A 56,488-nucleotide genomic window follows, 5' to 3' on the forward strand; every position below is an offset into this window, starting at 1 on the left:
AGCAAACGTCGCGAGTGGGTTCCACAGGTTCCACACTGAGCACATGAAGGAGTTCTGGCTTGTGCTGCTCGGTGCTGCCGTTTCGCTTGGCGCTAGCTATCTGGCGCACCTCTTGGAAGCGAAGCAGGCCAAGGGCGAGCGCTTGGAAGCAAGGCAAGATGCGGCCGTTGCAACGCTCGCTGAAGCGTTTGTGCAGATCGAAAGGCACCTGCGCACCATGCCTTGGGAACCAGACCCGGCGCCAGAAGAGGGGCCGGATCCGATCAGTGAAGATACGCGAGACGCCTACTACAGGAGCGCGCGTGAGTGGGGGCCCGTCCTAGACGACTCCTTGGGGCCAGCGAAGATCGCGGCTCATGCCATCCGAGATGCCGCTTTGCGCGAGCGCCTGATCTTCACCCTGGAGCTTTTGGAGGACTGGCAGGAACTTGCCAAGGAGACGCCGATTCGTCGTCAGTGGACTGTGAACCGCTCCGGGAACGGTGGAGGCTCTATGCGTTGACTCCAGCCGCCGGTTGGGGCTGGTGTTGAGCGTAGTGGTTGGTCTCGTACTCGTGGGGCGGGATGTCGCCGGTCGCGCTGTGGAGCCGTTGGTTGTTGAACCAGTCGACCCATTCCGCAGTGGCGAGTTCGACGTCGGCGAGGCCGTGCCAGGGCCGGCGGGGCTTGATCAGCTCCGTTTTGTAGAGGCCGATCTGGGATTCCATGAGCGCGTTGTCCAGGGCGTCACCGACGGTGCCGACCGACGCGTCGATGCCGGCCTCGAGGAGGTGCGCGGTGAACGCGAAAGACGTGTATTGACTGCCCGCATCCGAATGGTGAACTAGCCCCGGTCCGGCGGGAGTTCCAGCGCGGCCACGGCGCCACAGGGCCATGTCGAGGGCGTCGAGGACGAGCTTGGCCCGCTTGCTCGTGGCCGCGGACCAGCCGACGATCGCCCGGGAGAAGACATCCACGACGAACGCGACGTAGACGATCCCCGACCAGGTGGCCACATAGGTGAAGTCTGCAACCCACCTCTCGTTCGGCCGGGACGCGGTGAAGTCGCGTTGCAGCAGGTCAGCTGCCCTCTCATGCCCATCGCCGTGCACGGTGGTGCGGATCTTCCTGCCGCGACGGGCGCCTTCCAGACCGAGCTCGCTCATCAGCCGGGCGACCGTGCAGCGGGCCACCGGTATGCCCTCACGGTGCAGCTGCCGCCAGACTTTGCGGACTCCGTAAACGCCGAAGTTGTCGGCGTGGACCCGGCTGATGTGCGCTTTCAGTTCCGCGTCCCGCATCGCTCGGGCGCTGGGGGCGCGGTTCTTGGCGGCGTAGTAGGTGCTCGTTGCGATCTTCAGTCCATGGTCGGACAGCACACGGCAGATCGGCTCGACCCCGAACACCTTCTTGAACTCGTCGATGAACGCTACGAGCGCTTTGACGGCCGGTCGAGCTCGGCCGCGAAGAAAGCCGACGCCGCCTTCAAGATTTCGTTCGCCCGCCGCAGTTCGGCGTTCTCGGCCCGCAGCCGTTTGATCTCCGCGGCCTCCTCGGACGTGGTGCCGGGCCGCTGACCGGCGTCCACCTCGGCCTTGCGGACCCAGGTCCGCACCGTCTCCGCAGCCCCGATGCCCAACTTCGCGGCGACCGCCTTCATCGCGGCCCACTCGGTCGGGTAGTTCGGACGGACCTCCGCGACCATGCGCACCGCACGCTCACGAAGCTCAGCAGGGTAGGGGGATGGACGTGCCATGACTCGATCCTCTCAGGGAATCGAGCCTCCATCAGACCCGGAGCGGTTCACTGCGCAGGCGCTGGCTACGCATGCGATTGAGTGTCTCGGCGCGTGGCAGCGTGAGGAAACCATTCCGGCCGTGCCTGAGGACTTCGTTCGAGCTTTGAGTAACCGGCAGGGTAGCCAAACGGAGCTGACTCGCATGCTGAGGGCGAGGCTTAGGAACCCTGACGGCTTGTCCCCCGGTGGAGCGAACACCGACGGCGGGTGACCGCGGCGAGGCACTTCCATCGCGGTGCAGGAGCGGTCGCGGTGCTCTCCCCAGGGGCCAACAACGGCTCCCAGACGGCCGCGGCGCAAGTTTCAGGGCAGACGCTCTTCCTGCGCCTTGAAGCGATCTTGGTCGTTCTCGGAGACGCGGCGAGCTCACCTGGGCTGACTACTTCTGAACGTGCGTGGACGTGCGCCACAGTCGCGGTCGTTGTCACCGCACTTAAGACCCGCAGCGCAGTTGCACGCGGATGACCTCTGTCGGTGTGACATCGGTGCCCCCTCGCGGCGGGGGACCGTGCGAGCCGTGGCGAAAAGCGGTACCGAAATTGGCACAACTTCGACAACAAAAGCATCGTTGAGCAGTCTGCCGCTGAGCTTGGCCTAGGGTGGCCGTGCCAACGACCTGCCTCACGCGCTCTACCGCGGTATGCGATGGGCTGGTTCACTAGGGAGATGGCCGTGAAGCCAGTACCGATTACAGGCTCCGTCCTAGCCTGGACGCGGGCTGAGGCAGGCATGTCTCCTGCCGCGCTTGCTGAAGCGGTGGGTGCCAGCACTCAGGAAGTCGTAGCCTGGGAGTCGGACAGGCTGAAGCCGACCACTGGCCAGTTCAAGGCTCTAGTTCGGAAGCTAGGGCGCCCTGAGAGCTTCTTCTTCCTTGCCCGGCCGCCTCAGACGAGTGGCCTGACTGTCGCTTTTAGGACCACTGCGGAGAAATTGGGGTCGCCGTCCTCTGCAATAGAGGTGGGGAAAGAACTTCGACTGGCTCAGCGAACTCAGAGAGTGGCAGCCTGGTTACAGGAGCAGCTTGGCATCAGCGGGCCACATATCCCGAGTGGTGACCTAGAAATTTCGGCTGCGCACTTAGCAGGCGAGCTGCGATCTTGGCTGCAATGGACGCTTGATATCCAATTGCAGAAAACGGAAGCCCAAGTAACCAGGGCGCTCCGTTATCACCTGGAAGAGCATGGCATCATCGTGATGCATGTTCCGATTGATACCGATACGGGAGTTCGCGGATTTTCCCTGCCGCATGACGATGCCCCGTTGATGGTAATAAACACAAAGGAACGTTACAGGGCGCGTACTTTCTCCTATATTCATGAACTTGCTCACCTCGCATTGCATGACGGATCCCTATGTCTAGTCAAGAATGACGAGGGGGTAGAGCGCTGGTGCAATGAAGTGGCGGCCTGCTTTTTGATGCCTGAGAGGGATGTTAGAGAGTTTGTGCGCTTCAAATTTGGCACAATGAAAATTTCGAACTTGGAGCAGGTGTACCCCTTAAGGTCTCGGTATCGCGTGAGTACGCAAGCGGCAGCTCTGCGACTTCATAAGCTCGGCCTTTCCGAACCTGGGTTCTACCCGTCTGTCCATTGGGCACTGGATAAGAGGAAGGCCGGGGGGTCTAGTGTCGAAAGCTCGCAGACAAGAGATGTCGTACGTCTGCAAACCTATGGTAGGGGTTACGTCAACCTCCTCATTGAAGCGAAGGCGGCTCGCAAGATTCCGGAATCTCAGGTCTTGGAGTTCCTGAAGATGTCACGCAGTGAACTTTCACGGCTAGAATTCCTTGCGCGGTCGAGCGTCGAGGGCTGAGGGTGGACGAGCGTTGCATCGCCGACGCGACGGCGCTAGTCGCTGCCAGGGACTGCGTTAGGCCATCCATGATGGCTGACCTCTTTGAGGAGCTGACCCCGAGGGTGGCGGCGGAGGAGCTAGTCATACCGAGATCTGTCATCGAAGACGTTGAGGTGATGGCGCGAAATGAATCAATTCATCATTGGATTCAGGGACTTAGTCTCAATTTGAATGAAGCTCCTTATATGGAGGAGAGGGTTTGGCTCAGTCGTACCTTGCAGTTGAAGTTTGGGTACGAAGAGGGTGTATCCGATATGGAGGGGAAGGATCCCAGTATGCTCGAAGTGATTGCGTTAGGGAGGAGGTGTGAGATGGAGGGGCAGAGCTTCTACATCATCAGCAATGATGTAGTGCAATCGCCACTTCGCCCAAGTGCGGCCCACCTCTGTGCGGAGTTTGGTTGGGAGCGCCTAAATATGCATACCTATGTCGAGGAACTCCTCAACCGGCCGGACCTACTAAGATAGTTCGAAGAGATCTAAGGTGGCCTGTGACAGATAGTGGGTGATAGCTGGGGACTCGTGGCCATCATGAGTGGCCAACGAGTTGACTAGAGCAGCGCAAAAGATGAGAAGTGACCTTGATGGCTCAATAACCCTCCACTTCCCAGCTACCCTAATGATGGGATAGCTGCTTCCATCTATCAGAAGCTTCGGCTCAGTGGAGTCCGGAGGTGGCTCCTTGTACTGCCCCTTCACTCGCTGTCCACTCGTGCGAGAGTGTAGGTAGGTGACACCTACGATGTAGTCAGGGGAATTATCTAAAGCATCGCCGAAGATGGGCGATAGTAGTTTTTTTCGTCCACCTATCATCCCGGCATCGATTATGCAGAAGAGGTCTGGCTTGTCGTCATCGCTCAGGCCTTTGATGTGCTTAGCAATCGTCTCAAGTTCCTGAGTGGGCTTGTATCCCACCAGGTGGAACAAGGGCAGAGGCCTATTTATTGAAGTGAGTCGTTGTAGGCTTACTCGCTTTTTGCCTGATTCCTGAATCTCGTCCCTATTTACGCTGGTCTTTACTTCGATGCAAGCCCGTACATTCTCTACAGGGAATAGGACTTGCGTGCTCTGTGCGAGAATCCCAGGTTCGTTGGCCTGGTCGTACACGATGATGTCTGTTTGTTGTGAATATCGGTCTAGATGGTCGATTACCATCCCCGAACCTACTCCGTACCGTTTAGGGATAAGATTTTCTAGCAATCGAGCCAAAGATAGTTCGTTCTCTCTTCCTCGCTCGCCCCAGTGCTTAATTAGTCGATTGAAAACGTCGACCTCTGCTTGCAGGCGCCTTAGAACTCCAGACCAATACTCCTCCACTACGGACATGTCTCCCCCTCTGTGGCTGGACGTCGGTCGGAACGACCAAGCGTCTTGTGGCAGCTGCTGAGCCTTGCTGCAAGCTGGGCGTACGACGCGGTCGTACGCCGATAATCTGCCCTGTCGGTACGCTCGCGATGCCTCAAGTGCAAGGGAGGCTCCGTGCTGTGTCTTGGCCGTGGGACCCTTGGCATTGACCGATGGAGTGATGCGAAGGGAGCCGAGGTGCCGGAGGCCAGTCCGCGCGGAACCTACTTGGTCATTGCGGAAGCGCTTCGAAGCGAGATCGAAGCGGAGGATGGCGTACACACCCTGCCGTCAGAGGCTGATCTGATGCGCTCGCATGGAGTCGCCCGGAATACGATCCGCCGTGCCCTCAAGGTTCTCGAAGCTGACGGTGTCGTTGAGTCCGCTCCCGGGATTGGGTGGCGGGTTGCTCGGGGCGGCGATCGTCGCTCTCTTGCAGAACGGATGACCGACGTGATCACGGAGGATGCCCTCTCAGTGGGCGCCACGTACCCCTCTGAGGCACGCCTCTGTGAGCGGTTCGGTGTTTCGCGTACCGCCGTACGCCGTGTCCTTGCCCAGATGGAGGGCAACGGCCTGCTCGCCACCGTGCACGGCAAGGGGCGAACCGTACGCGCTCTCCCGACACCCACCGTCCGCCCGTAGTCTTGGCCGCCATGGGACTGACTGAGTGGGCGTACTCGCTCTCCGAATCGCTGCTGTCCGATCCGCTCCCGCGCCGGTGGGCGCACTCGCTGGGGGTCGCCAAGCGCGCTCGCTCCTTGGGCCCGATCATGGGCGACGATGCCGAGTTGCTGGAAGCCGCCGCGGTGCTGCATGACATCGGGTATTCGCCGGCCATCGCCACGACCGGTTTTCATCCCCTGGACGGTGCGCGGTTCCTCCGCGACCAGGAGAAGGCAGACGAGCGGGTCGTTCGTCTCGTGGCCCACCACTCCTGCGCCCTGCTGGAAGCCGAGGAACGAGGGCTGAGGCAGGAGCTTGAAGGGGAGTTCGAGCTAGAGCGTCCGGACCTGGTCGACGCCCTGCTCTTCTGCGACATGACGACGACGCCCGACGGAACGCAGACCACCTCGACCGAGCGGTTGGATGAGATCGTGCAGCGGTACGGCCCGGACACGATCGTCGGGCGGTTCATTCAGCGCGCGGCCCCCGAGATTCACGCAGCGGCGAAGCGTGTTGAGAGCCGGTTGGCGCAGGTCTCCGCCGACAGTCAGCCGATGTAGGGCTCTCGCCGCGAGTCGTCGAGACCGTGGCGGATGCGCAGCATCATCGACGGGTGAATGTCCAGCCCGTCAAGGTCCGTTGGGTCAACCCAGCGGACCTCTTTTGACTCGCTGCTCGTACGCAGCGAACCCCCGACAGGGTGGGCTCGGAAGCAGATGGAGAACTGTTGCCGGACCTCTCCGTCGTCGTACGCCAGCACGTGTTCAGGGTCGGTGTAGAGGCCGACGATGTTGTCTACCTCGACGTCAATGCCGGTCTCTTCCGCGACCTCACGTACAGCGGTATCGGCGATGCGTTCGCCGATGTCGTGGCCGCCACCGGGCAGTGCCCACAGGTCGTTGTCGGTCTTGTGGATGAGCAGCAACCGTCCCGTGTCGTCTCGGACGATCGCGGTGACCGAGGGCACCACCGAGTTGGCCTCAGGGGCGTTCGGATCGCGGAAGTAGTCGATGCGGCTCATCAGGCAGTGCCTTCCCAATCGGCAGGTGAAGAGATCGGGCGGGCCGATTGCCAGACCTTCTCAACGCTCTCAGCGTAGGCGTCGAAGAGTTCACCGCCGGGCACGCGTTGCAGGTGCAGCACGGGGGCCATATAGGCGCCGACGCCGTAGAGGTGCCCGTTGGCCAGCATCTCGTCATCGGCCCGGTAGATGGAGTTGTAGAGGGTCGTACTGTGCAACCGGAACTCCACCCCGGGGAGACCGAAGAGTGGGCCATAGTTGATTAGGGCGTTCCGGATCTTGCCTGCCATCGCCCCGCCGATACCTTCGTCCTCGCCGCGCATCGCCACGGCCGGCGACGTGGGCTCTCCCAGGATGAAGCGGATGGGCACTCCGTCGGCTGACTTCTCCTTCACGATCCGGTGGAACGACGCGTCTTCGGTGAGCCAGAAGCCGGAGTACACCAACAGGTCAAACTGACGGGTCGCCTTGGAGTAGAGGTTCGTCCAGAGGTTTTGCATCACGACGGATCGGTGTGGATAGAGCCTGACCAACTCGGCGTTGCCAGCGGCCGCGACCTCAGCTGACGTGCGCTCGTCCGGCCACAGGTACGACACCTCGCACCTCAACAGCGATGCTGTTGCGAACTGGAAGCGGCGGTATGGCTTGCGCTCAGGTTCGTTGATCCATCGCTCGACCGTCTTGGCCGCGACCCCGAGTCGTTCGGCGACCTCATCGAGCGTCAGGCCCAAGTCCACTATCGCGCCGCGCAGTCGCTCGTTCGCCATGCCAACCTCCGACTTCCTGGGACGACTTGGTTCGACTTCACGGTAGCTAAGAACGACCTGAGCCGCGCAACCGCGAGGTCGAACGTCGTCGCTGCCGACGCCAGTCTGTAGGTACATCGAGCGCGAGGGTCTCGCAGACCTCCATCAGCCGAAGGGCTTGACGGTGCGAACCTCCCTCTGCAAGATGAGGAACACGTACTACATGTTCCTCTCGTTCGGATCGCGTCAGCGACCCGAACGGGCGCACGACCAGGAGCCCCGCATCGGACGGGGGGAGGCGACCCGGCGCCTTGGCATTCACCGGAGGGCTTGAGACCGAGAGGTCTCATCTCCATACGCCTGAAACGGGAGCTCGTGTTCCCGAAGGAGACAACGCACCACCCACCTCACCGCCGTACCTCGTACGGCGGTTCACCTGCCTTCCCGGGGCGGTCGCCTCTCGCCAAAGACCGTGACCGCCCCGGCACTTCACATCACACGTCCCCTCGACTTCCTGGAGTTCGCCATGACCGAACGCACGATCCCCGTGGACGCCTTCGGCCCGATCGCCCTGGACCTGACCATGAACGCGGGCACTATCCGCGTCGTCGTTGACCCCGCGCTGAAGCAGGCGCACGTGGTGCTGAAGACCGAGGCCACCTCGGGCCCGTCAGCCGACGTGATCCGCGACACCGCGGTCAGTCTCCGGGGGCAGAACCTCAAGGTCCGCGTCCCGGACGTGGCCGGTGGCATGGGCGGTAGCACCACGATCAGCGTGGGCGGCAACACCATGACGTTCTCTGGCGGCAGCGGCGTGCAGATCGTCAACGGCAACGTGCACGTCACCGGCCACGGTGGCGGCAAGGTCTTCATCAACGGCCGCGAGGTCACCGCCACCGGCCCGGCCGGCGACGCGGTCACGCCGATCACCGCCGTCGTCCACCTGCCCGCCCGGTCCGAGACGCTGATCAGCACGCACACCGCCGACACCGTCATCAAGGGCGAGTTGGCGCGACTGGAGTACGACGGCACCTCTGGCAGCCTGACCGCTGAACGCGTCGGCGACCTGGACGCAACAGTCACCAGCGGAAGCGTCATCGTCGGCGACGTGACCGGCTTGCTGGACGTGAACCTCACTTCCGGCAATCTCGGCATCAGCGCCTACAGCGGCAGGGGCGCCCGGCTGAACCTCACCTCCGGAAACGTACGGATTGCCGCGACCCCGCAGGCCACCGGCCGCCTCGCGGTGAGCGCCACCTCGGGGTGCGCCCGCATCACGGGTGCCTCGCACCTGAACATCCGCCGCCGGGTGACCAGCGGCTACGTGCAGATCAGCTAACCCCCGTCTTGCCGCCAGCACTATCTCGGCCGCGTCTGCGGTGCGGGCCTTGCCTTTCCGGGGTGGTCGCCTCTCGCCAAAGACCGCGACCGCCCCGGCATCCCTTCGATGCCTGGAGAACTTCCATGCGTACGTACATCGGCCACCAACAGGCCATCTCTGCTGCCGACTTCGCGGAACTCGCGCTCGGTACCCCGGTTGAGCTGTGGCTCGGGGTCGAGGGAGAGACGGACGAAGAGCGCGCCGCCCGCGAGGACGCGGCGCGCGACATCCTCGCCGACAACCCGCACTTTCCCGACGACCTGGTCCGCATCGCCGCGCAGGTCATCGAGGAGAACCCGGACCTGTTCGATGTCGTCCCTCTGGTCCGCCCCGCCCGTCGGCGCACGGCACGCAAGGGGGCTGCGGCATGAGTGAGCTGCTGTTTGCCGCTGCGGCGGAACTGCCGATGGCGGCCGGATGGTCGCTGCACGCGCTGCGCCTGCGCCGTCGTATCGAGACCGCCCGTCGTGACCCGCTCACCGGTCTGTTCACCCGCGACGCGTTCGCGGAGCGCGCCATGAGGGTGTTGGCGGGCGGTCCCAGCGCGGTCTACGTCGTTGACCTCGACAGGTTCAAGGAGATCAACGACACCTACGGGCACGCTGCCGGAGACGCGGTTATCGCGGCCACCGGCCGGCGGCTCGCGGAATGGGCCGACATCAACGCGGGCACCGTGGTGCGCCTGGGAGGTGACGAGTTCGCCGCGGTCGCTCGCGTCTTCAGTCACGCTGATCTGTCTTGGACGTTGGGCGAGTTGACCCGCGCCATCGAGCAGCCGGTCACGGTCGACGGCCGCCCGCTCACGGTGGGCGCCTCCGTTGGCGCGGTCGCCTACGACCCCCGCACCGACGACGTGGACCTGTCCACGCTGCTGCGCCTGGCCGATGAGCAGATGTACGCGGCCAAGCGCTCCGGTGCCGACTGGCTGACCGTCCTGGACCTCACCCCGCAGGCAGGGACGGTCAACAACCGCCGCCTTGGTCGCCCCGGCACGGCCGGCGGAACGGAGGCAGCGGCATGACCACCGCCCTCGAGACACCCGCGTCCGGAGTTCCGCCACTGACCCGCCCGGAACTGGGACTCGCCGGAATCGGCGCGCTCGCCGCCGCCGCGGTCGGCGCGCTGGGACTGATCTCCTCCTTCGACGCGGTCTCCGCTGCCGCGGCGAGTTGGGGCTTTGCCTCGCCGTGGATGCTGCCGGTCGGCATCGACGTGGCCATCCCGGTGTTCACCGTCGCCAACCTGCTGCTGATCCGCATGGATATGGCGCTCGCGTGGGTGCGGTTCGTGCCCTGGGCGCTCACACTGATCACGTGCGGTTTGAACATCGCGGCCGGACACTCCCTGTCGGCCAAGGTCGCGCACGGCACCATGCCGCTGCTGTGGGTGGTCTTTTCAGAGATCGGCGCGCACATCTACGCCGTGCGGATCGGCGCGGCCACCGGCCGCCGCATGGAGAAGATCCGGTTATCCCGCTGGCTGCTCGCCTTCCCCTCCACCTTCGCGCTCTGGCGCCGGATGACGCTGTGGGAGGTCACCTCCTACAGCGAGGCACTGGCGAGGGAGAAGGAGCGGCAGTTGGCTCGCGCGGATCTGCGTGAGCAGTACGGCCGCAAGTGGCGGTCCAAGACTCCGCGCCGCGAACGCGTGATGCTGCGCATGGGCGACCTCGTCCCCGCTATCGAAGAGACCACCCCCGCGCCGCCACCGGTGGCCATGCCGGCGCCCCCTGCCGATGCCAAGCCGCGTCCGCGCCGCCGGACTCCCGCCAAGGGAAAGACCAAGGCGCAGCGCACCTTCGAGGAGCTGCTGACCGAGGCACGCATGGCCACCGCACAGTGGCTGGACGCGGAGTTGACCGCGGAACGCATCCGCACCGAAGTGCACTGTTCGGCAACCAACGCCCGCACGCTGCGCGACGCGTTGAAGTCCGAGCGTGCTGAGGGCCGCCCGCTGCACTCCGTCGACGACGCGGAGGGCGAGGAGTCCGAGGCTGAGGCCGCCTGATGCCCGCGGCATTTGGCAAGTGCTACGACCCCTCCGGAAGCCAGTACGGCATCCCCACCTACCCATGGCGCTATGCCCCCGACGGGCTCGCCACACGGCGTCAGCTGCGCGCCCGCGGCTTACGCCCGGGCGGTCAGCCGATCGCGGCTCAGGTGCTGCGCCCGCGCTACCGGCGTGGCGCGCTGGTCGCCTACCTGTACCGCGTCGACCGCGCCAAGCCGGTACGGCCGATGACGCCGGGCAAGCGGGCGGCGCTCGCCAAGGCGATGCGCGCCCGCCGTACCTGCCCGCAGTGCAGCACGGATGCGGGATACGTCATCCCGACCTCGCTCGGCATGTGCGTGCCCTGCACCTACCCCGAGGAACAGCGCGCTGCGTGACCTACCAGATGTCCAGGAACTCCCAGACAGCGTCGGCGATTCGGTTCCTGCGGCGGTGTGCCTTGCTGCAAAAACGCCGCCTTCGCCAGCGGCTTTCTGGCTGCTGCACCGGCTTGCCGCACCAATTGCACGGCCGCGTCCTGAACTCAGATTCCCCCATGCCACCCCCGTAGCACCGCCGTGCGGGGTCCGTCCGCCCACCTCCTACAGCGACGGCCGGACCCCGCCTCTTTCCCTTGGAAGGGACATTCAGTGAAGCACCCCGACGACGAGAACGAACTCTTCCACCGACTCGAAGCTGACATGGCCGCCGACTCCGGGGGCGAGGTGGTCGACCTCGACAAGGCACGGTCGGCCCGTACGGAGTCGGTCGACTCGACCATTCGACCCGACTCCGACCCGTCGGCCGACCCCGCGCCGGACCGGTCGGGTGCCGAGTCGGGCGACCCGACCGCCCGCCGGTTGGTCGACCTTCCGACCGCGAAGGCGACCGGTCCGGGCTACCTCGGTCGACTGCTCGCCGCGCAGCGCCGTCCGGTCGTTCCGCTGTGGCTGAAGTCCATGGCGGAACTGAAGACCGCAACCGGATGGGTGGCCCGCCACTACGCCCACTCGGTCGGCTATCACGCGCTTCGCTCCCCGGTCTACGCCGCACGGCTCACGCTTCAGGCGCCGTCCGGTGCCGCGAAGTTCGTGGGCGCCACCATGCGGTGGGTGGCCGACCGCGAGGGCGAGCCGGTCCGACTCGCAGCGGTCCGGCGCGAGGACGCTGCCGAGTACCTGAAGCTGTCGCGACAGCGTGACGGACGGGTCCGACTCCGGACGCTGGTAGCCGTGCTCGCGATGTTCTTCGGGCTCGGCTCCGCGCTCGCCATTTACGTCCTGGCACCCGACTGGCTTCAGGCGCTGTCGGTCGGTGCGGTTGTCATGGCGCTCGGGGCTGCCGGCCGCAAAGCGGACGACCCGGTCATCCACCGCGCGGTGGAGCTCCCCAAGGCCGTCAAGCTCACCAGTGACATCGTGCTGCGCGCGCTCGGCTCGCTCGGCATCCCCGCCATCAACCAGGCACAGGGCAAGGGCCGCGACGGCTTCGAATTCACCGCCCCCATCACCCGCGACGGTCCCGGATGGCGTGCGGAGGGCAACCTCCCCTACGGCGTTACGGTCACGGATGTCATCGAGCGTCGCGACCGGCTCGCCTCCGGTCTGCGTCGGCCGCTCGGCTGCGTATGGCCCGAGGCCGTACCGAGCGAGCACACCGGGCACCTTGTGCTGTGGGTCGGCGACCAGGACATGTCGACCTCCCGCAAGCCCAAGTGGCCGCTGTTGACCAATGGTTCGGTCAACCTCTTCAAGCCCGTCGCCTACGGCACCGACCAGCGCGGACGCTGGGTCGAAGTCACCCTGATGTACATCGCGGGCATCATCGGCGCTATCCCGCGCATGGGCAAAACCTTCCTGCTCCGCCTGCTCCTGCTCATCGCCGCGCTGGACCCACGGGCGGAACTGCACACCTACGACATGAAGGGCACCGGCGACCTGGACCCCGTCGGCAACGCCGTCTCGCACCGGCACGCCGCGGGCGACGATGACGACGCCATCGAGTACGCGCTCAACGACTTCCGGGCGCTGCGCGAGGAACTGCGCCGGCGTACCAAGGTGATCCGCTCGCTTCCGCGGGACATCTGCCCCGAGTCGAAGGTGACCAGCGAACTCGCCGACAAGCGCTCCCTTGGCCTGCACCCCATCGTGATCGGGGTGGACGAGTGCCAGGTGCTCTTCGAACACCCCAAGCACAAGGACGAGTTCGAGGAGATCGCAACCGACCTGGTCAAGCGCGGTCCAGCCACCGGCATCGTGCTGCTGCTCGCCACCCAGCGCCCCGACGCGAAGGCGCTTCCCACCGGGATCAGCGCGAACGCGTCGGCCCGCTGGTGCCTGAAGGTCATGGGCCAGCTGGAGAACGACATGGTCCTCGGCACGTCCGCCTACAAGCGCGGCGTGCGCGCGACCATGTTCAGCTGGGGTGACAAGGGCATCCACTACTTCATCGGTGAAGGCTCCGATGCCCGCATCGTGGGCTCGGTCTACGTGGACGGCCCCGGCGCCGACAGCATCGCCGCCCGCGCCCGCACGGCGCGCGAGAAGGCCGGACTGCTCTCCGGGCACGCGCTCGGGGAAGAGCCGGAAGCCGTGGCGAGCGCGTACGACCTGCTCGCCGACATCCTCGCCGTGATCCCCGTCAAGGAGACCAAGGTGTGGTCGGAAACCGTCGTCGCGCGGCTCGCCGAACTGCGCCCTGAGGTCTACGACGGATGGGAGCCCGAGACCCTCGCCTCAGCGCTGAAGCCGCGGGGTCTGTCCACGATCCAGGTGGGCCGCCGGGTGGACGGCAAGGTCGTCAACCGGCGCGGTGTCGACCGCTCCCACATCACCGCAGCGATTGCGGAGCGTGACGGAAAGCGGGACGCGGGCTGACCGCTGCGGGCCGCTAGCGCTAGCGGCACCCCCCGCTAGCGTTAGCGGCTCGCTTAGCGCCCCAAAGCAGCCTGATCAGGTCGCTAGCGCATAGCGGCCCACCTGCGGAAACCCTGAAAGCCGCCCCGGAGGGCCCGTCATGACCCCTGCCCTGCTCGCTATCACACTCCTGCTCGGTGTAACGCTGTGTTACGTCGCGGTGTGTGCTGCCTCGCCGTTCGGCAACTGCCGCAAGTGCAACGGCTGGGGCTTCCAGATGAAGACCGACCGCAAAGGCCGCCAGAAGCGCGGCAAGGACTGCCGCCGCTGCAAGGCCACCGGCAAGCGCATACGCGTCGGCCGCTGGCTCTACAACCGCTGGGCCCGCATCTACCGCTCCGGCACCGGCTGAGGAGAAGACAGACGACCGCCCGCCATGAGACGGACCCCGCTCCGAGCAGGAGCTAGGTGGGCGCGGTCGCCGGTCAATGCCCCGAACTTGCCAGCACCCGGGGCCTGCGGAGCGTATCCACCCATCCACCTCGCCCGAAAGCGAGTTTCCCCGTGATCCTCAGCATCTCCGCCGTCCTGCTGTTCGGTGCCGCGTCCGCCCTCGCCGTCAAGACCAAGTCCGCCGGGGGCGGTTCAGCCATCGTGCTCTTCCTCTTCGGGTTCTTCGCCGCCGGGACCGGCGCGTACGAGCCCATCCACAACCTCGTGCAGGCGTCCGCCGACGCCCTGTCCGCCCTCGGGAACTAGGGAGACAGCCCGTGAACGAACCCACCACCCACGTCCGCAACAGGCACTCGCCCGCGGCCGTGGAAGTCCACGTCCCCACCCCCATCACCCCCGCCGCCCGCACGGCGCCGCTCGCGGTCGTGCGGGCCGGCAGCATCGCGGCCGTGGCGAGCGTCGTCCTGCCGGACGGCCGCGTCGTCACCGGCTACGCCATCGAGCCCGCCAAGCCCGAACCGGTCGCCACCAAGCCGGCCGTCTCGCGTACGGCGGTGAACATCGCCCTCGGAGGCGTCGGGTTCGGCGCGGTGTGCGGCGGGCTGTTCCTTCTGACCACGTTCATCGCCGCGCTCGCCGCGTTGATTCACCAGCTCATCATTCTCGCCGCCGTCATCTTCGGCGGCTGGATCGCCATGCAGGTCTTCAACGCGAGCGGCCACCGCGGTGGCAACACCTTCCACATCCGCAAGGCCGTCTTCAAGCGCAACCACTTCAACGGCTGAACACCCCGATGGGAGATCCGTGTTCGAGATCCGTGTCATCTGCGACCCCGCCGAAACCGAACCGATCGTCGCCGCGCTGGACCGCACCTTCACGGTCGGCACCGTGAGCGTCTACCCCACCCGCGACCGCAAGCGGAACCGCCTCTACGCCCGCGCCGAGTCCAAGCCCACCGTCGCCGAGCCAGCCAAGTCCTCGCTCACCGCCGAGCAGGCGTACGCCAACGCCCCCAGCATCAACAGCGAGATCGGCTGGGCGGCACGCACCCTCGCCGCCACCGAGTGCTTCACCGAGCTGGGGCGTGACTTCTACCTGCGCAAGGCAGCCCTGCTGGACCGCATCGCGCTCCTGGACGAGCCCGATATCCCATACGGCGACGCCACCGCGGCCGCCGACGCGGCGGCCGTGTTCCTACTGGACATGGACCAGCCGGGCCCGTTCTACGAACCGCGCACCTACGTCCGCCAGCAGTACGCGCACTCGCTCACCGCCGAGCAGTAGCTGTGGCTGGGGCGGTCGCCTCTCGCCAAAGACCGCGACCGCCCCGGTTCTCCGTCCCTTCGACCGAACAGGAGTGCTGACAGCTGTGACGTCACGCAGCAAGAAGAAGCGTCAGCCGGTGGACATGTTCCCGGGCATGGCCGACCGCATCGATGGCACGCCGCCGAAAGCCGAAGCCGAGCCGGAAGCCCTGACGTTGGACGAGGCGATCGCGAAGACTCACGCCATCGTGGACAAGGTCCTTGCCGCCCATCCGGTGGTCGCCACCATCGGGCTGTTCTCCGGCGGCAATGACTCCGTGGTCGTCAATCACCTCTTCCGCGACCGAGTCAACGCAGTCGCGCACGTCAACACCGGAACCGGCATCCCGGAGACGACTCACCACGTACGGGATGTGGTCGCCGCTTGGGGGTTGCCGCTGCATGAGCTGCACCCGAAGAACAGCTACGCCGATCTCGTCATGGGGCGGGTCTTATCGACCCGGGGTAAGAACATCGGTCGCCAGGTCTGGAAGGGGTTCCCTGGCCCGGCCGGGCACAGTGTGATGTACCGGCGGTTGAAGGATGAGCCGTTGCAGCGGCTGCGTGCGCAGATCGTCGGTACCCAGTGGCGTACCCGCAACGTCGTCTATCTCGGGGGTATGCGGTGGGCGGAGACTGATCGGCGGTTTCGCAACGCTGAAGAGGTCGATCGGGAAGGCTCGCTGATCTGGGTTTCACCCATCGTGCATTGGACCGATGCCCACATGCGCGAGTACCGGGCCCGACACCGCTGCGACCTCCCCCACGAACACGCCCCGCACCGCCTGTGCAGCCCCGGCGCGCTGCCGCTGAACGAAGTGACCGTTCACCTGCACATGTCCGGGGAGTGCCTGTGCGGGGCGTTCGCCAAGCCCGGAGAGCTGGACGAGATCGAGTTCTTCTACCCCCACGCGGCCAAGCCGCTGCGGGAGCTGGAGAACGAAGCCGAAGCCGCAGGCTTCCCCGCCTGTAAATGGGGCCAGCGTCCACCCGGCGAGCGCACCCGCAAGGCGGCCGGACGGCTGTGCTCCAAGTGCGTCGACCCCGGTGGACAGACCGACTTGCTCGCTGAATGGCGCGAGAGCGGACTCATCACCGGCGATCAGTACGACACCTTCACCCGCCACGACGCCGCCTAGCTACGGCTGGGGCGGTCGCCTCTCGCCAAAGACCGCGACCGCCCCGGTTCTCCGTCCCTTCGACAGAACAGGAGACCTCCAGCATGACACCTGACCGCAAGACCCCGCGCCCCCACGGCGCGGACCGCCAAGACCGTAGTCATCTGTGCAACGCGCTGTACCTCGCGGCGGCCGGTGTGCCGGTGCTGCCGCTGCGGGACGGCAAGGTCCCGTTCGGCAATTGCCGTGCGTGCGCCAAGAACGCGTGCGGCGGGCGGCCGAACATGAAGCGCGCGGGTACCTGCCGCTGCCCCGCCCCCTGCCACGCCTGGGCCGCTGCCACCACCGACCGGAACGTCGTCGTCTCCCCGCTGTGGGTGGCGGCATGGGAGCGGGCCGTGTGCGTCGGCTACCACCCCGGAGGAGCGAGGCTGACCGTGGTCGACCTCGACAACGCAGCGGCCGTCGCCTGGGCCCGCGAGACCCTGCCCGCCACCCGAACCGTGGCGACGACGCGCGGTGAGCACTGGATCTACCGGGGCGTTATGGGGTCGCACAACGCGGTTCGGGCGGGCGTCGACATCAAGTCCATGATGTCCTATGCCCGTTGGCTCGGTCCGGGCGCTGGCCGCATGGCCGAGTTGCCGTCGGCCGTCCGCGCCCTCGTGGTGAAGGAAGAGACCACCCCCGCCCGCGGGGAGGTGGTCTCTTCCCTCCCAGAGCGCGCCACCTGGGACCGGACGGTGGCCACCGGATGCCGCCACACCGACGGCTACGTCCGCACCGGCCTGGAACGGGGCCTCACCCTCGTGCGCTCCCGCGTCGAATCCGGAGCCGGATCACAGGCGTTCGGCGTGGCTCGGTTCCTCGCCGCACAGCACTCCGCGTGCCCCGGGCCGTGCGGACTGGACGTGGTCGGGGCAGAGATCGTGGCCGCGGCCGTCTCGGTCGGTGTCCCCGAGCCCTATGCCCGCCGCGCGGTCGCCAACGGCCTCTGCGCGGCCAAGAGGGGCGCCGCATGACCTATAAGCCCTTCAATCCCCTGAAACAGCCTCAGAACGCCACACAGGCCGCACTGCGGTCCACCGTAGGCGGCCGAAGGAACGTCGCCGAAGGCGTCCGCACTGCACTTGGACCTGACCCGCACTCCGGCGACCCCACCGAAGGGAGGGCAGCCTCATGACCACACAGCCTGTGGACAGTACCGACCTGTGGGCCGGACTGCCCACCCTCGACGAGCCGCCCGCACCCGTGTGGGAGGACCCCGTTCCCCTCGCCGGACGCCGCAAGCTCGCCCCCTTCCCCACCGCCTCCCTTCCTGGGTGGCTGCGGGAGTTCGTGGCCGCGGTCGCCGAGGAGACACAGACCCCCGTCGACCTCGCCGGATGCATCGCCCTGTCCGTGCTCGCCACCGCGGCGGGCGGCAGGGCAGTGGTGCAGGTGCGCGGACATTGGCGCGAGCCCACCAACCTCTACGTCGTTGTCTCGCTGCCGCCCGCCAACCGGAAGTCCGCCGTGTTCGGCCTGCTCACCGACCCGCTGTACGAGGCAGAGCAGCAGCTCCGGACACTGACCCAACCGGCCATCGTGGAAGCCGAAATGACCGCACGCCTCGCCAAGGAAGCGGCCGACAAAGCCACCGCCAAAGCGGCATCCGCGAGCGCGGACGAACAGGATCAGCTGGTCGCCACAGCGATCGCGCTGGCGCAGACCGCGGACAGCGTCACCGTGCCGGCCAAACCCCAGTTGCTCGCCGACGACACCACCGCCGAGACCGTCACCTCCCGCATGGCCGAGCAGGGCGGCCGGATCTCCGTCATGTCCGCTGAGGGCGACATCTTCGACATCATCGCCGGACGCTACTCCGGCAAGCCCAACATGGGCGTCTTCCTCAAAGGCCACGCCGGCGACCGCCTCAAGGTCGACCGACAGACCCGAGAGGAATACATAGAACACCCCGCCCTCACCATGGGCTTGTGCGTCCAACCGCAGGTCTTGGACGACATCGGACGCCAGGACGGGTTCAAGGGCCGAGGCCTGCTCGGCAGGTTCCTCTACTCGGTTCCCGAATCGCTGGTCGGCCGCCGCAAGATCGAGCCGGACCCCATCCCCGAGCAGGTGATGGAGACCTACCGGCGCCACGTCCTCGACCTGACGCTGTTCCTCGCCGAGTGGACCGATCCGGCCCTCATCCAGCTCACCCCCGAGGCCGTCGCCGCCCTCAAAGCCTTTCAGGCACGGGTGGAACCGATGCTGGAAGCTCGCGGCGGCATCATGGGCCAGATCGGCGACTGGGGCGGCAAGCTGGTCGGCGCCACCGCCCGCATGGCCGCCCTGCTCCACCTCGCTGAACACCTCACCAAGGGGCACACGGTGCCCGTGGCGGAAGCGACCATGCGCGACGCGATCGCGCTGGCGGAGTACTTCATCAGCCACAGCCTCGCCGCGTTCGACTCGATGGGCGCTGACCGCATCGTCGAGCGCGCCCGCACCGTGCTGGAAGTGCTCCATGCCCACGGGTGGCGTGAGGTCAGCAAGCGGGACCTGATGGTCAAGCTCTCCCGCTCCGAGTTCCGCACCGCCAACGATCTCGATCCGGTGCTGGCCCTGCTGGAAGACCACGGCTACGTGCGCGCCCAAGCTGCCCAGCGCAGCGGAGGACGCGGCCGGCCACCCTCCCCCCGCTACCTCATCCACCCCCGCCTGACCGACTCGACCGCCTGACCCCCGCCACAGAAACCACAGAATCACAGAAATACCCCGGCAAGCGCCTGACCAGCACGGACACCCCTGTCGGGGGCTCGCGGGGTTCTGTCACAGAAACCAACCGAGATGCCACAGAAATAGTCCGCCACCGGCCGCGCCGGTCCGGCCACCTATTTCTGTGGAGCTTCCCGAGATTTCTGTGGTAGACCCCACGACGCAGCATCGTCGCAGGTCAGCCCGCCAATCCAGGGTTTCTGTGGTTTTCGTGGTTTCTGTGGCGGCTCTCGGCTGGTCCCACCCCCTTCCCTTGCTCTCTCGCCCAAGGAGGAGTCGTGGCCAAGCCCCGCGACGAGATGCTCACCATCCCCGAAGTGATCGAAGAGATAGGTGTACCGCGAGCGACCTTCTACCGCTGGCGGCAGTACAAGAAGGGCCCGAAGTCCATCAAGCTCCCGAATGGCGCGGTGCGAATCCGCCGGTCCGAACTGAGTCGGTGGCTCCAGACGCTGGAGGAGAGCGCGTGACAAAGGGCAGTGACAGTGGGGCCGAGCGGGACAACCGCTCGGCCCCGGACGGGTTTTCACTCGATGTCCGCCTGTGGAAAGTGTCCAAGGCGCAGAGCAGGACACGGCCCTACCAACTCCGTTGGAAAGTGGGAGGAAAGGTCAGTAGTGCCACCTTCGCCACGGTGGCACTCGCAGAGAGTCGCAGATCTGAACTGTGGCAGGCAATGCGCCGTGGCGAGGCGTTCCGTATCACGGACGGTCTGCCCGAGTCCGAGGTACGGGCCGAGGTCAGTGCGGAGCAAGCCCGTGAGGAACTGCCCTGGTTCGCGTTCTGTCGCGAGTACATGGCGATGCGTTGGTCGACGGCCGCGGCCAAGACCCGTGAGGGAATCGCCGACGGGCTCGCCGCGGTGACGCTGGCGTTGGTGGAGCAGGAACAGAAAATGCCGTCGCCGGAAGAGTTGCGTCTCGCCTTCCGGTGGGCGGTCATTCCCAAGAACGCCGAACTCGACCCGCCGGCGGAACTTGAGGACGCCTACCGGTGGATATCAAAGAAGTCGCTTCTCGTCTCATCACTGGAAGATCCGAAGATTCTTCGCGATGTTCAGTACCGGATTTCCTTCAAGCTGGACGGTACCCCCGCGGCGGGGGAGACCTCCCGTCGCCGTCGGCGCGCGCTCAACACCGCTGTTGAGTACGCCATCGAGCGCAAGCTTCTGACGGAGAATCCGCTCGCCGCTATCAAGAAGGTGAAGAGTGCTTCATCGGACCGTGTGGACCCCCGCGTTCTTGTGAACAAGACGCAGGCTGCTCAACTCCTCGCCTCGGTCTCGTACGTCGGGACATGGGACCGCAAGAAGGGTCGGCGCTTGGTGGGCTTCTACGCGGTCATGTACTTTGCGGGGCTCCGCCCGAGTGAGGCTGTGGGCCTCAGGAAGGCTGATTGCTTCCTCCCGGAGAAGGGGTGGGGCGTTCTGACGCTTCACGACACACACCCTGTTTCTGGCAAGCAGTGGACAGACAGCGGAGAGCGCCACGACAAGCGAGGCCTGAAGTCGAGGGAGGCCAAGGAAGACCGGCCAGTCCCGATACCCCCGCCGCTCGTGGCCATGCTCCGCGCCCATCTGAAGGAGTTCGGCACGGCCAAGGACGGGCGGCTGTTCACGAACGAGCGGGGCGGTCTCGTGGGGAGCAGTACCTATTGGCGCGTGTGGCGGGACGCGCGGGAGTACGCGCTCTCACCGGACCTTCAGGCGTCCATCCTCGGTGGGCGGCCGTACGACCTGCGGCACACCTGCATCACGACGTGGCTGAACGCCGGCGTGCCCGTGGCCGAGGTCGCCCGTCGAGTCGGCAACTCGCCCGAGGTGATCCACCGTGTCTACGAGGGGTGCATCTACGGCCAGGAGGAAGCCATGAACAAGAAGATCGAGGCAGAGCTGAACTGGGAGTAGTCGCGTAGAAGTGGTGGGCTGTCTGAGCAAAGCGGCCCACCACTATCGGCAACTACTGAGCCGACGATGCCCAGTCATAGTCTTCCGCAACCTTGGGGGTGGCGTACTTCACGGCGTCTAGATAATGCGCTGTGAGGACATTTCGTGGGTCGCGCTTGACTAGCCGAGTTACCAACGCTTTGTCATCCTTAGCGGACAGCAATGCGATCGCGTAGATTCGCTGGAAGGCAGGTCGTGCTTCTGAATCGATTCGGCTGCGTATGATGTCCTTAGCGGCTACTGGGTCGAGACGCGAAAGCCGCTGAGCAGCCACGGATATCTGATGGATGTCGCCACTCTCGTTCAACCAGTCCTGCATCATGTACAGGAAGTCCTGATTTTTGACACCTGGGACGGCGAGTGCAAACTGTGCAGAGGCCCAAGGGATCGTGGACCAAGGTGATGTGCAGAAGTCTCCAAGCCAAGCGCAGTACTTCTCCAGGAGATCGCGATCATCCTTAATCGCGTCTCGGAAGTACCGGCCAAGAGCATCCGCGACGTGCGGAAGTCTATTTGCGGCAGCCAGCCATCCCTCAAAACTGTCAAAATGCTTGTGCGTTCGAAGGGTTCTGAGAACTGCCTTCAATGATGTGCTTGGCAGCAGGTGCGGGTTCGTCAGGGCGGCCGACTCGATGCTTTTGAGCGCGCTCAGGTCGATTTCGTCGACTTCCGCTGCGCGTACGTCTGAACCGAACTGACTGACGACTAGGCGACGTTTTACGGGTACCGGTACTTCCTTCAGGTCCTCCAGCAAGACGTCCTGCTTGATGTCCTTCAGAGGTCCAAGATTGCTCTTTGAGGCATTGGCCTCCAATCCCATCTCGCGGACCCTACCCTGGAATTCCAGAAAGAATCGATACAGTTGTGCCTCGTCGCCGGTGACGTATATATCATCCATCCAGCGCACCGCTCCCGTCAAAACGCCGCGGTCGAGACGCTTAGCTACGGAGTCATCCAGTGCCGTCATGTAACGGTTGGCGAGGATGGCAGATGCCCAGCTCCGCTGGGGGAGTCCGCTCCTGGATTGCATCTGGTTGTGCTGTAGCAGGATGTGTTCAATTAGTTGTGCACCAGCAGTCTTTCCGGCGACGTCGTAAACGATGCCCGACATTCGCTCCACATTGATTGACGCGAAGAAGGAAGTTATGTCGGTCTGGAGGGCAAACGTTTCGCTTTCCTCGGGCACGTCAAAGAACGACATGTAGTTAGACCACTCGTCGCCGTTCTTGACCAAGTCTGATCCGCCTCGAAGTCTCCATCCGTGAACCCAGTCCGGAAGGTTGGCGTGCATTTTTCCGGCAACCTGGTTCACTGCTGCCGCGTAGGCAATTTTGCAGTCCAACGACATGACCACAGCTGGTCGCACTCCCAAGCGGCTTTTGGGGACCACGATGGGTTCGAACCATGGCTCCCTGCGTGTCCGCAGAGAGTTGTCCTTGTGGACAATCTCGTTCCATGGAAAATCGCCAGGGCGATTTGTGATCCAGTTGAGCTCTGGCCATGCCCATGGGTCGCGGTACCAGTCGCCGAACATCTCTGTTGTGCAGATCTCGGCCGCCTTCTTGGCGTCCAGGCCAAAGCTCATATCCCACCCCGAGCAGCATGTAAGAAAAGCAGCGTATGGGCCGGGTTCGGAGCCGGGCAAGGGAGATACCTGCGACGTGGCGCCAGGGCGGGCCTGATGGTCGCTGCACTGTCCGTGCGATGCGGGTACGTGAGCCCGTCCGGCCGGAGCCGCTGCGGGTCTATCGCAGGTCTATCGCGATCAGCACGAACCAACGACAAAGAGCGGGACCCAGTGAGACTGGTTCCCGCTCTTCATGCGTGGCATCTGCGCTGGTCAACCGCATCATCGTGCTGGTTGAGGCGAAGTGCCCCCGGCAGGATTCGAACCTGCGCACACGGCTCCGGAGGCCGTTGCTCTATCCCCTGAGCTACGGGGGCGTGTCGGCTGCGGTGTTCGCGGCGACGGGTAGAACCCTACCAGCTCCGTCGGGGTGTTCATGAACGGTTTTGCGGGGTCAGGGGAGGTGGGGCGCGGGCTTTCGGGGTGGTCCGGTCGGGGGCGCGGAGGGAAGGGTCGCCCGCACGGGGCAGAAGTGGGGAAAACCCGGACGCGGTGGCCGGTCCGGACCTACTCTCGAGTTGTGCCAGGCGCGTCGGGCCGGGTGCTTGTTGTGGACGACAACAAGGTCATCCGGCAGCTGATCAGGGTCAATCTCGAGCTGGAGGGCCTCGAGGTCGTGACCGCGGCCGATGGTGCCGAGTGTCTGGATGTGGTTCATCAGGTGCGCCCCGATGTGGTCACCCTTGATGTCGTCATGCCCCGGTTGGACGGGCTCCGGACCGCCGCCCGGCTGCGGGACGACCCGCGCACCAGCGACCTCCCCCTCGCCATCGTCAGCGCCTGTACGCAGTACGAGGTCGAGGCCGGGCTGGACGTCGGCATTGACGCGTTCCTCGCCAAGCCTTTCGAGCCTGCCGAACTCGTGCGGATCGTACGGCAGTTGATCGAGCGGAAGCAGAGCGGGCAGTCCGGGGGAGTGGACGGGATGGCCGTCGAGAGTGTCCTCGGCGGCGGGGAGGCCGAGCGGGCCGGCCGAAGCGGCGGCTGAGCCTTCCACCTAGCCGGCAACGCCCCCCTTCGGGCACCCGCGCGCCCCAGGTGACCCCGCCTCCCCTGCAGCGCTCACCCTTCGCGCGCCCCTGCATCCGCGCGCCCCCGCGACACCCCTCGCGCCCCCACCCCGTCCACATCCCGGACCTCCGCGTAAACCGACTCGCCTACCCACCCCCCTCCTCCCCTACGCTTGTCCCGTGACCCCCGTCGAACTCTCCCGTACCGTGCTGTGCGCGGTGCGTCGTGCTGTCGACGAGGGGGAGCTGCGTGTCACCGTGCCGGAGCGTGCCGTGGTCACCGCTCCCGGGCCCGGTGGTTGTGGTGACTACGCCACCAACATCGCTCTTCAGCTCGCCCGGCCGGCTGGGCAGCCGCCGCGGCGCGTCGCCGAGATCATCCGGTCGTATCTGCTCGACGTCGACCTCGGCCGTATCGACCACGGCCCCGACCACGGCCTCGACCTCGATACGGATCAGGTCGCCGACGTCGTCGTCACCGGGCCCGGGTTTCTCAACATCAGCCTGCGGAGCACGTCGTCCGTCGCTCTCGTCGAGGAGATCATCCGGCGCGGGCAGAGGTACGGGTACGCCGACGGGCCCACTGGACAGGTCGTCCAACTGCACGCCCCACACGAGGTCCGTGCCGTCGTGGTCATGGATGTCGTCGCCCGGCTGCTGCGCTCCCAGGGGGCGCTCGTGCGGACCAGCGGCGACGCCCGTCCCGAGCCGGCGTGGGTGGACATCCTCGGCGTGCGGGTCAACGCGCACGGCACGCCCGGCACGCCCGGCACACCCGCGCCCCTCGACGTCGACGTCCGCCCCGTCCCCGCGGCCGCCGACCCCGTTCTGCTCGGCCGGGACGCCGCCCGTTGGGCCCTGTTGCACCCCACCGCCCACGACCGGCCCCGCATCAGCGACGACCATCTCGTCCAGCGTGAGAGCAACCCCCTTTTCCGCGTCCGTTACGCCCACGCCCGCACCCGAGCGCTGCGCCGTAACGCCGCCGACCTGGGCTTCACCTCCGTGCCCGGCCCTCTCTCTGAAGTGGCCCTCCACGGAGCGCCCCGCCCAGCAGCACCAAAAGCGCCCCTCCCGGTCGCACCCCCGCTCCTCACCGCTCTGAGCGACCACCCTCGCGTCCTGGCCCACGCCGCAGCACACCGCGCCCCGGACCGCCTCGCCCGGCACCTCGTCACCGTCGCCGATGCCGTGCTTCCTTTCCTCGCCGTCGTCCTGCCGCGTGGCGCGGAGAAACCCTCGGCCGCCCACCGTGCCCGGCTCGCACTTGCCGAAGCCGCCGGGACGGTGCTGGCCGGCGGCCTGTCCCTGCTCGGTATCGACGCACCCGATCACCTCTGAGAAAGCGCTGAACACGTCATGAGCCGTTCCGCACACCCCGCCGGGCCCCGTCACGCCGATGTCCTCCCGGAGGGCCACTACTCGGCCCCGCCGGCCGACCTCAACACCCTCGACCCGAAGGTGTGGGCGCAGACCGTCACCCGCGACCAGGACGGCGTCGTCACCGTCGGCGGCATCGACGTGAAGGCCCTCGCCGAGGAGCACGGCACCCCTGCCTACGTCATCGACGAGACCGACTTCCGGGCCCGCGCCCGCGCCTGGCGCAGCGCCTTCGGCACCGACGCCGACGTCTTCTACGCCGGCAAGGCGTTCCTCTCCCGCGCCGTCGTCCGCTGGCTGCACGAGGAAGGGCTCAACCTCGACGTCTGCTCGGGCGGCGAGCTCGCGACCGCCCTCTCCGCCGGAATGCCCGCCGACCGCATCGCCTACCACGGCAACAACAAGTCGACGCAAGAGATCCACCGGGCCATCGAGGCAGGCGTCGGACGTGTCGTCCTCGACTCCTTCCAGGAGATCGTCCGCGTCGCCCACATCGCGCAGTCCCTGGGCAGGCGGCAGCGGGTGCAGATCCGGGTCACCGTCGGCGTCGAGGCCCACACCCACGAGTTCATCGCCACGGCCCACGAGGACCAGAAGTTCGGCATTCCGCTGGCCGGTGGCCAGGCCGCCGAGGCCGTGCGCCGTGCGCTCAGGCTCGACGGGCTCGAACTCATCGGGATCCACAGCCACATCGGTTCCCAGATCTTCGACATGTCCGGGTTCGAGGTCGCCGCCCACCGTGTCGTCGCGCTGCTGAAGGACGTGCGCGACGAGCACGGGGTCGAGCTGCCCGAGATCGACCTCGGTGGCGGCCTCGGCATCGCCTACACCAGCGACGACGACCCCCGCGAGCCCCACGAGATCGCCAAGGCGCTGACCGAGATCGTCACCCGTGAGTGTGAGGGCGCCAAGCTGCGCACGCCCCGCATCTCCGTCGAGCCGGGACGCGCCATCGTCGGCCCGACGGGCTTCACGCTCTACGAAGTCGGCACCGTCAAGCCGCTCGACGGGCTGCGTACGTACGTCTCCGTCGACGGCGGCATGTCCGACAACATCCGTACCGCGCTGTACGACGCCGAGTACAGCGTCGCTCTCGTCTCCCGCACCTCCGACGCCGAGCCGATGCTCGCCCGTGTCGTCGGCAAGCACTGTGAGAGCGGTGACATCGTGGTGAAGGACGCGTTCCTGCCGGCCGACCTGGCACCGGGTGACCTGGTCGCCGTACCGGCCACGGGTGCCTACTGCCGCTCCATGGCCAGCAACTACAACCACGTGCCGCGCCCGCCGGTTGTCGCGGTCCACGACGGCGAGTCCCGGGTGATCGTCCGCCGCGAGACGGAGGAGGACCTGCTGCGCCTCGATGTGGGCTGAGCACCCCGGAAAACAGGGGGGGTGGAAGATCTCCTGTCTTCCGGCCCCGTACAAATGAAATCGATGTCTCACGATCCGGACATGGGATAGAAACTCCCGTCCGGTGAGTGAGACTGGATCCACCGTGACGGTATGAGGAAACGAGGTCGGATGATGCGTACGCGTCCGCTGAAGGTGGCGCTGCTGGGCTGTGGAGTGGTCGGCTCAGAGGTGGCGCGCATCATGACGACGCACGCCGACGACCTCGCCGCGCGGATCGGTGCGCCCGTGGAGCTCGCCGGTGTGGCCGTACGACGGCCCTCCAGGGTTCGCGAGGGCATCGACCCCGCCCTCGTCACCACCGACGCCACCGCCCTCGTCAAGCGCGGTGACATCGACGTGGTCGTCGAGGTCATCGGTGGCATCGAGCCCGCTCGCACGCTCATCACCACCGCCTTCGAGCACGGCGCCTCCGTCGTCTCCGCGAACAAGGCCCTCCTCGCCCAGGACGGCGCCGCCCTGCACGCGGCCGCGGAGGAGAACAACAAGGACCTCTACTACGAGGCCGCCGTCGCCGGCGCCATCCCGCTGATCCGGCCGCTGCGCGAGTCCCTCGCCGGGGACAAGGTCAACCGGGTGCTCGGGATCGTCAACGGGACCACGAACTTCATCCTCGACAAGATGGACAGCACCGGCGCGGGTTACCAGGAGGCCCTCGACGAGGCCACCGCCCTCGGGTACGCCGAGGCCGACCCGACCGCCGACGTCGAGGGCTTCGACGCCGCCGCCAAGGCCGCCATCCTCGCCGGGATCGCCTTCCACACGCGCGTGCGTCTCGACGACGTCTACCGCGAGGGCATGACCGAGGTCACCGCCGCCGACTTCGCCTCGGCGCGGGAGATGGGCTGCACCATCAAACTGCTCGCCATCTGCGAGCGGGCGGAGGACGGCGGGTCCGTCACCGCGCGTGTGCATCCCGCGATGATCCCGCTGACCCACCCGCTCGCCTCCGTGCGCGGCGCGTACAACGCCGTGTTCGTCGAGTCCGACGCCTCCGGGCAGCTGATGTTCTACGGCCCCGGCGCCGGCGGCGCCCCCACCGCCTCCGCCGTGCTCGGCGACCTCGTGGCCGTCTGCCGCAACCGGCTCAACGGCGCCACCGGCCCCGGCGAGTCCTTGTACGCCGCGCTGCCCGTGTCGGGCATGGGCGCGGTCGTCACGCGCTACCACATCAGCCTGGACGTGGCGGACAAACCGGGTGTTCTCGCCCAGGTTGCCACCGTGTTCGCCGAGCACGGCGTGTCGATCGATACGGTTCGCCAGCAGGGGAAGGACGGCGAGGCCTCTCTCGTCGTCGTCACGCACCGAGCGTCCGACGCCGCCCTGGGCGGCACCGTCGAGGCGTTGCGCAAGCTCGACACCGTGCGTGGTGTCGCCAGCATCATGCGGGTTGAAGGAGAGTAACCAGCAATGACCCACCAGTGGCGCGGAATCATCGAGGAGTACCGGGACCGGCTGCCGGTGTCCGGCACCACTCCGGTCGTGACGCTCCGCGAGGGCGGCACGCCCCTCGTGCCCGCGCAGGTGCTCTCGGAGCGCACCGGCTGCGAGGTCCACCTCAAGGTGGAGGGCGCCAACCCCACCGGGTCCTTCAAGGACCGCGGCATGACCATGGCCATCACGCGGGCCAAGGAGGAGGGCGCGAAGGCGGTCATCTGCGCCTCCACCGGCAACACGTCCGCGAGCGCCGCCGCGTACGCCGTGCGCGCCGGGATGGTCTGCGCCGTCCTCGTCCCGCGGGGCAAGATCGCGCTCGGCAAGATGGGGCAGGCGCTCGTGCACGGCGCCAAGATCCTCCAGGTCGACGGCAACTTCGACGACTGCCTCACCCTCGCTCGCGCCCTGAGCGACAACTACCCCGTATCGCTGGTCAATTCGGTCAACCCGGTGCGTATCGAGGGCCAGAAGACGGCCGCGTTCGAGATCGTGGACATGCTCGGGGACGCACCCGACATCCACGTCCTGCCGGTAGGCAACGCGGGCAACATCACGGCGTACTGGAAGGGCTACAAGGAGTACGCCGCCGACGGCATCGCCACCAGGACCCCCCGCATGTGGGGTTTCCAGGCGTCCGGCAGTGCCCCGATCGTGCGTGGCGAGATCGTCAAGGACCCGTCGACCATCGCCACCGCCATCCGGATCGGCAACCCCGCGTCCTGGCAGTACGCCCTGGCGGCGCGGGACGAGTCCGGCGGCTTCATCGACGAGGTGACGGACCGTGAAATCCTGCGCGCCTACCGGCTGTTGGCCGCTCAGGAGGGTGTGTTCGTCGAGCCCGCCTCCGCCGCTTCGGTGGCCGGTCTGCTGAAGGCCGCCGAGCAGGGCAAGGTCGACCCGGGGCAGCAGATCGTGTGCACCGTCACCGGAAACGGCCTCAAGGACCCCGACTGGGCCGTCGCGGGTGCCCCGCAGCCGGTCACCGTCCCGGTCGACGCGGCCACGGCGGCCGAGCGCCTCGGCCTCGTCTGAGGGTGAGCGACGACCTCTGGGAACGGGTAATCCCCAGAGAAGGGGCACAGGGGGCTTACGACACGCATCGTGCGCCTCCTGTGCGCCCTATGTCGCCACGGAACCTTCCTTCGATAGGCTGTACCGAACCCGCCCGCCGCATATGCCTCCGCATATGGCCGGGTGCCGCGCCGCCTCCGCGGCCCGGAAGCGGTCCCCGGGGTCCTCACACCCCAGGGAACCTCACGTACGTATCGCATGTCTTCGACAGTCCCGCAGCTCAAGGAGAGTCATCGAGAGATGGCCGGTCCAGCCTTCCGCGCCGCCGCCGTCCGAGTGCGCGTCCCCGCCACCAGCGCCAACCTCGGCCCGGGCTTCGACGCCCTCGGCCTGTCGCTCGGGCTCTACGACGACGTGGTCGTCCGGGTGGCCGACTCCGGACTGCACATCGACATCGCGGGTGAGGGCAGCGAGACGCTCCCGCGTGACGAGAACCACCTTCTTGTACGGTCCCTGCGCACCGCCTTCGACCTGCTCGGCGGACAGCCGCGCGGCCTGGAGATCGTCTGCGCGAACCGCATTCCGCACGGCCGGGGCCTCGGCTCGTCCTCGGCTGCCATCTGCGCCGGCATCGTCGCCGCGCGCGCCGTGACCATAGGCGGCGAGGCCAGGCTGGACGACACCGCCCTGCTGGAGCTCGCGACCGAGATCGAGGGTCACCCCGACAACGTGGCGGCCTGTCTGCTCGGCGGTTTCACGCTCTCCTGGATGGAGGCCGGTGCCGCCCGGGCGATCAGGATGGAGCCCGCCGATTCCATCGTTCCGGTGGTTTTCGTGCCCGGTAAGCCGGTCCTGACGGAGGCCGCGCGCGGACTGCTCCCGCGCACCGTGCCGCACGTCGACGCCGCCACCAACGCAGGCCGTGCCGCCCTGCTCGTCGAGGCCCTGACCAGGCGCCCCGAGCTGTTGCTGCCGGCCACCGAGGACCGTCTCCACCAGGAGTACCGGGCTCCGGCCATGCCGGAGAGCGCGGCGCTGGTGGAGCGACTGCGGGCCGACGGGGTCCCGGCAGTCATCTCCGGCGCGGGGCCCACGGTGCTCGCGCTGGTCGACGGCGAGAGCGCCGACAAGGTCGCTCATCTGGCGGGTGGGGGCTGGGCCGCGAACCGGCTGAAGTTCGATGCCCACGGGGCGAGCGTGCTGCCGCTCGCGCCCGCCAGTGACATCTGAAATCCGGCGCTTGCCGGTTTTCGAGAGGGGGAATGTTTGTTGGATCCGGTAGTGTTAATCTCAAGTCTGCACCCGACCCCACCATGGCGAGGTGCTTCACGTCCCCGTCCGGGACAGACACTCTTCCGGGAGCCTCCCAAGCCGCACTGTGTTTCGTACGACGTACGCGGGCAGTACCTCGTACGCGGGCACTGAGCGACTTGCCGGGCACGCTCCGGAACCGGTGCGACCAAGTCACGTGACACGGACACTCAGTGCCACGGCTTTCGGAAGCGCCGTCACCACATTCCTCCGCCGCTTAGGCGGACCACCGCCCCGGCACGGTCCACACAGCAAGGACCGAAGCCGGACAGCACAACCGGTCGCCGAGCCAGACAGGCCGACGTCCGCTCCAGGGAAGGACCCTTCGTGAGCGACACCACCGATCTGATGGGCGCACGTGTCGAGGAGACCGCTGCCGCGCCCGCCACGGACGCCTCCGCGCCTGCCACCGGTGCCGGCTCCCGGCGGCGCCGCGGTACCGGCCTCGACGGCATGGTGCTGGCCGAGCTGCAGCAGGTCGCCTCGGGCCTCGGCATCAGGGGCACTGCGCGCATGCGCAAGAGCCAGTTGATCGAGGTCATCAAGGAAGCGCAGGCCGGGGGCGGGGGTGCCGCTCCCAAGACGGCGAGTCCCGCCGGGGACGCCGCCGCCGAGACCAAGCCCAAGCGCCGTGCCACCTCCAAGGCCCGTACGGGCGACGAGGCCGCTCCCGCCGCCGCGAAGAAGGCGGCCGCGAAGTCCGAGGCCCCCGCCGAGAAGGCCGTGGCCCCGCAGCAGATCGAGATCCCCGGCCAGCCGGCCGGCGGCCCCTCCCATGCGGGCACGGCCGAACGCGCGGGAGAAGCCGAGCGTGGGGGAGACGACGCTCCCACCGAGCGCCGCCGTCGCCGCGCCACCGCCGAGGCGGGCAGCCCCGAGACGGTCACCGCCGAGGCGAAGAGCGAGCCGAAGGCCGAGACACCCGCCCCGCAGGCGCAGGGCGACGCCGACGGCGGCGAGGGCCGTCGTCGCGACCGCCGTGAGCGCGGCCGCGACCGTGACCGCGGCGACCGCCGCAAGGGCGACGAGCAGCAGGGCGGCCAGAGCGGTCAGGGCGGTCAGGGCGGCGGCCAGCCGCAGCGCCAGGACCGCCAGGACCGGACCGACCGCCAGGACCGTCAGCAGCAGGGCGGCGGTGGTCGTCAGGACCGCCAGGACCGCCAGCGCGACAACGGCCCGCAGGACGACGACGACTTCGACGGCGGACGCCGTGGCCGTCGCGGCCGCTACCGCGACCGCCGTGGCCGTCGCGGCCGTGACGAGATGAGCGGCCCCGAGCCGCAGCTGGCCGACGACGACGTCCTGATCCCCGTCGCGGGCATTCTCGACATCCTCGACAACTACGCCTTCATCCGTACGTCGGGCTACCTGCCGGGCCCCAACGACGTGTACGTCTCGCTCGCCCAGGTCCGCAAGAACGGCCTGCGCAAGGGTGACCACGTCACCGGTGCCGTGCGCCAGCCGAAGGAGGGCGAGCGCCGCGAGAAGTTCAACGCGCTGGTCCGCCTGGACTCCCAGAACGGCATGGCGCCCGAATCCGGGCGCGGGCGGCCGGAGTTCAACAAGCTGACGCCGCTGTACCCGCAGGACCGCCTCCGTCTGGAGACGGACCCCGGCATCCTCACCACCCGCATCATCGACCTCGTCGCGCCGATCGGTAAGGGCCAGCGCGGTCTGATCGTGGCCCCGCCGAAGACCGGCAAGACCATGATCATGCAGGCGATCGCCAACGCGATCACGCACAACAACCCCGAGTGCCACCTGATGGTCGTCCTGGTCGACGAGCGTCCGGAAGAGGTCACCGACATGCAGCGGTCGGTCAAGGGCGAGGTCATCTCCTCGACCTTCGACCGTCCGGCCGAGGACCACACCACGGTCGCCGAGCTGGCGATCGAGCGCGCCAAGCGCCTGGTGGAGCTGGGCCACGACGTCGTCGTGCTGCTCGACTCGATCACGCGTCTGGGCCGTGCGTACAACCTCGCCGCCCCGGCCTCCGGCCGCATCCTGTCCGGTGGTGTCGACTCGACCGCCCTGTACCCGCCGAAGCGCTTCTTCGGTGCGGCCCGCAACATCGAGGACGGCGGCTCGCTGACCATCCTCGCCACCGCCCTGGTGGACACCGGGTCCCGCATGGACGAGGTCATCTTCGAGGAGTTCAAGGGCACCGGCAACGCCGAGCTCAAGCTCGACCGCAAGCTCGCCGACAAGCGTGTCTTCCCGGCGGTGGACGTCGACGCGTCCGGCACCCGTAAGGAAGAGCTCCTGCTCGGCAGTGACGAGCTGGCCATCGTGTGGAAGCTGCGCCGGGTGCTGCACGCGCTCGACCAGCAGCAGGCGATCGAGCTGCTTCTCGACAAGATGAGGCAGACGAAGTCGAACGCCGAGTTCCTGCTGCAGATCCAGAAGACGACCCCGACGCCGGGCAACGGCGACTGACGTCACCTTCCACAAAGGGCCACCCCCGTGCCTGGGGTGGCCCTTTGTGCTGCGTACGCCCGGGATACGATCACGCTCTTCGGTCGGCTTCCCGGCCGCGAACTCATGATCCCGAGGGGGGACCTACGTGGGTACACCCATGTCCGGGGGCGGCGGTCGGCACAGACGTCGCATACGGATAGCCCTGCCCGTCGTCGCGGCCGGCGCGGCCGCCGCCGTGGCCGCCGCGCTGTTGACGTCGTCCGCCGGCGCCGCCACCGTCGTCGCGCCGAAGCCGCCGGTCAGGGCCGCGGCCGCGCAGCCCTCGCTCGCCGAGCTGGAGCAGCGGATCGCCGACGCCATGGCGGGTGACGACACCCCGGGCGGTACGACGGCCAAGACCTCGCTGAGCGCCGACACCAGCACCAGCACCAGCACGACCACCGTCGACCCGAAGATCATCGGCGGTACGACGACCACCATCACCACCGCCCCGTGGATGGCGCAGCTCTGGTACACCGACGACCAGGGCACCGCCGACGAGGGCGACGACACCGGCTTCTTCTGCGGCGGGGCCGTCATCGCGCCGACGAAGATCCTCACCGCCGCGCACTGCGTGAAGGGCTACGACTGGCACGCGGGCGGCGCCGTCGTGACCGGGACGTCCCAACTGCCCACTTCGGGCGACGTGCACGGCGGCACCGTCAGCGGGGTCCTGCGGCAGTGGAACCACCCGGACTACAGCGCGCGGATCCTCAGCCACGACATCGCGGTGCTCACCCTGGCCAGTCCGGTCAAGGCGACGCCGATCCGCATGACGACGTCCGGTGACACCGCCTCGTACGCCACCGGCACCAGTGCCAAGGTCTACGGGTGGGGCCGTACCAGCTCCACCACCAAGGCCGTCTCCGAGACGCTGAAGACGGCGACGCTGCCGATCAAGTCCGACGCCACCTGCGCCGGCTACTACGGCGCCGACTTCGTCAAGGGCGCCATGGTCTGCGCGGGCCCTCCCGCCACCGGCAGCGACACCGGCACCACCTCCGCCTGCAACGGCGACTCCGGCGGCCCGCTGGTCGTGAACAACCGGATCGTGGGCGTCGTCTCGTGGGGCGTGCCGAACTGCGTGACCAAGGGCGCGTACAGCGTCTTCACCAAGGTCAGCACGTACGTCGGCGCCGCCTATCCGCGCGTCGACGACACCAACCTGAGCTTCGACCACAAGGCCGACCTGTGGGTGCGCAACGCCTCCACCAAGACCGGCTACGAGAAGGACTCCACGGGCAGCGCGTTCGGCGCCCGCCAGTCCTGGGGCAACTGGAGCGGCGTCAACGTCGTCCTGCAGACCGACCTCAACCGGGACGGCTACCAGGACTTCGTGTACCGCGAGAGCACGACCGGTGACGTCTACTGGTGGCGCTACGTCCCGGCCACCGAGAGCTGGGCCGACCCCCAGCAGATCTTCGACAACTGGAAGACCCGCACCCGCGTCCTCACCCCGGGCGACGTCACCGGCGACTACCTGCCCGACATGCTCTCGGTCGACTCCGCGGGCGTCCTGTGGATCTACCCCGGCAAGGGCAACGGCACCTTCGCGGCCCGCGTGAGGTTCGGCTCCGGCTGGAACCAGTACGACTCCCTGCGCGGCCACGGCGACTTCACCGGCGACGGCAAGACCGACCTGATCGCCCGCGGCAAGAGCAACGGCTACGTCTACCTGTACAAGGGCACCGGCAAGTCCGGCAGCGCGGCCTTCTCCGCGCGGGTCAAGGTGCGCACCTGGAGCAGCACGACGTACAACGCCTTCGACGCGGTCGGCGACGTCAGCGGCGACGGCAAGGCCGACTTCCTGGCCCGTACGCCGGGCGGCACGCTCTACCTCTACAAGGGCACCGGCAAGGCCACCAGCGAGATCTTTGCCACAAGGGTCTCGGTGGGGACCGATTTCAAGCAGTACGACATCTTCGGCTGAACCGCTGGTGAAGGGGTTCGCCCCGAATAGCCCGTTACGCGCTGTGGCCACCCGATACACAGGGTGGTCACAGTCCGTTGTGCAACCCTTTCCCGGGTTTCGCCGTCTGACCAGGCGGAGCAACAGTGGCGCGGCACACGTCCTCTCGTGACCACGCCTGACCCTGAAAACAGGGGGTAACCGACCGGACGAGATTCGAGGAGCACATGTCCGCCGAGAGCACGCCGGAGTCCGGCATACCGGGTGAGCCCGGTACCAAAGGCCGCCACCGCGCCAAGGGCAGCCGCCGCAAGCCCCCGGGCAGGCGCCGCAAGGGCCTGCTCGTCATGGCCTGGACGGCCGCGGGCATCGTCGTCCTGGGCGGCAGCGGAGCCGGCTACCTCTACTTCAAGCTCAACGGCAACATCAAGAGCGTCGACATCGACTCGGCCCTCGGCACCGACCGGCCGACCAAGGCCGACAACGGCTCCGAGAACATCCTCGTCCTCGGCTCGGACACCCGCTCCGGCAGCAACAAGAAGCTCGGCGGCGGCACCGACGACGGCAGCGCCCGCTCCGACACCGCGATGATCGTGCACGTCTACGAGGGCCACAAGAAGGCCAGCGTGGTCTCCATACCGCGCGACACCATCATCGACCGGCCCGAGTGCACCGACACCAAGGGCGACACGCACGACGCCGCCTCCGAGGTGATGTTCAACTCCGCGTACTCGACCGGGGGCGCCGCCTGCGCGGTGAAGACCGTCGAGTCCATCAGCGGCATCCGCATGGACCACTACCTCGAGGTCGACTTCAGCGGCTTCGAGAAGATCATCGACGAACTCGGCGGAGTCACGGTCACCACGACCAAGAACATCAAGGACGACGACAGCCACCTCGATCTGGACGCCGGCACCCACAAGCTCACCGGCGAGCAGGCCCTCGGCCTGGTCCGCACCCGGCACGGCGTCGGCGACGGCTCCGACCTCGGCCGCATCCAGCTCCAGCAGGCCTTCATCAAGGCGCTGATCAACCAGGTCAAGAACATCGACCTGTTCGGCGACGGCACCAAGCTGTACGACCTCGCCAACGCCGCCACCAAGGCCGTGACGACCGACTCCGACCTGGGCTCGATCAACTCGCTGATGTCCTTCGCCAAGGGCCTGAAGGGCATCAGCGCCTCCAACATGCACATGGTCACGATGCCGGTCCAGTACGACCCGGCGAACCCGAACCGTGTGATCGTCAAGGAGGCCAAGGCCAAGCAGGTGTGGACCGCCCTGGAGAACGACAAGGCGATCCCGAAGTCGGCCACCGAGGGCACCGCCACCGGCGACGCCGACGGCGTCGTGACCTCCTCATAGCCAGGCGTACCGCCCCTGGCGGGCCCCTGGGAATAGATCGCACCGTCCCCCGGTTTTGGGGGATGCGGCCAGTCCTGGCAGACTGGTACGTCGGCTCCGGTTCACGCCTCCGCATCCCGCGGCTGCGACCCGGCGCCCTCCCGAAACTAGGAGACACCTTGAAGCGCGACATCCACCCCGAGTACGTCGAGACGCAGGTCAGCTGCACCTGTGGCGCGTCGTTCACCACTCGCAGCACCATCGACTCCGGCACCATCCGTGCCGAGGTCTGCTCCGAGTGCCACCCGTTCTACACGGGCAAGCAGAAGATCCTCGACACCGGTGGCCGTGTGGCCCGCTTCGAGGCCCGCTTCGGCAAGGCTGCCGGCTCCAAGAAGTAGCGAGCCCCATTTCGCCGGTCCACGGTCGCGCCCCCTCATCCGGGCGCACCGGGACCGGCGTTTTTGGTCGCCCGCCTTCCCTTTCACCCGCAGTAACAGGAGCCCAGAGATGTTCGAGGCCGTCGAGGAACTCGTCGGTGAGCACGCCGACCTGGAGAAGAAGCTGGCCGACCCGTCGGTCCACTCGGACCAGGCGAACGCGCGCAAGCTGAACAAGCGGTACGCCGAGCTCACCCCGATCATCGCCACGTACCGCTCCTGGAAGCGGACCGGCGACGACATCGAGACCGCGCGCGAGTTCGCCGCCGACGACCCGGACTTCATCGCCGAGGTCAAGGAACTGGAGAAGCAGCGCGAGGAGTTGACCGAGAAGCTGCGCCTTCTCCTCGTCCCGCGCGACCCCAGCGACGACAAGGACGTCATCCTCGAGATCAAGGCGGGCGCGGGCGGCGACGAGTCCGCCCTGTTCGCCGGCGACCTGCTGCGCATGTACCTGCGGTACGCCGAGCGGGTCGGCTGGAAGACCGAGATCATCGACGCCACCGAGTCCGAACTGGGCGGCTACAAGGACGTCCACGTCGCCGTGAAGACCAAGGGCGGCCAGGGCGCCACCGAGCCGGGGCAGGGCGTGTGGGCCCGGATGAAGTACGAGGGCGGGGTGCACCGCGTGCAGCGGGTGCCGGCGACCGAGTCCCAGGGCCGTATCCACACCTCCGCGGCCGGTGTCCTCGTCACGCCCGAGGCCGAGGAGGTCGACGTCGAGATCAACGCGAACGACCTCCGCATCGACGTGTACCGCTCCTCCGGTCCCGGCGGCCAGTCCGTCAACACCACCGACTCCGCCGTGCGCATCACGCACATTCCCACCGGAGTCGTCGCCTCCTGCCAGAACGAGAAGAGCCAGCTGCAGAACAAGGAGCAGGCGATGCGTATCCTGCGCTCCAGGCTGCTTGCCGCGGCGCAGGAGGAAGCGGAGCGGGAGGCCGCCGACGCCCGCCGCAGCCAGGTCCGCACCGTCGACCGCTCCGAGAAGATCCGTACGTACAACTTCCCGGAGAACCGCATCTCGGACCACCGTGTCGGCTTCAAGTCGTACAACCTGGACCAGGTCCTGGACGGCGACCTCGACGCGGTGATCCAGGCCTGCGTCGACGCGGACTCGGCAGCGAAGCTGGCGGCCGCGTAAGCGGGTAAGGACGTACCCACGCACGAGGACGACACGGAGGACTTGCGTGAACCTGCTGCTCGCAGAGGTGGCCCAGGCCACCCAGCGGCTGGCCGACGCCGGCGTGCCCTCGCCGCGCAACGACGCGGAGGAGCTCGCCGCGTTCGTGCACGGCGTGAAGCGGGGCGAGCTGCACTCCGTGAAGGACTCCGACTTCGACGCCCGCTACTGGGAGGTCATCGCCCGGCGTGAGCAGCGTGAACCGCTGCAGCACATCACCGGGCGGGCCTTCTTCCGGTATCTGGAACTCCAGGTCGGGCCAGGGGTGTTCGTCCCGCGTCCCGAGACCGAGTCGGTGGTCGGCTGGGCCATAGACGCCGTGCGCGCGATGGACGTGGTCGAGCCGCTGATCGTCGACCTGTGCACCGGGTCCGGCGCGATCGCCCTCGCCCTCGCCCAGGAGGTCCCGCGCTCGCGTGTGCACGCCGTGGAGCTGTCCGAGGACGCCCTGAGGTGGACGCGGAAGAACATGGAGGGGTCCAGGGTCGACCTGCGTCAGGGCAACGCCCTGGACGCCTTCCCGGACCTCGACGGCCAGGTCGACCTGGTCATCTCCAACCCGCCGTACATCCCCCTCACCGAATGGGAGTACGTCGCTCCCGAGGCGCGGGACTACGACCCCGAACTCGCCCTGTTCTCGGGGGAGGACGGCCTCGACCTGATCCGCGGCATCGAACGCACCGCACACCGGCTCCTGCGCCCGGGTGGTGTCGTCGTCATCGAGCACGCCGACACCCAGGGCGGCCAGGTGCCGTGGATCTTCACCGAGGAGCGGGGCTGGGCCGACGCGGCCGACCACCCCGACCTCAACAACCGCCCGCGCTTCGCGACCGCCCGCAAGGCGACGCCGTGAGCGCCCCGCACATCTTCGACCCGCAGCAGTACGTGTACTTCGTGTACGAGGAGGCCCGCTAGACATGGCACGGCGATACGACACCAATGACGCGACCGACCGCACGACCGGTCTGCGCGAGGCCGCGTCCGCCGTCCGCCGTGGCGAGCTCGTGGTGCTGCCGACCGACACGGTGTACGGCATCGGCGCCGACGCGTTCTCCTCGGAAGCGGTGCACGACCTGCTGGAGGCCAAGGGCCGGGGCCGCAACATGCCCACCCCTGTGCTCATCGGCTCCCCGAACACCCTGCACGGCCTGGTCACGGACTTCTCCGAGCTGGCCTGGGAGCTGGTCGACGCCTTCTGGCCGGGCGCGCTCACCCTGGTCGCCAAGCACCAGCCGTCCCTCCAGTGGGACCTGGGGGACACCCGTGGCACGGTTGCCGTGCGCATGCCGCTGCACCCGGTCGCCATCGAGCTGCTGACCGAGGTCGGCCCGATGGCCGTCTCCTCCGCGAACCTGACGGGCCACCCGGCGCCGGAGGACTGCGACGCGGCGCAGGAGATGCTCGGCGACTCGGTCTCCGTGTACCTCGACGGGGGCCCGACCCCGGGCAACGTCCCGTCCTCGATCGTCGACGTCACGCGTGAGGTGCCGCTGCTGCTGCGCGCGGGCGCGATCTCGGCGGACGAGCTGCGCAAGGTCGTACCCGACCTCGAGGTGGCGAATTGACGGCCCCTGACGCGGGGCGTGGCATAGGCAACGGGGAAGGGGCGGGAAGCCTGTTCGAACAGGGCCTCCCGCTCGACAGCTTCCGCATCCTCCACGTCAGCACCGGCAACGTGTGCCGCTCGCCGATCACCGAGCGGCTGACCCGCCATGCCCTGGCGGACCGGCTCGGCGACCCCCGATGGGGCGGGCTGATCGTGGAGAGCGCCGGCACCTGGGGCCACGAGGGCGCGCCCATGGAGGCCAACGCGGAGACCGTGCTGGCCGACTTCGGCGCGGACGCCTCCGGCTTCACCGGCCGCGAACTGCTCGACGACCACGTCATCAGGGCCGACCTGGTCCTGACGGCGACCCGTGACCACCGCGCCCAGGTCATCTCCATGGGCCACTCGGCGGGGCTGCGCACCTTCACCCTGAAGGAGTTCACCCGCCTGGTGAAGGCGATCGACCCCGCGACCCTGCCTCCCCTGGAGGACGGCATGGTGGCCCGCGCCCGCGCCCTGGTCCGCGCGGCAGCGGCTCTACGCGGGTGGCTGCTGGCCCCGACGGCCGAGGCGGACGAGGTGTACGACCCGTACGGCGCCCCGCTGACGTTCTTCCGGTCGATCGGGGACGAGATAAACCAGGCGCTGGATCCGGTCGTCACGGCGTTGACCGGGGTTCCCGCGCGCACGTGACGCCGGTTCGCCCCCGCCGCCCCTTCCCGTCCCGACCCCGGGGGCCGCGCCCCCGGACCCCCCTGTCGCGCTTCGCGCTCGTCCCTGAACTCCCCCAGAGGGACCCCCAGACGGGCTGAATGGGCGTGCACCTGCACGGACGCAACGACCGCGCGCCCCTTGCCTCCCGGGCCTACATTGGACGTACGTCACCGTCGACGCCCGGAGCCCACCATGTCGGTCACCCATGCCCCTGAGACCACCGGCGTCCTGCTGCGGCAGGACCCCGAGCTGGCCGAGATCCTGCTCGGGGAGGCCGACCGGCAGTCGACGACGCTGCAGTTGATCGCCGCCGAGAACTTCTCCTCGCCGGCCGTGCTGGCCGCCCTCGGCTCGGCCCTCGCCAACAAGTACGCGGAGGGGTATCCCGGTGCCCGGTACCACGGCGGCTGCGAGATCGTCGACGTCGCCGAGCGGATCGCCGTGGAGCGTGCCAAGGCGCTGTTCGGGGCCGAACACGCCAACGTGCAGGCCCACTCGGGCTCGTCGGCCGTGCTGGCCGCGTACGCCGCCCTGCTGCGCCCCGGCGACACCGTGCTCGCCCTCGGGCTGCCCTACGGCGGCCACCTCACGCACGGCTCGCCCGCCAACTTCTCCGGCCGCTGGTTCGACTTCGTGGGGTACGGGGTGGACGCGGAGACCGGGCTGATCGACCACGACCAGGTGCGCACGCTGGCCCGTACCCACCGGCCCAAGGCGATCGTGTGCGGCTCCATCGCCTACCCCCGGCACATCGACTACGCCTTCTTCCGGGAGGTCGCCGACGAGGTGGGCGCGTACCTGATCGCGGACGCCGCGCACCCCATCGGCCTGGTCGCCGGGGGAGCGGCGCCGAACCCGGTGCCGTACGCCGACGTCGTGTGCGCCACCACCCACAAGGTGCTGCGCGGCCCGCGCGGCGGCATGATCCTGTGCGGCGCCGATCTCGCCGAGCGGGTCGACCGGGCGGTGTTCCCCTTCACCCAGGGCGGCGCCCAGATGCACACCATCGCCGCCAAGGCCGTCGCGTTCGGCGAGGCGGCGACACCGGCCTTCACGGCGTACGCCCATCAGGTGGTCGCCAACGCCCGGGTACTGGCGGCCAGGCTCGCCGCCGAGGGGCTCGTCGTCACCACCGGCGGGACCGACACCCACCTGGTCACCGCCGATCCGGCGCCGCTCGGCGTCGACGGCCGCACCGCGCGCGGCCGGCTCGCGGCGGCCGGGATGGTGCTCGACTGCTGCGCGCTGCCGCACGCCGACGTCCGCGGCCTGCGCCTGGGCACCGCGGCCGTGACCACGCAGGGCATGGGGGAGACGGAGATGGTGCGCATCGCCGTCCTGTTCGCGCAGGTCCTCAGGGGTGACGTGGAGAGTCAGAAGGCCCGTGAAGAAGTGCGGGAGCTGGCCGGGGGATTTCCGCCGTATCCCGGCTGAACCTGGGTAGGCGCTGATCAGCACACAGCCACACGTGCAACCATCGTCGCTACCCGGAAGTCCTCAACCCTATGCGCGCATCGCTAGTGTGTGGGACTGAGATGGCCAGCGAGACCTGTGGGGAAGCCCGTGCGTGAATACCTGCTGACGCTCTGCGTCACGGCCGCGGTGACGTATCTGCTGACAGGGCCGGTACGGAAGTTCGCGATCGCGGCCGGGGCGATGCCGGAGATCCGGGCGCGTGACGTGCACCGGGAACCCACTCCGCGGCTCGGCGGGATCGCGATGTTCTTCGGGCTGTGCGCGGGCCTGCTGGTCGCGGACCACCTGACCAACCTCAACCAGGTCTTCGAGAAGTCGAACGAGCCGCGCGCGCTGCTCTCCGGAGCGGCTGTCATCTGGCTGATCGGCGTCCTGGACGACAAGTTCGAGATCGACGCCCTGATCAAGCTGGGCGGCCAGATGATCGCCGCGGGCGTGATGGTCATGCAGGGTCTGACGATCCTGTGGCTGCCGATCCCGAGCGTCGGCACGGTCGCGCTGACCCAGTGGCAGGGCACCCTGCTGACGGTGGCGCTGGTCGTCATCACCATCAACGCGGTCAACTTCGTGGACGGCCTCGACGGCCTCGCCGCCGGCATGGTGTGCATCGCGGCGGCCGCGTTCTTCATGTACGCCTACCGCATCTGGTACTCGTACGGCATCGAGGCGGCCGCCCCGGCCACGCTGTTCGCGGCGATCCTGATGGGCATGTGCGTGGGCTTCCTGCCGCACAACATGCACCCGGCGCGCATCTTCATGGGCGACTCGGGCTCGATGCTGATCGGCCTGGTGCTGGCGGCCGGCGCGATCTCCATCACGGGCCAGGTCGACCCGGACAACCTCTTCGGCGGGTCCGAGCGCAGCGCGGTGCACCAGATGGTGCCGATCTACATCCCGCTCCTGATGCCGCTGACCATCATCGCGATCCCGGCCGCCGACCTGATCCTCGCCATCGTGCGCCGCACCTGGCGTGGTCAGTCGCCGTTCGCGGCGGACCGCGGTCACCTGCACCACCGCCTGCTGGAGGTCGGCCACTCGCACAGCAGGGCCGTCCTGATCATGTACTTCTGGTCGGCGCTGATCGCCTTCGGCGCGCTCGCCTACTCGGTGAACTCGGCGTCCATGTGGATCGTGCTCGGTGTCGTGTTCCTCAGCGCCATCGGGCTGTTGCTGCTCCTGCTGCCCCGCTTCACACCGCGCGCCCCGCGCTGGGCCCAGCACTTCGTACCGCCGCGCTACCGCCGCCGGGCGGCCGCCGCGGAGCCCGCGCCGACGGTGGCGGTGGAGGAGGAGAGCCGCGCTCCGGTGGCCGCGGGGGTGTCGGGTGTCAACGGAGCGACCGCCCTCGGCGCCCGGGCACGTTTGTTGGACGGGCGCAAGGCCGGAACGTCGCGCTGACGTGGACAAGGTAAGAATCTGACTAGAGCATTGCCAAGTCGTGGGGAAGCAAAGCTCCCCAATACCAGACAAGTCACCCTGGTTCCTGCACAGACGCGCACGGTCACTCTCATGTGTGACAGCGAGCACACCACTTGGTAAAGACCGCATCAAATAGTTTGTGATACGGTTCACGAGAACCCCGGATAGAGCCGAAGGACCGCAGTGCGACGGTCCCTTGGCGTGAGGTCCACCCTCAGCCCGGGACTACGCTCGTCCATGACGACACCCCTGCCCCCCTGTGAAAGCGGAGTTGCCGCCATGCCGTCCAACGACGTCCGGATCCTGCTCCAGGCCGCTGTGCCCACAGCTGCCGTCGGCGCCGTAGCCGCCGTCGTCAGTGGTGTGGTCGCCGGTGGCAAGGGAGCGGTCGGGGCGGGCGTGGCGACGCTGATCGTGATCCTCTTCATGGGGATCGGCCTCTACGTTCTGCAGCGCACTGCCAAATCGCTTCCGCACCTTTTCCAGGCCATGGGCCTGATGTTGTACGCGGCACAGATTCTGCTGCTGTTCATCTTCCTCGCGGCCTTCAAGAACACGACGCTGTTCAACGCCCGGGCCTTCGCGATCGCGCTCGTCATCGGCACCCTCGTGTGGATCGCCGCACAGACGCGCGCCCACATGAAGGCCAAGATCCTCTACGTAGAGCCCGAGTCTTCGGGCGACAAGCCCGAAAAGACGGGGCACTCGTCGTGAGGGGTAGGGCCGGGATAAGGACGCTACAGAGATGCTGCTATCGTCCGGTGCCAACTGCGGCATCGCGGGCGCGGGCATCTGAGCTGACGCCTGCTCAATCGCGAGGCGAGATGCCCCCCGGCCGCCCCCACATTCGAAACACCAGTCCCGTGCCGAACCGCGGCTGCGCGCCGCGCCGACACAACGAGGTTGCCGTACCTATGCGCCACGCTGAAGGAGCCCGCGGTGAGTGCTGACCCGACGCAGACGCTCGCCTTCGAGACCGACTGCCACCTGTTCGACGGTTGTGGCTTCCCGGCTCCGGGCCTGCACTCGTTCCTGTTCGAGCCGCTCTTGGGCGACGCCGACGGCAACGGCCTCTACTTCAACAAGCCGATGCTGCTGGCGCTTCTGGGCTCCATCATCGTCGTTGGCTTCTTCTGGGCCGCCTTCGCCAGGCCGAAGCTGGTCCCCGGCAAGCTCCAGATGGTCGCCGAGGCCGGCTACGACTTCGTACGCCGCGGCATCGTCTACGAGACGATCGGAAAGAAGGAAGGCGAGAAGTACGTCCCGCTCGCCGTCTCGCTGTTCTTCTTCATCTGGATGATGAACCTCTGGTCGATCATCCCGGTCGCCGCCTTCCCGGTGACGTCGATCATCGCCTACCCGGCGATCCTGGCCCTGATCGTCTACATCACCTGGGTCTCGCTGACCTTCAAGCGCCATGGCTTCGTCGGTGCCTTCAAGAACTTCACGGGCTACGACAAGTCGCTCGGCCCGGTGCTCCCGCTGGCCATGACCATCGAGTTCTTCTCGAACCTGCTGGTCCGCCCGTTCACGCACGCGGTGCGACTGTTCGCGAACATGTTCGCCGGCCACACCCTGCTGCTGCTCTTCACGATCGCCAGCTGGTACATGCTGAACGGCATCGGCATCGCCTACTCCGCCGTCTCGTTCGTGATGGTCATCGTGATGACGGCCTTCGAACTCTTCATCCAGGCGGTTCAGGCGTACGTCTTCGTCCTCCTGACCTGCACCTTCATCCAGGGCGCGCTCGCCGAGCACCACTGAGCACCCCGCGTTCGAACCCCAGAGTCGTCCGGTGGCCAACCCCCACCGGTCCGTAAAGAGAAGGAAGAACTGGCATGTCCAACCTTGCTGCTGTCACCGGTGACCTCGGTTCCGTCGGTTACGGTCTTGCGGCCATCGGCCCCGGCGTCGGCGTTGGCATCATCTTCGGTAACGGCACCCAGGCCCTCGCCCGCCAGCCCGAGGCGGCCGGCCTCATCCGCGCCAACCAGATCCTGGGCTTCGCGTTCTGTGAGGCGCTCGCCCTGATCGGTCTCGTCATGCCGTTCGTCTACTAAGACGAACGCTGACGACCGACCCTTTCGACGAAAGGCACTGATGTGACATCCGCCCTGGTTTTCCTGGCGGCTGAGGGTGAGAAGGAGAACCCCCTCATCCCGCCGTGGCCGGAAGTTGTCATCGGCCTCATCGCTTTCGTCATCGTCTTCGGCTTCCTCGCCAAGAAGCTCCTCCCGACCATCAACAAGGTTCTGGAAGAGCGTCGCGAGGCCATCGAGGGCGGTATCGAGAAGGCCGAGGCCGCACAGACCGAGGCCCAGAGCGTCCTTGAGCAGTACAAGGCCCAGCTCGCAGAGGCCCGCCACGAGGCCGCGCGGCTGCGCCAGGAGGCGCAGGAGCAGGGCGCCACGCTCATCGCCGAGATGCGCGCGGAAGGCCAGCGGCAGCGCGAGGAGATCGTCGCCGCCGGTCACGCCCAGATCGAGGCCGACCGCAAGGCCGCCTCGGCCACGCTGCGCCAGGACGTCGGCAAGCTCGCCACCGACCTGGCCGGCAAGCTCGTCGGCGAGTCCCTCGAGGACCACGCCCGGCAGAGCCGCGTCATCGACCGCTTCCTCGACGAGCTCGACCAGAAGGCCGAGGCCACGCGATGAACGGAGCGAGCCGAGGGGCCCTGGCAGCCGCACGCGAGCGTCTCGACGCGCTGACGGACTCCACGTCCGTGGACGCCGGCTCGCTCGCCGACGAGCTGGCCGCCGTCACCGCGCTGCTGCACCGCGAGGTGTCGTTGCGCCGGGTTTTGACCGACCCGGCGCAGTCCGGCGAGGCCAAGGCCGAACTGGCCCAGCGCCTGCTCGGCTCCCAGGTCGGCGGTCAGACCGTCGACCTGGTGTCCGGCCTGGTGCGTTCCCGCTGGTCACAGTCGCGTGACCTGGTGGACGCCCTGGAGCAGCTGGCGGCCCTCGCCGACCTCACCGCCGCGCAGCAGGCGGGCACGCTCGACAGTGTCGAGGACGAGCTGTTCCGGTTCGGCCGGATCGTCGCCTCGACCACCGAGCTGCGCGCCGCGCTCACCAACCGCAAGGCGGGCGTCTCGTCCAAGAGCGAGCTGCTGCGCAGCCTGCTCGGCGGCCGGGCCACCGCGACCACCGAGCGTCTGGTGACACGCCTTGTTACCGCGCCGCGGGGACGTAGCCTGGAAGCGGGACTGGAGTCCCTGTCCAAGCTCGCCGCCGAGCGCCGGGACCGCATGGTGGCCGTCGTCACCTCGGCGGTACCGCTGAGCGACCCGCAGAAGCAGCGCCTGGGTGCCGCCCTCGCGAAGCTCTACGGCCGCACGATGCACCTCAACATCGACGTGGACCCCGAGGTCCTCGGCGGGATCCGGGTGCAGATCGGCGACGAGGTCATCAACGGCTCCATCGCGGACCGTATCGAGGACGCCGGCCGCCGCCTGGCGGGCTAGCAGCAACTTCATAGCAGTACGTACTTATTACGGCCCGTGTTGGGCCGTGCAGAAGAATCCTGGGGGTCGCCCCCAGACCCCAAAGTGAAACTTCGGGCCCAACAAGGAGAGCAGGGAACCCAGATGGCGGAGCTCACGATCCGGCCGGAGGAGATCCGGGACGCGCTGGAGAACTTCGTCCAGTCGTACAAGCCGGACGCGGCCTCGCGCGAGGAGGTCGGGACGGTCACCGTCGCCGGCGACGGCATCGCCAAGATCGAGGGCCTGCCCTCGGCCATGGCGAACGAACTGCTGAAGTTCGAGGACGGCACCCTCGGCCTCGCGCTGAACCTCGAAGAGCGCGAGATCGGTGCCGTCGTCCTCGGCGAGTTCAGCGGCATCGAGGAGGGCCAGCCGGTCACCCGCACCGGCGAGGTCCTGTCGGTTGCCGTCGGCGAGGGCTACCTCGGCCGCGTTGTCGACCCGCTCGGCAACCCGATCGACGGCCTCGGCGAGATCGAGACCAGCGGCCGACGCGCCCTTGAGCTGCAGGCCCCGGGCGTCATGGCCCGTAAGTCGGTGCACGAGCCGATGGAGACCGGCTACAAGGCCGTCGACGCGATGACCCCGATCGGCCGTGGCCAGCGTCAGCTGGTCATCGGTGACCGCCAGACCGGCAAGACCGCCCTGGCCGTCGACACGATCATCAACCAGCGTGACAACTGGCGCTCCGGCGACCCGAAGAAGCAGGTCCGCTGCGTCTACGTCGCCATCGGTCAGAAGGGCTCGACCATCGCCTCCGTGCGTGGCGCCCTCGACGAGGCCGGCGCGCTGGAGTACACGACCATCGTCGCCGCCCCGGCGTCCGACCCGGCCGGCTTCAAGTACCTGGCGCCGTACACCGGCTCGGCCATCGGCCAGCAGTGGATGTACGAGGGCAAGCACGTCCTGATCATCTTCGACGACCTGTCGAAGCAGGCCGACGCCTACCGCGCCGTGTCGCTGCTGCTGCGCCGCCCGCCGGGCCGTGAGGCCTACCCGGGTGACGTCTTCTACCTGCACTCCCGTCTGCTGGAGCGCTGCGCGAAGCTCTCCGACGACCTGGGCGCCGGTTCGATGACGGGTCTGCCGATCGTCGAGACCAAGGCCAACGACGTCTCGGCGTTCATCCCGACCAACGTCATCTCCATCACCGACGGCCAGTGCTTCCTGGAGTCGGACCTGTTCAACGCCGGTCAGCGCCCCGCGCTGAACGTCGGTATCTCCGTCTCCCGAGTCGGTGGTTCCGCGCAGCACAAGGCGATGAAGCAGGTCTCCGGCCGTCTGCGTCTGGACCTCGCCCAGTTCCGTGAGCTGGAGGCGTTCGCCGCCTTCGGTTCCGACCTGGACGCCGCGTCGAAGTCGCAGCTGGAGCGCGGTCAGCGTCTGGTCGAGCTGCTCAAGCAGGCTCAGTACCAGCCGATGCCGACCGAGGACCAGGTCGTCTCCGTCTGGGCCGGCACCACCGGCAAGATGGACGACGTTCCGGTCGTCGACATCCGTCGCTTCGAGAAGGAGCTCCTGGAGTACCTGCACCGCAAGGAGCAGGGCCTCATGACCTCCATCAAGGAGGGCGGCAAGATGTCCGACGACACGCTGACGGCCATCGCCGACGCCATCGCCGACTTCAAGAAGCAGTTCGAGACCTCGGACGGCAAGCTGCTCGGCGAGGACGCTCCGTCCGTCAACGTCTCCAAGTGACGTAAGGAAGGGACCTGACTCATGGGAGCCCAGCTCCGGGTCTACAAGCGTCGCATCCGATCCGTCACCGCGACCAAGAAGATCACCAAGGCGATGGAGATGATCGCCGCCTCGCGCGTCGTCAAGGCGCAGCGCAAGGTGGCGGCCTCCACGCCGTACGCGACCGAGCTCACCCGCGCGGTCACGGCGGTCGGCACCGGCTCGAACACCAAGCACCCGCTGACCACGGAGGCGGAGACGGCGAGCCGTTCCGCGGTGCTGCTCCTCACGAGCGACCGCGGACTGGCCGGCGCCTTCAACTCCAACTCCATCAAGGCGGCGGAGCTGCTGACCGCCCGTCTTGAGGCCGAGGGCAAGGAGGTCGACACGTACATCGTCGGCCGTCGCGGTCTGGCCCACTACAACTTCCGCGAGCGCAAGGTCGTGGAGTCGTGGTCGGGCTTCACCGACGAGCCCACCTACGCGGACGCGAAGAAGGTCGCGGGTCCGCTGATCGAGGCCATCGAGAAGGACACGGCCGAGGGCGGCGTGGACGAACTCCACATCGTCTACACCGAGTTCGTCTCGATGATGACGCAGACGGCGATCGACAGCCGCCTGCTGCCGCTGCGCCTCGAAGAGGTCGCGGAGGAGGCGCCCCAGGGCGAGATCCTTCCGCTGTACGACTTCGAGCCGTCGGCGGAGGACGTCCTCGACGCCCTGCTGCCGCGCTACGTCGAAAGCCGTATCTACAACGCGCTGCTCCAGTCGGCCGCCTCCAAGCACGCCGCCACGCGCCGTGCGATGAAGTCGGCCACCGACAACGCGGGAGAGCTCATCACCACGCTCTCCCGACTTGCCAACGCGGCCCGCCAGGCCGAAATCACCCAGGAAATCAGCGAGATCGTCGGTGGCTCCGCAGCCTTGGCCGACGCGACCGCGGGGAGTGACAGGTAATGACGACGACAGTTGAGACGGCCGTTGCCACGGGCCGCGTCGCCCGGGTCATCGGCCCGGTCGTCGACGTGGAGTTCCCCGTCGACGCGATGCCGGAGATCTACAACGCTCTGCACGTAGAGGTGGCCGACCCGGCCCAGGACGGTGCGAAGAAGACGCTGACCCTGGAGGTCGCCCAGCACCTGGGTGACGGCCTGGTCCGCACGATCTCGATGCAGCCCACCGACGGTCTGGTCCGCCAGGCCGCGGTCACCGACACCGGCACGGGCATCACCGTTCCGGTCGGCGACTTCACCAAGGGCAAGGTGTTCAACACCCTCGGTGAGGTGCTGAACGTCGACGAGCAGTACGAGGGCGAGCGCTGGTCCATCCACCGCAAGGCCCCGCGCTTCGACGAGCTCGAGTCGAAGACCGAGATGTTCGAGACCGGCGTCAAGGTCATCGACCTCCTCACCCCGTACGTCAAGGGTGGAAAGATCGGTCTGTTCGGCGGTGCCGGCGTCGGCAAGACGGTGCTCATCCAGGAGATGATCTACCGCGTCGCCAACAACCACGACGGTGTCTCCGTGTTCGCCGGTGTCGGCGAGCGCACCCGTGAGGGCAACGACCTCATCGAGGAGATGTCCGAGTCGGGCGTCATCGACAAGACCGCGCTGGTCTTCGGTCAGATGGACGAGCCCCCGGGCACCCGTCTGCGCGTGGCCCTGGCCGGTCTGACCATGGCGGAGTACTTCCGCGATGTGCAGAAGCAGGACGTGCTGTTCTTCATCGACAACATCTTCCGCTTCACGCAGGCCGGCTCCGAGGTCTCGACCCTGCTCGGCCGTATGCCCTCCGCGGTGGGTTACCAGCCGAACCTGGCCGACGAGATGGGTCTCCTCCAGGAGCGCATCACCTCGACCCGTGGTCACTCGATCACCTCGATGCAGGCGATCTACGTCCCCGCGGACGACCTGACCGACCCGGCCCCGGCCACCACCTTCGCCCACCTCGACGCGACGACGGTTCTGTCCCGTCCGATCTCCGAGAAGGGCATCTACCCGGCCGTGGACCCGCTGGACTCCACGTCCCGCATCCTGGACCCCCGCTACATCGCGGCGGACCACTACGCGGCCGCGATGCGCGTCAAGTCGGTTCTTCAGAAGTACAAGGACCTTCAGGACATCATCGCGATCCTCGGTATCGACGAGCTGGGCGAGGAGGACAAGCTCACCGTCCACCGCGCCCGTCGTGTGGAGCGCTTCCTGTCCCAGAACACCCACGTCGCCAAGCAGTTCACCGGCGTCGACGGGTCGGACGTCCCGCTGGACGAGTCGATCGCGGCCTTCAACGCGATCATCGACGGCGAGTACGACCACTTCCCGGAGCAGGCGTTCTTCCTGTGCGGTGGCATCGAGGACCTGAAGAAGAACGCGAAGGAGCTGGGCGTCTCCTGAACTCGGACCTGAGGAGTTCTGAGCTCTGAGTTCGTGTGAGGGGGCGGGCGCGTCCCGCCCCCTCTCCCACGCCCACTAGACTTGTAACCAACACCCGGCAGACCCGCCGGGTGGTGACCCGAGGAGCCACCTTGGCTGCTGAGCTGCACGTCGCGCTGGTCGCGGCCGACCGAGAGGTCTGGTCCGGCGAGGCCACCCTGGTCGTCGCGCGCACCACGTCCGGCGACATCGGCGTCATGCCCGGTCACCAGCCGCTGCTCGGTGTGCTGGAGTCGGGCCCGGTGACCATCCGTACGAGTGACGGTGGAACGGTCGTCGCCGCGGTGCACGGCGGTTTCATCTCGTTCGCCGACAACAAGCTGTCGCTGCTGGCCGAGATCGCCGAGCTGTCGGACGAGATCGACGTCCAGCGCGCGGAGCGCGAGCTCGAGCGCGCGAAGGCGGAGGGTGACGCCCACGCCGAGCGTCGCGCGGACGTACGACTGCGAGCGGCGACGGCGCGCTGATCCCAGCGCGTAGGCGATGACGTCACTCAGCCGCGGCCGGCACCGGAGCAATCCGGAGCCGACCGCGGCTGAGGCAGATATGGATGTTTTTTCCGTTCCGTTACCTGTTTCGGGTACCTAGGAGACGAGGAGGTCGGTGTCGATGGTCCTCGCTCTGACTGTGTGCGGAATCGTCGTGGCCCTGGTGGCACTGGGGCTGTTCGTCTTCGGTCTGCGTCGCCGGCTCATCCAGCGTTCCGGCGGCACCTTCGACTGTTCCCTGCGCTGGGACGTCTCCGAGAAACCGGACACCAGCGGCAAGGGCTGGAGCTACGGCGTCGCCCGCTACAACGGCGACCGTGTCGAGTGGTACCGCGTCTTCTCCTACGCCTACCGCCCGCGCCGCGTCCTGGAACGCTCCCTGATCGAGGTGGCCGGCCGCCGCCTCCCCGAGGGCGAGGAGGAGCTGGCGCTGCTCTCCGACGCGATCATCCTGACCTGTCTGCACCGGGGAACGCGTCTCGAGCTCGCCATGAGCGAGGACGCGCTGACCGGCTTTCTCGCGTGGCTGGAGGCAGCCCCGCCTGGACAGCGAGTGAATGTGGCGTAGCCGCATTCACTCGCTGGGTGGGGGTCCCCCGAGGACGAAGTCTGGGGAGCGTCGACGTTGCCTGGCGAGCCTCTTTACGACAGTCCGCTGTTGATGGCGCTCACCAGCTCGCCGCCCGCGGTGTCGCCGCTGAACTCCCAGAAGAACGCGCCGCCCAGGCCCTGGTTCTTGGCCCAGGTCATCTTCCCGGCGATCGTCGAGGGCGTGTCGTAGGACCACCAGTTGCTGCCGCAGTGGGCGTACGCCGTGCCCGCGATGGTGCCGGTGACCGGGCAGGACGTCTTGAGCACCTTGTAGTCCTCGATGCCCGCCTCGTAGGTGCCGGGTGCCGCGCCGGTCGCGGTGCCGCCGGGGGCGGACTGGGTGACGCCGGTCCAGCCGCGGCCGTAGAAGCCGATGCCGAGCAGGAGCTTGGCGGACGGGACGCCCTTCGACTTCAGCTTGGCGATCGCGTCGGCGGAGTTGAAGCCCGCGGCCGGTATGCCCGAGTACGAGGTGAGCGGCGAGTGCGGGGCGGTCGGGCCGTCCTTGTCGAAGGCGCCGAAGTAGTCGTACGTCATCACGTTGTACCAGTCGAGGTACGAGGATGCGCCTCCGTAGTCGGCCGCGTCGATCTTGCCGCCGGAGGAACCGTCGGCGGTGATGGCGGCGGTGACCAGGTAGTTCGGGCCGAACGCCGAGCGCAGGCCCTGCATGAGGTTCCTGAAGGCCGCGGGGCCTGAGGTGTCGCAGGTCAGTCCGCAGGCGTTCGGGTACTCCCAGTCGATGTCGATGCCGTCGAACACGTCGGCCCAGCGCGGGTCCTCGACGACGGCCTTGCAGGAGGCGGCGAAGGCGGCCGGGTTGGCCGCGGCCTGGGCGAAGCCGCCGGAGTAGGTCCAGCCGCCGAAGGAGTACAGCACCTTGATGTGCGGGTACTTGGCCTTGAGCTGGCGGAGCTGGTTGAAGTTGCCGCGCAGCGGCTGGTCCCAGGTGTCGGCGGTGCCGCTGACGGACTGGTCGGCGGTGTAGGCCTTGTCGTAGGCGGCGTAGGTGTCGTCGACGACGCACTTGCCGTCCTTGACGTTGCCGAAGGCGTAGTTGATGTGGGTGATCTTCGCGGCCGAGCCCGAGGTCACCAGGTTCTTGACGTGGTAGTTGCGGCCGTAGACGCCCCACTCGGTGAAGTAGCCGAGCTTGACCTTGGAGCCGGGCGGCGGGTCGGTGGTGCCGCCGGTGGTGCGCACGGCGACCGCGCCGCTGACCGGGCCGGTCTGGTCGGCGGTGTCGCGGGCCTGGACGGAGTAGGAGTAGGCGGTTCCGGCGGTGAGGCCGGTGTTCGTGTACGAGGTCGTCGTCACGGTGGCGATCTTCGCACCGTCGCGCAGGACGTCGTAGTTCTTGACGCCCTTGTCGTCGGTGGCCGCGGTCCAGGCCAGTTTCACCGAGGTGTTGGTGACGTCGGAGGCGGTGGGGGTGCCGGGGGCGGAGGGGGCGGCGTCGCCGGGGACGGTGGTGCCGTCACAACTGCCGCCGTTGATCTTGCAGCCCGCGGGGGAGCCGGAGCCGGCGCCGTTGAAGCCGAAGGAGACGGAGGCGCCGGGGGCGAGGGTGCCGTTCCAGGACTTGTTCTTGGCCGTCCAGTGGGTGCCGGACGACGTGACGTCGGCGTCCCAGGCGGAGGTGACGGACGTACCGGAGGGGAAGTCCCACTCGACGGTCCAGGAGCTGAGGGACGTGGTGCCGGTGTTCTTCACCGTCCACCTGCCCTCGAAACCGGTGCCCCAGTCGGAGGCCTTGGTGTAGGTGGCGGTGGCGGACGTCGCGGCCTGGGCGGGGCTCGCGAGGCCGACCAGGCCGGCGAAGGGAAGCATCAGTGTCGCGAACGCTGCCGCGGCTCTGTGTCTGAAGCGCATGCTGCGCCTCCTCGGGGTTGGGGGCGCGACTGAGCCTTCACGCCCACGGTGCCGCGAGAATAGAAAGGTCTGGACCATAGGTCAATAGGTCTGGACCAGTAGGCCTGTTGTGCCACGCCCGTGGCCTCAGATCCCCAACTCCTGTGCCAGTACGGCCGCTTGGACCCGGCTGCGCAGCTCCAGCTTCCCAAGCAGTCGGCTGACGTGCGTCTTCACCGTGGCCTCGGCCATGTCCAGGCGGTCCGCGATACCGGCGTTGGACATCCCCTCGCCGAGACAGGACAGCACCTCGCGCTCCCGGCGGGTGAGGGAGCCTAGGATCGCCGGGTCGGCTCCCGGTTCCCGTACCGGCTTCGCCGCGAACTCGGCGATCAGGCGCCGGGTGACGGCCGGTGCGATGAGGCCCTCGCCGCGGGCCACCGTGCGGACGGCTTCGATGAGGTCCCTCGCCTCCGTGTTCTTCAGCAGGAACCCGGCGGCGCCGGCCCGCAGTGCCCCGAAGACGTACTCGTCGAGGTCGAAGGTGGTCAGCACGAGCACGTCGGCCAGGCCCTCGGCGACGACCTGACGAGTCGCCGACACCCCGTCCAGACGCGGCATCTGAACGTCCATCAGCACCAGGTCCGGCCGCAGCTCCCTGGCCAGCGCCACCGCCTGCTCACCGTCGGCGGCCTCGCCGACCACCTCGATGTCGGGGGCGCTGCGCAGGATGAGGACGAGTCCGGCGCGGACGGCCGACTGGTCCTCGGCGACAAGGACCCGGACGGGTCGGCTCATGCGGGGTCTCCTTGGGTGAGGGGAAGCGTGGCGCGTACGGTCCAGAACGTGCCCTCGGGTCCGGCCTCGAACGTGCCGCCCAGCAGCGCCGTCCGCTCCCGCATACCGACCAGTCCGGCGCCCGAGCCCGGAGCGCGTGGGCCGTCCCGGTCGCCGTAAGGGCTGGTGACCGCGACGGTGAGCGAGCCGTCCCGCTGGGCGAGCGCCACGGTGACGCGGCCGGGGCAGGCGTGTTTGAGGGCGTTGGTCAGCGACTCCTGGACGATGCGGTACGCGGCGAGTTCGACCGGCGCGGGCAGCGGGCCGTACTCGGTGTCGAGGGTGATGTCGAGGCCGTTGGTGCGGGCGCCCTCGACCAGGGAGCCGAGGCCGTCGAGGGTCGGGGCCGCGGCCGGTTCGCGGTCACCGCTGCTGTCGCGCAGGATGCCGATGAGCCGGCGCATCTCGGCCAGCCCCGCGACGCTGTTCTCGCGGATGACGCCCAGCGCCTCCCGGGAGGTCACGGGGTCGTCGAGGGAGAGCGCGGCCGTGGAGTGGATGGCGATCGCGGACAGATGGCCTGCGACCAGGTCGTGCAGTTCGCGGGCCATCCGGGAGCGCTCGGCGACCACCGCCTGGGAGCGGTCCATCTCGGCGAGCAGCGCGGTCTGGTCGGCACGGAGCCGGGCCGTCTCGGCGGCGTCGCGGTGCGAGCGCACGAGTGCGCCGGTGGCGGCCGGGGCGAAGGAGACCACGCCGGTCACGAACCCGATGAGCAGCGCCTCCGGCACCCGCCACCAGGCCACGAACCCGACCGTCACGCCCACCGTGACCAGTCCCGTGGTGACGGGCAGGCGGCGGGCGGCGGACGGACTGCCGTACAGGGCGGCCGCGTACATCAGGTCCGTGTACATGGTGACCGTGACGATGTTGCCGCGGGTGAACTGGTCGGCGACCACCATGACGGTCCCGAGGGAGAGGGCCAGCTGGGGTCTGGTCCGGCGCAGCAGCTCCAGCGCGGACATCACGGCGAGCGGCGCCAGCACCCACGCTCCGGGCAGGGCCCGCCCCGGGTTGGAGTACAGGCCGAGCGCCCACACCAGCACACCGCAGAGCAGTCCGGTGACGGCGACGCACACGTCGAAGCGGTGCGGCCGGGGCGGTCGCGGGGCCATGGCTTCCATCCAACACGGCCCGCGCGCCGCACGCGTGCTTCCCAGGGACCGTCCCGCACTGCATCCTTCGATGTACCGCGACTTCGTCACCGCCGACGACGCCTCGCCCGGATTCCGCCGGGAGCCTGGAAAGGTGACCGAAGGGAGCGAACCGTGATCGTCGCGTTGATCATCGCCTGCGAGGTCGGATTCTGGGTGCTGCTGGCGCTGGGCCTGGCCGCCCGCTATCTGCTGAAGCGGCGCCGGACGAGCGTGGTGCTGCTGCTGTGCGAGCCCGTGCTGGAGCTGGTCCTGTTCGTCGTCACGGCGATCGACCTGAGGAACGGCGCCGAACCGGGCTGGGAGCACGGTCTGGCGGCGCTCTACATCGGCTACACCGTCGCCTACGGCCACTACACGATCCGCTGGCTCGACGGCCACGCCGCCCACCGCCTGGGCGGCGCCCCCAAGCCGGTGGGCCCGCCGCGGTACGGCATGGCGCGGGCCCGGCACGAGGGCCGCCTGTGGCTGCGTACGCTCCTGGCCGCGGCCGTGGCGTGCGCCCTGCTCCAGGGAGCGGTCTGGTACGTCGGCGACGCTGGTGACGTCTCGTCCCTGCGCTCCTTCCAGGGAGCCGCGCTCAGGGCCGCCGGCATCCACGGACTGGTCGCGCTGGCGTATCTGATCTGGCCGAAGAANGCCGTGGCGTGCGCCCTGCTCCAGGGAGCGGTCTGGTACGTCGGCGACGCTGGTGACGTCTCGTCCCTGCGCTCCTTCCAGGGAGCCGCGCTCAGGGCCGCCGGCATCCACGGACTGGTCGCGCTGGCGTATCTGATCTGGCCGAAGAAGGCACCGGCGGGAACCCAGCCGGAACCCCGGACCAGCCTTACGAAGGAGAGTGCCCGGCGATGAGCAAGGCGATGAAGAACCTGCTGGAGGGCGTCGGCACCTTAGGGATCGGTCTGGTGCTGTGGCTGTTCACCGGGGATGTCGAGACCCCGGTCGTGACCTTGACGAAGGTCGGCGTGGTGATGATGTGGGTCGGGGGAGCGTTCGTCCTGCCGGGCCTGGTCCAGGCGCTGCGGCCGTCGGCCGGCGGCCGCTGACGTCAGCGTTCGCCGCCCGGCACCCACAGCACGTCGC

Annotated in this window: 57 protein-coding genes and 1 tRNA gene (1 of these 58 only partly in view); 48 read left to right on the forward strand and 10 right to left on the reverse strand. The window is 67.8% G+C overall.

The annotated features are described in order from the left end of the window. Positions 1-43: 43 nt before the first annotated feature. On the forward strand, positions 44-502 hold the full coding sequence (locus ACWBNA_RS03940; RefSeq protein WP_482702295.1) for a hypothetical protein: 459 nt from the start codon (positions 44-46) through the stop codon (positions 500-502). On the opposite strand, the gene ACWBNA_RS03945 is transcribed toward ACWBNA_RS03940, so the two are convergent. Next, a protein-coding gene (locus ACWBNA_RS03945) for an IS3 family transposase (protein WP_482702297.1) occupies positions 492-1,735 on the reverse strand; the annotation gives its coding sequence in 2 pieces (ribosomal slippage) (positions 492-1,453 and positions 1,453-1,735; 1,245 coding nt in all). The two genes, ACWBNA_RS03940 and ACWBNA_RS03945, sit on opposite strands and share 11 nt — an antisense overlap. 714 nt (positions 1,736-2,449) lie before the next feature. Between ACWBNA_RS03945 and ACWBNA_RS03950 the strand changes: the two genes are divergently transcribed. Continuing rightward, on the forward strand, positions 2,450-3,589 hold the full coding sequence (locus ACWBNA_RS03950) for an ImmA/IrrE family metallo-endopeptidase (protein ID WP_482702299.1): 1,140 nt from the start codon (positions 2,450-2,452) through the stop codon (positions 3,587-3,589). Between the two features lie 2 nt (positions 3,590-3,591). Then, positions 3,592-4,098, forward strand: coding sequence for a hypothetical protein (locus tag ACWBNA_RS03955; RefSeq protein WP_482702300.1), 507 nt, complete (start codon positions 3,592-3,594; stop codon positions 4,096-4,098). Here the strand turns inward: ACWBNA_RS03955 and ACWBNA_RS03960 are convergent. After that, positions 4,090-4,956: a DUF6602 domain-containing protein gene (locus ACWBNA_RS03960; protein WP_482702302.1), complete on the reverse strand. Its 867-nt coding sequence runs from the start codon at positions 4,954-4,956 to the stop codon at positions 4,090-4,092. The genes ACWBNA_RS03955 and ACWBNA_RS03960 overlap by 9 nt on opposite strands. Positions 4,957-5,172: 216 nt before the next feature. Between ACWBNA_RS03960 and ACWBNA_RS03965 the strand changes: the two genes are divergently transcribed. Both ACWBNA_RS03965 and ACWBNA_RS03970 read left to right on the forward strand, forming a co-directional pair. After that, entirely contained in the window at positions 5,173-5,619 is a 447-nt protein-coding gene (locus ACWBNA_RS03965; RefSeq protein ID WP_482702304.1) for a GntR family transcriptional regulator, read from the forward strand. A gap of 11 nt (positions 5,620-5,630) precedes the next feature. Beyond that, positions 5,631-6,200: an HD domain-containing protein gene (locus ACWBNA_RS03970; protein ID WP_482702306.1), complete on the forward strand. Its 570-nt coding sequence runs from the start codon at positions 5,631-5,633 to the stop codon at positions 6,198-6,200. Here ACWBNA_RS03970 and ACWBNA_RS03975 read toward each other — a convergent pair. Further along, the gene (locus ACWBNA_RS03975) at positions 6,188-6,661 is read right to left on the reverse strand and encodes an NUDIX domain-containing protein (protein WP_482702308.1); all 474 of its coding nucleotides are present in this window, start codon (positions 6,659-6,661) and stop codon (positions 6,188-6,190) included. The genes ACWBNA_RS03970 and ACWBNA_RS03975 overlap by 13 nt on opposite strands. Beyond that, complete coding sequence (locus ACWBNA_RS03980) at positions 6,661-7,428, reverse strand: helix-turn-helix domain-containing protein (RefSeq protein ID WP_280911347.1); 768 nt, start codon at positions 7,426-7,428, stop codon at positions 6,661-6,663. Before ACWBNA_RS03980 ends, ACWBNA_RS03975 begins: the two co-directional genes overlap by 1 nt. A 505-nt stretch (positions 7,429-7,933) precedes the next feature. On the opposite strand from ACWBNA_RS03980, the gene ACWBNA_RS03985 reads away from it, so the two are divergent. The 15 genes from ACWBNA_RS03985 to ACWBNA_RS04055 all read left to right on the forward strand — a co-directional run bounded on the left by ACWBNA_RS03985 (position 7,934) and on the right by ACWBNA_RS04055 (position 21,173). Further along, entirely contained in the window at positions 7,934-8,746 is an 813-nt protein-coding gene (locus ACWBNA_RS03985) for a DUF4097 family beta strand repeat-containing protein (protein WP_482702311.1), read from the forward strand. A 125-nt stretch (positions 8,747-8,871) separates the two neighbouring features. Further along, the gene (locus tag ACWBNA_RS03990; RefSeq protein ID WP_280911345.1) at positions 8,872-9,159 is read left to right on the forward strand and encodes a hypothetical protein; all 288 of its coding nucleotides are present in this window, start codon (positions 8,872-8,874) and stop codon (positions 9,157-9,159) included. Further along, positions 9,156-9,809, forward strand: a complete 654-nt coding sequence (locus tag ACWBNA_RS03995) for a GGDEF domain-containing protein (RefSeq protein WP_482702313.1) — start codon at positions 9,156-9,158, stop codon at positions 9,807-9,809. Before ACWBNA_RS03990 ends, ACWBNA_RS03995 begins: the two co-directional genes overlap by 4 nt. Beyond that, a complete protein-coding gene (locus tag ACWBNA_RS04000; protein ID WP_482702316.1) occupies positions 9,806-10,795 on the forward strand; it encodes a DUF2637 domain-containing protein in 990 nt (329 codons plus the stop codon). Before ACWBNA_RS03995 ends, ACWBNA_RS04000 begins: the two co-directional genes overlap by 4 nt. Beyond that, complete coding sequence (locus tag ACWBNA_RS04005; RefSeq protein ID WP_482702318.1) at positions 10,795-11,175, forward strand: RRQRL motif-containing zinc-binding protein; 381 nt, start codon at positions 10,795-10,797, stop codon at positions 11,173-11,175. The genes ACWBNA_RS04000 and ACWBNA_RS04005 overlap by 1 nt, the downstream gene beginning before the upstream one ends. 252 nt (positions 11,176-11,427) lie before the next feature. Continuing rightward, a complete protein-coding gene (locus ACWBNA_RS04010) occupies positions 11,428-13,653 on the forward strand; it encodes a cell division protein FtsK (protein WP_482702320.1) in 2,226 nt (741 codons plus the stop codon). 139 nt (positions 13,654-13,792) lie between these two features. Continuing rightward, a complete protein-coding gene (locus ACWBNA_RS04015; RefSeq protein WP_280911340.1) occupies positions 13,793-14,044 on the forward strand; it encodes a hypothetical protein in 252 nt (83 codons plus the stop codon). Between the two features lie 152 nt (positions 14,045-14,196). After that, positions 14,197-14,391, forward strand: a complete 195-nt coding sequence (locus ACWBNA_RS04020) for a hypothetical protein (protein ID WP_037717778.1) — start codon at positions 14,197-14,199, stop codon at positions 14,389-14,391. A gap of 11 nt (positions 14,392-14,402) precedes the next feature. Then, a complete protein-coding gene (locus ACWBNA_RS04025; RefSeq protein ID WP_482702323.1) occupies positions 14,403-14,870 on the forward strand; it encodes a hypothetical protein in 468 nt (155 codons plus the stop codon). A gap of 19 nt (positions 14,871-14,889) precedes the next feature. Next, positions 14,890-15,369 carry a hypothetical protein gene (locus tag ACWBNA_RS04030; protein WP_482702325.1) on the forward strand — a complete coding sequence of 160 codons (480 nt, stop codon included), beginning with the start codon at positions 14,890-14,892 and terminating at the stop codon, positions 15,367-15,369. A gap of 85 nt (positions 15,370-15,454) precedes the next feature. Further along, complete coding sequence (locus ACWBNA_RS04035) at positions 15,455-16,528, forward strand: phosphoadenosine phosphosulfate reductase domain-containing protein (protein ID WP_482702327.1); 1,074 nt, start codon at positions 15,455-15,457, stop codon at positions 16,526-16,528. 83 nt (positions 16,529-16,611) lie between these two features. Next, positions 16,612-17,529, forward strand: coding sequence for a bifunctional DNA primase/polymerase (locus ACWBNA_RS04040; protein ID WP_482702329.1), 918 nt, complete (start codon positions 16,612-16,614; stop codon positions 17,527-17,529). A gap of 157 nt (positions 17,530-17,686) precedes the next feature. Next, positions 17,687-19,231 (forward strand): YfjI family protein, encoded by a 1,545-nt coding sequence (locus ACWBNA_RS04045; protein ID WP_482702331.1) that lies wholly within the window; start codon positions 17,687-17,689, stop codon positions 19,229-19,231. Between the two features lie 314 nt (positions 19,232-19,545). Further along, a complete protein-coding gene (locus ACWBNA_RS04050) occupies positions 19,546-19,737 on the forward strand; it encodes a helix-turn-helix transcriptional regulator (RefSeq protein WP_101400676.1) in 192 nt (63 codons plus the stop codon). Then, positions 19,734-21,173 carry a tyrosine-type recombinase/integrase gene (locus ACWBNA_RS04055; RefSeq protein ID WP_482702333.1) on the forward strand — a complete coding sequence of 480 codons (1,440 nt, stop codon included), beginning with the start codon at positions 19,734-19,736 and terminating at the stop codon, positions 21,171-21,173. Before ACWBNA_RS04050 ends, ACWBNA_RS04055 begins: the two co-directional genes overlap by 4 nt. Positions 21,174-21,225: 52 nt before the next feature. Here the strand turns inward: ACWBNA_RS04055 and ACWBNA_RS04060 are convergent, their stop codons facing one another. Both ACWBNA_RS04060 and ACWBNA_RS04065 read right to left on the reverse strand, forming a co-directional pair. Beyond that, positions 21,226-22,797: an RNA-directed DNA polymerase gene (locus tag ACWBNA_RS04060; RefSeq protein WP_482702335.1), complete on the reverse strand. Its 1,572-nt coding sequence runs from the start codon at positions 22,795-22,797 to the stop codon at positions 21,226-21,228. 287 nt (positions 22,798-23,084) lie between these two features. Next, a tRNA-Arg gene (locus tag ACWBNA_RS04065) sits at positions 23,085-23,156 on the reverse strand. A gap of 203 nt (positions 23,157-23,359) precedes the next feature. Between ACWBNA_RS04065 and ACWBNA_RS04070 the strand changes: the two genes are divergently transcribed. From ACWBNA_RS04070 to ACWBNA_RS04195, 26 genes are all read left to right on the forward strand, one after another. Further along, positions 23,360-23,827, forward strand: a complete 468-nt coding sequence (locus ACWBNA_RS04070; RefSeq protein ID WP_482702337.1) for a response regulator — start codon at positions 23,360-23,362, stop codon at positions 23,825-23,827. Positions 23,828-24,029: 202 nt separating this feature from the next. Next, positions 24,030-25,190 carry an ArgS-related anticodon-binding protein NrtL gene (nrtL, locus tag ACWBNA_RS04075; RefSeq protein WP_482702339.1) on the forward strand — a complete coding sequence of 387 codons (1,161 nt, stop codon included), beginning with the start codon at positions 24,030-24,032 and terminating at the stop codon, positions 25,188-25,190. 18 nt (positions 25,191-25,208) lie between these two features. Beyond that, positions 25,209-26,600, forward strand: a complete 1,392-nt coding sequence (gene lysA, locus ACWBNA_RS04080; RefSeq protein ID WP_482702341.1) for a diaminopimelate decarboxylase — start codon at positions 25,209-25,211, stop codon at positions 26,598-26,600. Positions 26,601-26,750: 150 nt separating this feature from the next. Further along, positions 26,751-28,043: a homoserine dehydrogenase gene (locus tag ACWBNA_RS04085; RefSeq protein WP_482702343.1), complete on the forward strand. Its 1,293-nt coding sequence runs from the start codon at positions 26,751-26,753 to the stop codon at positions 28,041-28,043. Positions 28,044-28,049: 6 nt separating this feature from the next. Further along, a complete protein-coding gene (gene thrC / locus ACWBNA_RS04090; RefSeq protein ID WP_482702345.1) occupies positions 28,050-29,108 on the forward strand; it encodes a threonine synthase in 1,059 nt (352 codons plus the stop codon). A gap of 279 nt (positions 29,109-29,387) precedes the next feature. Next, a complete protein-coding gene (thrB, locus tag ACWBNA_RS04095) occupies positions 29,388-30,317 on the forward strand; it encodes a homoserine kinase (RefSeq protein ID WP_482702346.1) in 930 nt (309 codons plus the stop codon). A 408-nt stretch (positions 30,318-30,725) separates the two neighbouring features. Beyond that, a complete protein-coding gene (rho, locus tag ACWBNA_RS04100; RefSeq protein ID WP_482702348.1) occupies positions 30,726-32,834 on the forward strand; it encodes a transcription termination factor Rho in 2,109 nt (702 codons plus the stop codon). A gap of 139 nt (positions 32,835-32,973) precedes the next feature. Beyond that, positions 32,974-34,785, forward strand: coding sequence for a trypsin-like serine protease (locus tag ACWBNA_RS04105; protein WP_482702446.1), 1,812 nt, complete (start codon positions 32,974-32,976; stop codon positions 34,783-34,785). Positions 34,786-34,991: 206 nt separating this feature from the next. After that, a complete protein-coding gene (locus ACWBNA_RS04110) occupies positions 34,992-36,128 on the forward strand; it encodes an LCP family protein (protein WP_482702350.1) in 1,137 nt (378 codons plus the stop codon). A gap of 158 nt (positions 36,129-36,286) precedes the next feature. Then, on the forward strand, positions 36,287-36,508 hold the full coding sequence (rpmE, locus tag ACWBNA_RS04115; protein WP_030042685.1) for a 50S ribosomal protein L31: 222 nt from the start codon (positions 36,287-36,289) through the stop codon (positions 36,506-36,508). Between the two features lie 109 nt (positions 36,509-36,617). Next, positions 36,618-37,694 carry a peptide chain release factor 1 gene (prfA, locus tag ACWBNA_RS04120; RefSeq protein ID WP_482702352.1) on the forward strand — a complete coding sequence of 359 codons (1,077 nt, stop codon included), beginning with the start codon at positions 36,618-36,620 and terminating at the stop codon, positions 37,692-37,694. A gap of 46 nt (positions 37,695-37,740) precedes the next feature. Next, positions 37,741-38,586, forward strand: coding sequence for a peptide chain release factor N(5)-glutamine methyltransferase (gene prmC / locus ACWBNA_RS04125; RefSeq protein ID WP_217239356.1), 846 nt, complete (start codon positions 37,741-37,743; stop codon positions 38,584-38,586). Positions 38,587-38,650: 64 nt separating this feature from the next. Then, complete coding sequence (locus tag ACWBNA_RS04130; protein WP_482702355.1) at positions 38,651-39,298, forward strand: L-threonylcarbamoyladenylate synthase; 648 nt, start codon at positions 38,651-38,653, stop codon at positions 39,296-39,298. Beyond that, complete coding sequence (locus tag ACWBNA_RS04135; protein ID WP_482702357.1) at positions 39,295-39,972, forward strand: arsenate reductase/protein-tyrosine-phosphatase family protein; 678 nt, start codon at positions 39,295-39,297, stop codon at positions 39,970-39,972. The genes ACWBNA_RS04130 and ACWBNA_RS04135 overlap by 4 nt, the downstream gene beginning before the upstream one ends. Before the next feature lie 213 nt (positions 39,973-40,185). Further along, positions 40,186-41,427, forward strand: coding sequence for a serine hydroxymethyltransferase (locus tag ACWBNA_RS04140; RefSeq protein ID WP_482702359.1), 1,242 nt, complete (start codon positions 40,186-40,188; stop codon positions 41,425-41,427). A 129-nt stretch (positions 41,428-41,556) separates the two neighbouring features. Further along, positions 41,557-42,867 (forward strand): MraY family glycosyltransferase, encoded by a 1,311-nt coding sequence (locus ACWBNA_RS04145; protein ID WP_482702361.1) that lies wholly within the window; start codon positions 41,557-41,559, stop codon positions 42,865-42,867. Between the two features lie 300 nt (positions 42,868-43,167). Further along, positions 43,168-43,602, forward strand: a complete 435-nt coding sequence (locus ACWBNA_RS04150) for a Cg1360 family ATP-synthase-associated protein (RefSeq protein WP_482702363.1) — start codon at positions 43,168-43,170, stop codon at positions 43,600-43,602. A 225-nt stretch (positions 43,603-43,827) separates the two neighbouring features. After that, a complete protein-coding gene (atpB, locus tag ACWBNA_RS04155) occupies positions 43,828-44,652 on the forward strand; it encodes a F0F1 ATP synthase subunit A (RefSeq protein ID WP_482702365.1) in 825 nt (274 codons plus the stop codon). A 74-nt stretch (positions 44,653-44,726) separates the two neighbouring features. After that, positions 44,727-44,948, forward strand: coding sequence for an ATP synthase F0 subunit C (gene atpE / locus ACWBNA_RS04160; RefSeq protein ID WP_004925497.1), 222 nt, complete (start codon positions 44,727-44,729; stop codon positions 44,946-44,948). A 42-nt stretch (positions 44,949-44,990) separates the two neighbouring features. Further along, positions 44,991-45,542: a F0F1 ATP synthase subunit B gene (locus tag ACWBNA_RS04165; protein WP_482702367.1), complete on the forward strand. Its 552-nt coding sequence runs from the start codon at positions 44,991-44,993 to the stop codon at positions 45,540-45,542. After that, positions 45,539-46,354, forward strand: a complete 816-nt coding sequence (locus ACWBNA_RS04170; protein WP_482702370.1) for a F0F1 ATP synthase subunit delta — start codon at positions 45,539-45,541, stop codon at positions 46,352-46,354. Before ACWBNA_RS04165 ends, ACWBNA_RS04170 begins: the two co-directional genes overlap by 4 nt. A gap of 123 nt (positions 46,355-46,477) precedes the next feature. Next, positions 46,478-48,073, forward strand: coding sequence for a F0F1 ATP synthase subunit alpha (gene atpA, locus ACWBNA_RS04175; RefSeq protein WP_482702372.1), 1,596 nt, complete (start codon positions 46,478-46,480; stop codon positions 48,071-48,073). 21 nt (positions 48,074-48,094) lie between these two features. Beyond that, positions 48,095-49,009, forward strand: coding sequence for a F0F1 ATP synthase subunit gamma (locus ACWBNA_RS04180; protein ID WP_482702374.1), 915 nt, complete (start codon positions 48,095-48,097; stop codon positions 49,007-49,009). Continuing rightward, the gene (gene atpD / locus ACWBNA_RS04185; RefSeq protein ID WP_383866925.1) at positions 49,009-50,445 is read left to right on the forward strand and encodes a F0F1 ATP synthase subunit beta; all 1,437 of its coding nucleotides are present in this window, start codon (positions 49,009-49,011) and stop codon (positions 50,443-50,445) included. Before ACWBNA_RS04180 ends, atpD begins: the two co-directional genes overlap by 1 nt. Positions 50,446-50,576: 131 nt before the next feature. Beyond that, on the forward strand, positions 50,577-50,951 hold the full coding sequence (locus tag ACWBNA_RS04190) for a F0F1 ATP synthase subunit epsilon (RefSeq protein WP_482702376.1): 375 nt from the start codon (positions 50,577-50,579) through the stop codon (positions 50,949-50,951). 142 nt (positions 50,952-51,093) lie between these two features. Then, on the forward strand, positions 51,094-51,540 hold the full coding sequence (locus tag ACWBNA_RS04195; RefSeq protein ID WP_383866923.1) for a DUF2550 domain-containing protein: 447 nt from the start codon (positions 51,094-51,096) through the stop codon (positions 51,538-51,540). A gap of 74 nt (positions 51,541-51,614) precedes the next feature. On the opposite strand, the gene ACWBNA_RS04200 is transcribed toward ACWBNA_RS04195, so the two are convergent. From ACWBNA_RS04200 to ACWBNA_RS04210, 3 genes are all read right to left on the reverse strand, one after another. After that, positions 51,615-53,435, reverse strand: coding sequence for a glycosyl hydrolase family 18 protein (locus tag ACWBNA_RS04200; protein ID WP_482702379.1), 1,821 nt, complete (start codon positions 53,433-53,435; stop codon positions 51,615-51,617). A 126-nt stretch (positions 53,436-53,561) separates the two neighbouring features. Next, the gene (locus ACWBNA_RS04205) at positions 53,562-54,212 is read right to left on the reverse strand and encodes a response regulator (RefSeq protein ID WP_482702381.1); all 651 of its coding nucleotides are present in this window, start codon (positions 54,210-54,212) and stop codon (positions 53,562-53,564) included. Continuing rightward, complete coding sequence (locus ACWBNA_RS04210) at positions 54,209-55,366, reverse strand: sensor histidine kinase (protein WP_482702383.1); 1,158 nt, start codon at positions 55,364-55,366, stop codon at positions 54,209-54,211. The genes ACWBNA_RS04205 and ACWBNA_RS04210 overlap by 4 nt, the downstream gene beginning before the upstream one ends. Before the next feature lie 153 nt (positions 55,367-55,519). Here ACWBNA_RS04210 and ACWBNA_RS04215 point away from each other — a divergent pair, with 153 nt between their 5' ends. Further along, entirely contained in the window at positions 55,520-56,257 is a 738-nt protein-coding gene (locus ACWBNA_RS04215; RefSeq protein WP_482702385.1) for a hypothetical protein, read from the forward strand. After that, the gene (locus tag ACWBNA_RS04220) at positions 56,254-56,451 is read left to right on the forward strand and encodes a DUF5708 family protein (protein ID WP_482702387.1); all 198 of its coding nucleotides are present in this window, start codon (positions 56,254-56,256) and stop codon (positions 56,449-56,451) included. Before ACWBNA_RS04215 ends, ACWBNA_RS04220 begins: the two co-directional genes overlap by 4 nt. Positions 56,452-56,453: 2 nt before the next feature. Here ACWBNA_RS04220 and ACWBNA_RS04225 read toward each other — a convergent pair whose 3' ends face one another. After that, positions 56,454-56,488, reverse strand: the 3' portion of a protein-coding gene (locus ACWBNA_RS04225; RefSeq protein WP_482702389.1) for a cob(I)yrinic acid a,c-diamide adenosyltransferase. Its footprint extends 538 nt past the window's final position; only the last 35 of its 573 coding nucleotides appear in the window; its start codon lies off the right edge, out of view; its stop codon occupies positions 56,454-56,456.

The organism is Streptomyces sp. Q2 (assembly GCF_056820935.1).

What these genes read in the sequence shown, in the direction of transcription:
- atpE (WP_004925497.1), top strand. Translation starts at nt 44,727, where the DNA reads ATGTCCAACCTTGCTGCTGTCACCGGTGACCTCGGTTCCGTCGGTTAC.
- ACWBNA_RS04005 (WP_482702318.1), top strand. Translation starts at nt 10,795, where the DNA reads ATGCCCGCGGCATTTGGCAAGTGCTACGACCCCTCCGGAAGCCAGTAC.
- ACWBNA_RS04130 (WP_482702355.1), top strand. Translation starts at nt 38,651, where the DNA reads ATGGCACGGCGATACGACACCAATGACGCGACCGACCGCACGACCGGT.
- ACWBNA_RS04200 (WP_482702379.1), bottom strand. Translation starts at nt 53,435, where the DNA reads ATGCGCTTCAGACACAGAGCCGCGGCAGCGTTCGCGACACTGATGCTT.
- ACWBNA_RS04015 (WP_280911340.1), top strand. Translation starts at nt 13,793, where the DNA reads ATGACCCCTGCCCTGCTCGCTATCACACTCCTGCTCGGTGTAACGCTG.
- ACWBNA_RS04150 (WP_482702363.1), top strand. Translation starts at nt 43,168, where the DNA reads ATGCCGTCCAACGACGTCCGGATCCTGCTCCAGGCCGCTGTGCCCACA.
- ACWBNA_RS04210 (WP_482702383.1), bottom strand. Translation starts at nt 55,366, where the DNA reads ATGGCCCCGCGACCGCCCCGGCCGCACCGCTTCGACGTGTGCGTCGCC.
- ACWBNA_RS03975 (WP_482702308.1), bottom strand. Translation starts at nt 6,661, where the DNA reads ATGAGCCGCATCGACTACTTCCGCGATCCGAACGCCCCTGAGGCCAAC.
- atpA (WP_482702372.1), top strand. Translation starts at nt 46,478, where the DNA reads ATGGCGGAGCTCACGATCCGGCCGGAGGAGATCCGGGACGCGCTGGAG.
- ACWBNA_RS03990 (WP_280911345.1), top strand. Translation starts at nt 8,872, where the DNA reads ATGCGTACGTACATCGGCCACCAACAGGCCATCTCTGCTGCCGACTTC.
- thrC (WP_482702345.1), top strand. Translation starts at nt 28,050, where the DNA reads ATGACCCACCAGTGGCGCGGAATCATCGAGGAGTACCGGGACCGGCTG.
- ACWBNA_RS03940 (WP_482702295.1), top strand. Translation starts at nt 44, where the DNA reads ATGAAGGAGTTCTGGCTTGTGCTGCTCGGTGCTGCCGTTTCGCTTGGC.
- ACWBNA_RS03970 (WP_482702306.1), top strand. Translation starts at nt 5,631, where the DNA reads ATGGGACTGACTGAGTGGGCGTACTCGCTCTCCGAATCGCTGCTGTCC.
- ACWBNA_RS03960 (WP_482702302.1), bottom strand. Translation starts at nt 4,956, where the DNA reads ATGTCCGTAGTGGAGGAGTATTGGTCTGGAGTTCTAAGGCGCCTGCAA.
- ACWBNA_RS04000 (WP_482702316.1), top strand. Translation starts at nt 9,806, where the DNA reads ATGACCACCGCCCTCGAGACACCCGCGTCCGGAGTTCCGCCACTGACC.
- lysA (WP_482702341.1), top strand. Translation starts at nt 25,209, where the DNA reads ATGAGCCGTTCCGCACACCCCGCCGGGCCCCGTCACGCCGATGTCCTC.
- ACWBNA_RS04045 (WP_482702331.1), top strand. Translation starts at nt 17,687, where the DNA reads ATGACCACACAGCCTGTGGACAGTACCGACCTGTGGGCCGGACTGCCC.
- thrB (WP_482702346.1), top strand. Translation starts at nt 29,388, where the DNA reads ATGGCCGGTCCAGCCTTCCGCGCCGCCGCCGTCCGAGTGCGCGTCCCC.
- ACWBNA_RS04085 (WP_482702343.1), top strand. Translation starts at nt 26,751, where the DNA reads ATGATGCGTACGCGTCCGCTGAAGGTGGCGCTGCTGGGCTGTGGAGTG.
- ACWBNA_RS03995 (WP_482702313.1), top strand. Translation starts at nt 9,156, where the DNA reads ATGAGTGAGCTGCTGTTTGCCGCTGCGGCGGAACTGCCGATGGCGGCC.
- atpD (WP_383866925.1), top strand. Translation starts at nt 49,009, where the DNA reads ATGACGACGACAGTTGAGACGGCCGTTGCCACGGGCCGCGTCGCCCGG.
- ACWBNA_RS04110 (WP_482702350.1), top strand. Translation starts at nt 34,992, where the DNA reads ATGTCCGCCGAGAGCACGCCGGAGTCCGGCATACCGGGTGAGCCCGGT.
- prfA (WP_482702352.1), top strand. Translation starts at nt 36,618, where the DNA reads ATGTTCGAGGCCGTCGAGGAACTCGTCGGTGAGCACGCCGACCTGGAG.
- ACWBNA_RS04220 (WP_482702387.1), top strand. Translation starts at nt 56,254, where the DNA reads ATGAGCAAGGCGATGAAGAACCTGCTGGAGGGCGTCGGCACCTTAGGG.
- ACWBNA_RS04180 (WP_482702374.1), top strand. Translation starts at nt 48,095, where the DNA reads ATGGGAGCCCAGCTCCGGGTCTACAAGCGTCGCATCCGATCCGTCACC.
- ACWBNA_RS04170 (WP_482702370.1), top strand. Translation starts at nt 45,539, where the DNA reads ATGAACGGAGCGAGCCGAGGGGCCCTGGCAGCCGCACGCGAGCGTCTC.
- ACWBNA_RS04105 (WP_482702446.1), top strand. Translation starts at nt 32,974, where the DNA reads ATGTCCGGGGGCGGCGGTCGGCACAGACGTCGCATACGGATAGCCCTG.
- ACWBNA_RS04060 (WP_482702335.1), bottom strand. Translation starts at nt 22,797, where the DNA reads ATGAGCTTTGGCCTGGACGCCAAGAAGGCGGCCGAGATCTGCACAACA.
- ACWBNA_RS04205 (WP_482702381.1), bottom strand. Translation starts at nt 54,212, where the DNA reads ATGAGCCGACCCGTCCGGGTCCTTGTCGCCGAGGACCAGTCGGCCGTC.
- ACWBNA_RS04140 (WP_482702359.1), top strand. Translation starts at nt 40,186, where the DNA reads ATGTCGGTCACCCATGCCCCTGAGACCACCGGCGTCCTGCTGCGGCAG.
- ACWBNA_RS04195 (WP_383866923.1), top strand. Translation starts at nt 51,094, where the DNA reads ATGGTCCTCGCTCTGACTGTGTGCGGAATCGTCGTGGCCCTGGTGGCA.
- ACWBNA_RS04040 (WP_482702329.1), top strand. Translation starts at nt 16,612, where the DNA reads ATGACACCTGACCGCAAGACCCCGCGCCCCCACGGCGCGGACCGCCAA.
- ACWBNA_RS03985 (WP_482702311.1), top strand. Translation starts at nt 7,934, where the DNA reads ATGACCGAACGCACGATCCCCGTGGACGCCTTCGGCCCGATCGCCCTG.
- ACWBNA_RS03980 (WP_280911347.1), bottom strand. Translation starts at nt 7,428, where the DNA reads ATGGCGAACGAGCGACTGCGCGGCGCGATAGTGGACTTGGGCCTGACG.